Source organism: Sphingomonas olei (genome assembly GCF_045369765.1).
Taxonomy (GTDB): domain Bacteria; phylum Pseudomonadota; class Alphaproteobacteria; order Sphingomonadales; family Sphingomonadaceae; genus Sphingomonas; species Sphingomonas panaciterrae.
In genome coordinates this window covers 1-40834 of record NZ_JBIQEU010000020.1, presented here as the reverse complement: position 1 = coordinate 40834, position 40834 = coordinate 1, and the positions used below count along the sequence as shown (strand labels likewise).

Genomic DNA, 40834 nt, shown 5'->3' with positions numbered 1-40834 from the left:
AAATCATGGAAAACCGAAGGAAACCTGCGTCTCTCGCCGCCACGCTCGACATAAACTGCGACTGCAAAGAATATGTGATCGACTATCTCGAGCGCGCCTTCCCGACGCGGCAGATGCGGGTGTTCACCGACGATACGGGCACGCAGCGTTCGATGCCCATGGAGGATGAGGCGGGGAACCCGGTCTACAACCCAGAGGCTGAAGCCGCGCGAGCGCAGCTCATCGAAGACCTTTGTGCGCTGCCACCGATCACCTCCGCGCTCGATGGCCTCCTGGAGCAGTTCGGCCACGAAAATGTCGCCGAGGTGACGGGGCGGACCAAGCGGCTCGTCTCGTCCGGCGATGGTCGGCAGAAGCTGGAGTCCCGGTCGGCCCGGACCAGCCAGGCCGAAGCCGCCGCGTTCATGCAGGGCCGCAAGCGGATCCTGATCTTCTCGGACGCCGGCGGAACGGGCCGGTCCTATCATGCGTCGCGTGACGTCGCGAACCAGGAGCAGCGCGTCCATCTCCTGCTCGAGCCCGGCTGGCGCGCCGATCGGGCCATCCAGGGTCTGGGTCGCACGCATCGGACGCATCAGGCCAGCACGCCGCTTTTTCGGCCGGTCACGACCGACTGCAAAGGCGAGCTTCGCTTCACGAGCACGATCGCGCGCCGCCTCGACAGCCTTGGTGCCCTCACGCGCGGGCAGCGTCAGACCGGCGGGCAGAACCTCTTCGACCCGGCCGACAACCTTGAAAGCGAATATGCCTGCGCGGCACTGGTCAGCTGGTTCCATCTGCTCGTCGGCGGAAAGTTGGCCAGCATCTCCCACAATGAGTTCGAACGACGGACGGGACTTGAGCTTTGCGACAAGGACGGGGTGATGAAGGATGAGCTTCCACCCATCCAGCGTTGGCTCAACCGAATTCTCGCGCTTCCGATCGCCCTTCAGAACAAGATCTTTGACGAATTTCTTTCGCTGGTGGAGACCCGTGTCTCGGCCGCTCGGGACGCAGGCCGGCTCGACGTGGGCGTCGAGACGATCCTCGTTGATAGCGCGACGCTAATTGACGACACGGTGTTGAGGATCGACCCTGTCAGCGGGGCGACCTCGCACCTTCTGACCATCGAAATCGCGCATCGCCGAACCCCGGTCAGTCTCGACCGCATCCTCCATATCGCTGACGGCGACGCAACGGCCGAGTTCCTGGTGAATGCCAAGTCCGGCATGGTCGCGCTTCAGACCCGCGCCCGCGCCCTCATGGAGGAGAAGGAGGGAACCCCGATCCCGCGCTTCGAACTCCTGCGACCGACGCGACGTGAGTATATGCGGGAACAGGAAATGTCCGAGAGCGCGTGGACGTCGATCGACCGCGACGCGTTTTGCGAGAAGTGGCTCGAGGAAGCCGAGGTGGCGGCGAACAAGGTTGATATGGAGACCGTTCGGCTTGCGACCGGCTTGCTGCTCCCGATCTGGTCCGCGCTGCCGAGCGATCACCTCGTGGTCAACCGCATCGCCGACAAGGGCGGCAACTCCTGGCTCGGACGTCTCGTCTTCGACGAGCACGTGGTGCAACTTTTCACGAAGCTCGGCATCGACCGTGCCGAAAACATGCCGACTGCAGACGTCGTCAAATCCGTGTTGTCTGGCCGCAGCGTCGATCTCAGCCGACCGTTCCAGATGACCATCAAGCGATCGCTGGTGAACGGCTCCAAGCGGATCGAGCTGGTCGGCGCACCACCGCAGCAACTCGCATGGCTGAAAACTTTGGGATGCTTCACCGAGGTGATCCAGTAACGCACGCGCGTCTTTCTTCCGTTGCATGCCGCGGACGAGACACTCGGCCGCATCGTTGCAGCAGGGTAGGGCGAGCCGCCGTGCGACTGATTAGGGGCTTTCCTGCCTGACAGCTTCCAGGATCGGACAACTCTGGCCTGGGAGAGAGGGGAGGGGGGTCGGGGATGGTGTCCGGGACTTGCCGGGCGCCAGCAGGAGAATTCCCCGTGATCCAGACCGTCAAACTCAACAAGCTGCGTCTTTCGCCCATCAATGTCCGCACGGCGCCCGACGAGCAGCTACAGATCGGACCCATGGCCGCGAGCATCGAGGCCAAGGGTGTCCTGCAAAACCTTCTCGTCACTCCAGCGAAGAAGCCGCGCGGTACCTTCGAGGTGTTCGACGGGGGCCGGCGCTGGCGCGCGCTTCGTCTCCTGGCGGAGCGCGGCACGATCTCCGAAGCCGACTACGATGTGCCGGTCATGGTGCTGACGGGGGAGGATGCCGAGCTCTCGGAGACCTCGACCGCCACCAACTTCCATCAGCTCAAGATGACGCCGGCGGAGGAGTGCCGCGCCTTTCAGCACTTCATCGGCAAGAGCGGTGATATTGACGCGGTGGCCAAGCGGTTCGGCGTGACCCGCCGCTTCGTCGAGGGTCGCCTGCGGCTCGCCGCGCTCGCCGAGCCCATCTTCGAGGCGCTGAGCAAGGGCGAGATCACGCTGGACATCGCAAAAGCATATGCCTCCACCGAGAATCGCGAAAAGCAGCTGCTCGTCTGGAACACCTACAAGCAGAGCGAGGTGACCGCCGACACGATCCGGCGCGTCATCGAGAACGAAACCCTGAAGGCCAGTGATCCCATCGCCATGCTGGTCGGGGAGCCACGCTACCGAGCGGCCGGCGGCAAGATCGATGGCGACCTCTTCACCGACGGCAATGATCGCTGGGTCAATCCGGAGATCGCCCACCGACTGGCCGGCGAGATCATGGAGAACGAAGCGCGCCGTATCGGCGAGGAGACGGGGCTCGCGTGGATCCGGCCGATTGCCAGCAACTACACGCACAATGCGGCCCACGGCCTCTATCGGGTCATTCTCCAGCCGCCCGAGCTGACCGACGCCCAGACTGCGCGGCTCGCCGAGATCACAGAGCGCCGCAATGTGCTCGAGATGGAGCTGCAGGCTGCCGGACTCCCGGAGGACGAGTTCAAGGCGCTTGATCAGGAAGACGATCGGCTCATCGCCGAGGCCGAGGCGATCGAGAACCGTGCCCCGATCCTGCCTGACGAGCTGAAGGCGCATGTCGGCGCGTTCCTGGTCCTGACACCACAGGGCGAGATGCGGCTCGATCCACAGTTCTACAGCGAGCAGCCGATCATCATCGAGAAGCCGACCGAACCCATCAGGGACGAGAGTGATCCGGCTCGTGACGGCGAGCGCCGCGACGAGGAATTGACCACGGGGAGCTTCCGCGTCGTCGAGCGAGGCTCCTCCCCGGTGGCCCATCGGCCCGAAGCGGTGGCACCCGGTGGGAAGCTGCTCAGCGGGCGGCTGTATGACGAGCTGTCCATTCAGCGGCGCGACATCCTCGCGTCGTCCCTTCTCGCCGAGCCCGCTCTGGCGCTCGACTTTGCGCTGTTTGTGATGATCGATGCCCGGATGTGCTCGGCTGGTGGGGCCTCGGACAGTGCGGTTCGGTATGGCACAACGATCCAGGCGATGGCCCCGCAGGATCCACTCGTTGGCGACATGCCGAGCTCGCGTGCGCGCTCGTACCTGGCCGAGGCTCATGATGGTCTCGACGCCGCCTGGACCGAGCACGACAGCGAGGTCGAGCGCTTCGAGGCATTCCGCACCCTCGACGACGACAGCAAGGCCAACTGGCTCGCCTATATCGTCGCGCTGTCGCTTGCGGCGAAGCCTGGCCTCTCCAACGTGCAGATCCCGCTCCACAACAGACTGGCTACGATCCTCGAGATCGATGTCGCGAGTTGGTGGCGGCCAACCTCGGAGAACTTCTTCGACCGCGTGAACAAGGGCACCATACTCAGCCTCCTTCACGATATCGGCGGGCCGGCGCTCACCGCGCGTCACGCCTCGCTCAAGAAGACGGAGATCTCCGAGAGCTGCCAGAAGCTGTTCGCCGGCGAGTTGATCGTCGAACCTGAGGTCAAGGAGGCTGCGCTCGCCTGGGTGCCTAACGCAATGCGATTCCTCGACGTGGAGGGCGCGGCCGCGGTCGATCCCTTCGACGATGCCGGGGGCGAAGACCTGCCCGACGATGTCGGGGCCCTGCCCACAGCCGAGAGCGGCGACGTTCCCGAGCCCGTCGCGGCCTGACCGGCCGGACAAGTCACGCTGACCCACATCATCCAGGAGTGGCCGCCGGCGCGCCTGCGCTGGCGGCCATCCCTTCCACGCGACTGGAGCACATCGCCATGCGCGCAAAACCGAAATCGAGCCGGGACGTCGCGGCGGAGATCACCAACCTGATCATCCGTAAACTGGAGGAAGGTGTCGCTCCATGGAGTAGACCCTGGCGCGTGACCGGTGCAGGTGGCCGCCCGCTGCGTCACTGCGGCACGCCCTACACCGGCATCAACACTGTCTATTTGTGGGCGATCGCCGATGCGAACGGCTATCGATCGCGCTACTGGATGACCTACCGCCAGGCCGAGGCCCTCGGCGCAAATGTTCGCCGCGGTGAAAGCGGCTCGCTCTCGGTCTATTATTCCAGCTTCAAGAAGACTGAGGCCAACCCACTCACGGGTGCCGAGAGAGAGAAGAACATCCGGTTCCTGCGGCACTATGTAGTCTTCAACGCCGATCAAATAGATGGCTTGCCGGCCTATTTTTATCCCGGCGCTGAGGATGACGATCCTGTGGACCCGTCGGCGCGACAAAGCGCGATCGACGCTTTCTTTGGCGCAATACCCGCGGACGTACGCCACGGCGGCAATCGCGCCTTCTTCCACCCGACCCTCGACTATATCCAGATTCCGCATCCGCGCTCCTTCAAGTCGATGGATCACTATGCGTCGGTGCGCGCGCACGAGACGACGCACTGGTCGGGCGGCACCACCCGCCTTGCGCGCACGTTCGGCAAGCGGTTCGGTGATCAAGCTTACGCATTCGAGGAGCTGGTCGCCTTATCCGGACAGTCTGCGTCGTCCGCAACATTGCATTAAGGTCGGCGATGGACGTCCACGGTAGGCAGTAATCAGGCTGGCCGTAGCGCTGACCCAAGAGCTGGCGAAGGCCAGCCTGATTGCTGCCGGGCCATAGGGCGCAACGGTGCGAGGTCAGCTTCCGGGTGGGGGGTCCGGGGGAGGGTTTCGTGCCGGTGTCGATCATTACTGTTTGCGAGCGCCGCGAGGCCAAGGGCCTTGATGCGCATGTGCCGCTGATCCTGCGCGACGACGCGCTCTATGATCCCGATCTGGATCGCTTCTTTCTCGATCTGCCGCTGTCGGGCATCCGCTCGCGGCACTCGCTTCGCGCCTATGCCTATGATGTCGTAGTCTGGCTCCGCTTTCTCGATGCCTGCGGCAAGACCGTGTGGGCTGCGACCCGCGACGATGTCGATGCCTATCATCGTGAGCGACGCCGCGACGAGGCCCATCACCGGATAACGGCGGCAAGCTGGAACCGCGCCGTCGCCAGTCTCGATCGCCTTTACCGTTGGGGGGAGCAGCACGGACTGATCACCGACGCGCCGTTCAGCCGCCGTGCCGTGTGGCGACCGGCGCATGGTGGCCGTCGCGGCATGATCGCGGCGCGTAACGACGCCTATGAACGTGTCGCCAAGCGGTCGGATGTGCGGTTCGTCACGATGGACGACTATCGTATTTTCCGCGAGGTCGGCCTGCGCGGGCTCACCCCTGACGGCACCGAACGCCCCGGTGCTCGCGACCGTAACGGGCTGCGCAACGCACTGTTCGCCGATCTTCTCGTCACCACCGGCCTGCGCCTCGAAGAGGCGTCGGGCTTGCTTACCGCCGAGCTCGCGGCGATCGACCGCGCGGACGGCGATGCCCAACAACTTTGGCTGCCTCTCCCGCCGCCGCTCACCAAGGGCGACCGGGGACGTAGCGTTCTGCTCCCGCGTCGGCTGCTTCGCCAGATCGCCGCCTATGTCGCCGTTGAGCGAGCAGCGGGCGTGGCCAAGTTCGCCGCGCGCTATGGCGCGGCCAAGCTCGAACGACCGATCCCTGTCACCCGCGCCGGACTCGACCGCATGCGCGATGTCTGCACCCCGGAGGAACGATGCCGCCTGATTCTGTGCGACGAGGATGGACCGCCCCGCGAGCCGGCGGCGCTGTGGCTGACCGAGGTCGGGCAGCCTGTCCGCCCCAACTCGTGGGAGGTGATCTTCACCCGCGCCTGCAACCGGTGCGCGGAGAACGGCTTCCCGCTGTCGATCAGCCCGCACCAGCTTCGCCATACATTCGCGGTCCATATGCTCGCCTTGCTGATCCAGCAGCGGCTGCGCGAAGCGACATTGCCGGCGGGGCCGGTGGAGAGCTACCGGCTGATCCTCGGCGACCCGCTGCAACAGGTCCAACGCCTCCTCGGACATGCGAGCCTCACCACCACCTATATCTACCTCGATCATATCGCGACCCGCGCCGATACGGTGGACGCGGCCGTCGAGGAGCTGCTGGCGTTGCTGCCGGGGTCGCAAAGCGTATGAGCGGGCATCCCCGTAAGGGCCGGCCTATCGCCTTCGCGCCGATCACGCCGGAGCCGCAGAAGCCCGATCCGGTGCTCGGCCTCAAGTTCACCATCGAGGCCCGGCATGGCGGAACGGTCCAGGTTAATATGGCCGCACTCGATCCTCGCCCGCTCGCTATCGCCTTCGCCGGCGCGCTGCGTCGATCAGCAGCGCTCGGCGGCCCCATCGGTGCGGCCAGCGTCATCAAGCAGTATGTGCAGGTCTATCGTCACTTCTTCGCCTGGCTTGGCGATGGTGCGCCCGAGGTGACCGGCGTCAGCGATCTGCGCGCAGTCCATATCGATGGGTTCGCCTCCGCGCTCGAACAGCGCGGGATGGGCGCGATCCACCGGCACATATCGGTCGGCAAGATCGTCAACACATTGCGCGCGATCGAGGCAGACCGGCCCGATCGGATCGCGCCCGACCTGCATGAGAGGGTGCGCTACACGCTGGCCACATCGGCGGGCCGCTCGACCCCGCGCGATGCTTATAGCCCCTTCGTCGCCCGCGCGTTGCGCGACGCCGCGAGGACCGATGTCGAGACGATGTTCCGCCGTCTCGGCGCCGACGACCGCACCGATGAGGGCGATCCGGTCATCGCCAGGGCGCGCGCCGATGCCGAAGCGATCATCGCGCGGCAGGGCTTTATCGTTGCAGACCATCCGGCGCTGAAGAGCCTCTATTTCATGCGCATGCGGCGCGGTCTGCCGATCAGCACGCTGGTCGATGACCTCCATGGCCGGCACCATCTGCTCGCGAGCGACCTGCCGGCACTGCTCGTGCTGCTCACGCTCGATACCGGCCTCGAGCCCGAGTGCCTGAAGGCGCTGACCATAGATTGTCTCACCAACCCGCATGCCGGCACGGTGGAGCTGCGCTATCTCAAGCGCCGCGCCCGCGGCGCCGAGCACAAGAGCATGCGCATCCGCGACGGCGGGGGCGGCACGCCTGGCGGTCTTATTCGTCGCCTGATCGAGGTCACGGCGACTACCCGCAAGCATCTGAACGACGATCGTCTTTGGGCTTATCACAACGCTGGCGCCCTGCGGGCAGGTATCCGCCACCCGACGGAACGGATCGATGCCTGGGTAGCTCAGCACGATATTGTCGATGACGACGGCAAGCCCCTCCACCTGCTGCTCTCCCGGCTCCGCAAGACCCACAAGGCGCTATGGTACACCAAGACCGAGGGGCATATGACCCGCTTCGCGGTCGGCCACTCGCGCGAGGTGGCGGCGCGCCACTACGCCGATCTGCCGTCGCTCCGGCCCCTGCACGAGATGGCCGTCGCCGATGCTTTTCGCGCAGCAGTCGCCGCCGCGATACCGACCGTGCTTCCGCCCACCGCCGAGCAGGCGCTGCGCGAAGCACCCGAACAGGCCGCGCCGTTGCTGCCGCCCGATACCGTGGGTCCGTTGCTCGACGGCGAACAGGATGTCTGGCTCGCCGCCTGCGCGGGCTTCCACAACAGTCCCTTCGCCGAGGCCGGATCACCCTGCGCGCAGCCCTTCTGGGGTTGCCTTGATTGTTCCAACGCCGTCATCACCGTGCGCAAGCTCCCCGCGATCCTCGCCTTCCTCGCATTCGTCGAAGAGCAGCGGTTGAGTCTGTCCGCGACCGACTGGGCGGCCAAGTTCGGCCGCGTCCATGCTCGCATCACCGCCCAGGTCGTGCCGGCCTTCTCCGATGCCGTCATCGCCGATGCGCGCCGGCAGATGGAGAGCGAGCGGCTTTATCTGCCGCCGGAGGCACGCACATGACCATGCCAGCCCATGTCCAGGCGCCCGCCTTCGACGATCGCCCCGTGCTGGCGAGCGCGCCGCTCAAGGAAGGCCATATCCGTGAGGAGCTATCACGCGTCGGCGACCCGAGCTGGGATCTCGGTCCCGCCGTCTTCCGCGAGAACGCCCGGCGCTGCCACGTCACCGTGCATTTCGACGTGCTCGAACATGCCGATGTGCAGGCGGCGATGCGCGCCTATCTCTACGCGCGCCTCAACGTCGATCTTCCGGGCTATCGAACGAAGTTACCACCGGCGAGCATCCGCCAAGTATTCAACCGTGCCCGCCGGTTCTTCGCCTTCGCCCGTGAGCGGCTCGGACGGCTCGACGTTTGCCGTATCGATCAGGCATTGGTCGATGCCTATGCCCGTCATCTTCGTGACGATCCTGCCCGACGACCCGTCATCGTCGGCCACCTCCTCGAAGTGGTTTCCGATCTCTATTACTATCGTGACCACCTCGCTGGCGGAGGCCTTGCATTCGAGCCTTGGGCCGGACAGGCGCCCGCCCGCGTTGCGGGCTACCGCCATGTCCGGGAGAACCGCACGCCGCGCTTCCCGGAAGAGGTCATCGCCGCGCTGCTCGCATGGTCGTTGCGCTATGTCACCATGTTCGCAGATGATATTCTGGCCGCCCGCCGCGAGCTTGCGCGGCTCGAAGCGCGCCGGGATCGCCTTGCCGCCGCCGACGCCGGCCTTCCGGACGCTGATCGCCGGCAACGTCGCCGCACCCGCCTGAAGGCCTATTTCGGTCGCCGACGCCGCGAGGGGCGCGGCGCACCGATCTGGGGCACGGCTCATAATGGCAAGCTGCGCGTCGATCCCAACACCGGCGCCGTGACCCCACCGATCAACGCCCATCTCCTGCATCTCCATGCCGGGATCGACGTGCAGGCCGAGCCGGGCGCGCATTTCATGCTGACCGGCGGTGAAGCGAGGTTGATCGACGCAGTGGCGGCCGAGCTGGGGGTGGAGGTCGGCGGCATGGACACGCCGATCTCGATCGATCCCGAGAGCGGTCAGCCATGGCGCGCACGTTTCGATGCGAAGACTCTCGCACATGAGGAACGGATGCTCCAGGCGGCCGCCTATATCGTGTGCGCCTACCTGACCGGCATGCGCGACTGCGAGGTGCAGGCGATGCGGCGCGGGTGCCTCTCGATTGTGCGTAGTGAGGACGGCCTGATCGAGCGGCATCGCATCCGATCGACCATCTACAAGCGCCGGGCGGCCATGGGCGAGGCGGCGAGCTGGGTGACGATCGAGCCGGTCGCAGCCGCGATCATGGTGCTCGAACGCCTGTCGGCAGGGCCGGCACGCGCCAGCGGCAGCGATACGCTCTGGCCGGTGCTGCAAGCCCGCGCCGTCGCCAAGACGCATCTGTCGAGCGAAGTGGTCCGCCAGCTCAACACCTTCCGTGACCACCTTAATACCGCCTTCGGCAGCCCCGATGAGCCGATCATCCCGCCCGGTCCCGATGGCAAGCCGTGGCGCATCACGACGCGGCAGTTCCGGCGCACGATCGCATGGCACATCGCCAACCGTCCGTTCGGCACCATCGCCGGCATGATCCAGTACAAGCACGCCTCGGTCGCCGCGTTCGAAGGCTATGCCGGGACCAGCGCATCGGGGTTTCGTGCCGAGGTCGAGGCGCAGCGCCGGCTCGGTCAGATTGACGATCTGCTGGACTATTTCGACCGGCGTCAGGGCGGCGCATCGCTCGGCGGTCCGGCGGGACCGCGTATCGCGCGGACGCTCGACGATGCCGCCGTCAGACATGGGCCTTTGCCCGTCATGATCGCCGATCGCGCCCGCCTGCGCGTCATGCTCGCCAGCGTTGCGCGCACCTTCCATGTCGGGCCGCTCGCGGACTGCTTCTTCGATCCCGCGACCGCGCTCTGCCTCAAGCGCGTGACGATCCCCGATCCCGCGCAGCCGCTCACCGCCCTGTGCGAGCCGACCCGCTGTCCCAATGCCTGCATCACCGCTCGCCACAGGCCGGCCTGGGACCGCGCGGCTGCCGATGCCAGGGCGCACTTACGCGAACGGCGCATTTCCGATCTCCAGCGTCAGGCGCTCCAGCGCGAGCTGGATCGTCTGACCGCGGTGATTGCCGGGATCGATCCTCCCGCGCCGTAGACCACCCCGGCTGCTGGCGGAGTCCTGCGCCGGTCGGCGCGCCCGCGCAATGGCTTCGCCGTCCTTCGCTTCGCTGCGGCCCTGCGGGTGCGCGAACCCCCCTGTGCCCGGCGCGAACAGGCCTCCGCCGCCGGGGATGGTCCCCGGCGCGAGAACGGAGAACAGATCATGTCAGCCTCACCACGTGTCGACATCTACGCTCGCGTCACGCAAGCGATCGTCGATGCCATCGAAGCCGGCACCGGCACTTGGCGCATGCCGTGGCATCATTCCGGCACCGACGTCACCCGCCCGACCAACATCGCCAGCGGCAAGCCTTATCGCGGCATAAATACGGTCTCGCTCTGGGCCGCCGCCTATGGCAGCGGCTATGCGAGCGGCGTCTGGGGCACTTATCGCCAGTGGCAGGCGCTCGGCGCGCAGGTCCGCAAGGGCGAGCACGCCAGCCTCGGCGTCCTCTGGAAGGAGTTTCGCGCGAAGAGCGACGACGCCGGCGACGATGACGAACACCGACGGCTTTTCGCCAAGGTGTTCAGCCTGTTCAACGCCGACCAGGTCGATGGCTATGCGCCCGAACCGGGGCCGGATCTGCCCGAGAGCGAACGCCTCGCCGCCGCCGAAGCCTTCATCGCCGCCCTCGGCATCGATACCGTCTACGGCTCGGCCAGCGCCTATTATCATATCGCCGAAGACCGCATCCACATGCCGGATTTCAGCGCCTTCCACGATGCCCACGGCTTCTACGCCACCCATATTCATGAGGCAGCCCACGCCAGTGGCGCAGCCCATCGGCTCGACCGGGATTTCAGCGCCAAGTGGACCAGGCACGCGCTCGCCATGGAGGAAGCGACCGCTGAGTTGACCGCATCGTTCCTGCTCGCCGATCTCGGGATCGCGCACGAACCGCGACCCGATCACGCGGCCTATATCGCTTCCTGGCTGCAAATGCTCAAGGACGAGCCCCGGGCGATCTTCACCGCGGCGAGCAAGGCGCAAGCGGCAGCCGACTGGATGCACGCCCAGCAGCCATGATCCAGCAGCGACCAAGGCTGAGCGGCCGATCCCTCGCGGGCTCGGCCGCTTCGCGCATGCCGATGCGCGGGCTTCGCCCGCTCACCAGCGGACGCCGCTGGCGCGGCGGCGCTGATTTCTTTGGCCTCCCTCGATGCGGGTCTGGTCGGCGCTCCCTGCTAGGCCCGCCACGGCGCGCCGCAAGCCCGGCTTCGCCGAACTGCTCCATTTCATTTCGCCCCTCCAGGTGCGGCCCGCCGCTTGCGCGGGCCTCTCCGGTCGTTCTCGCCGCCCACCCCCGCCTCGGGGGAGCCATGGGGTTTTGGGCAGTGCTGGAGGCACCGATGGTTTTTACCTTCCAACCGCCATTTTTGGCTGGACTGTCAGGATATGTCGCCGAGATCGGCAGCGGCCTCGTCTGCGCGCAGCTCACGCTTCCCAACGCACTGCACGACAATCACGCGAGTTATGTCGCTCACTGGCTCGGCATTCTTCGCGCCGACAAGACCGCGATCATCCACGCGGCGGCCAAAGCGGAGCAGGCGTTCAACTACCTGCTTGCTTTACGCTCCGATCAGCGGGCGCAGGCCACACCGGCCTCCGCCCCCGTCGCGACGTTGGCCGCGGCGGCCTGACCTTTTCCGCCGATTTCGAAAGGATGTTCCCTATGGGGTGGCTTACCATGCCCTTCACGTCGATGGGGGGTCACGCCTCGGCGAAGGCGTATCTCGACGACCAGTTCACCTATACTCGCACCGTCGATGACGGCACCTCGGGCCTCAGGGTTCTTGCCTCGTCCTGTCCGCAGAACCGTACCTATTATGCGGCCGCGCAGGTGATGACCAATGGAGTTGGCGGCGAGGTTTTCGCGATCATCTGCAAGGTTCTCTGGAATCCCGGCAGCAAGACCCGCGAGCAGTTCGGCTACAAGGACAGTGCGCCGTTGCGGCGCTGAAATGGAGTATCAGTGATGATGAGGTAAGTTGAGAATGCCTCTGCTCGCCGGACTAACCTCGGGCCTCACAAGGTCTGAAATCCCGAAAGGGACGGGGAACAATAGCATGTTCGGAAAAGGCCAGATGCGTCTTAGTCGCAAATGGAGGCGATGACGGTCAGGGCAAGGTGCGTATGGTGAAGGCTACACTGCTTAAATCCCAGTCTGCAGCAATCTATATAGCGATACTGGCGAAAGCGACTGTCACGCCAGGTCCGGATGATGACAGCGGTCTCATGTCTTGGCCGCCTGTTTCTCAGCCCATCCGGTGCGCCTCTCGTCGAGGGGTTTAGTGGACGAACGGGACACCTAACCGCGCCGCATCTCCATTCAGCGTAACTACGGGATGCCCTAAACAGGCGGCTTCTGCCGGCCTGCATGGGTACGGAGCCGCCATATTACTCAAATGCCCGGGGTAATGCCCGGGACATCGACCTCTTCGGAGGCGGCGGTGCAACTGTATAAGGTCTCGAGCGATCGGGCCGAAAGCGGGGAAGACCGGGGGAAGGGCGGCAGCTGTGATTCTTCAACCACCGATCATGGGGTGTGCTGATGCTGCCAGAAACTGTGAAAGGCCGGTTGGAGGCCATTCCGGCGCTCGTTGCGTCGGGCAAAAGGGTGAATGGACTCTATCGTCTGATGGGGTCTCGCCTCCTTTGGGAGGAGGGGCTCCAGAAGATCGGATCCAACAAGGGTGCGATGACGCCGGGTATTGACGGCGAGACCTTCGCGGACTTCGGACCGGAAGACCTCGACCCGATTATCGCCAGCGTGACGGCAGGGACCTATGATCCCAAACCAGTGCGTCGGGTGTTTATCCCGAAAGGCAAGGGCAAACGGCGTCCGCTGGGCATTCCCACGCGCGACGACCGCCTCGTTCAGGAAGTGGCGCGGCAACTGCTCGAACGGATCTATGAACCGGTGTTCTCGAACGCCTCCCATGGATTCCGGCCGGGCCGGTCGTGTCATACGGCGCTTGAACACGTCAAAGCCGTATGGACGGGGGTGAAATGGCTCGTAGATGTGGATGTCGCGGGGTTCTTCGAGAACATCGACCACGACATCCTCCTGCGGCTGTTGCGGAAAAGGATCGATGACGAGAAATTCATCGGCTTGATCGGCAGCATGCTTAAGGCGGGTGTTATGGAAGACCGGGTTCACACCCGGACCTACAGCGGCACTCCGCAGGGCGGTATCGTCTCTCCAATCTTGGCCAACATCTACCTCCATGAACTCGATATGTTCATGGCGGAACGGATCGCGGCTTTCGAGAGGGGGAAGGTCCGTGCCACGAACCCGGAATATGGGCGACTGGCTGGGCGCATCCAGAAACAACGGAAGCGCGTCACCATGCTGCGGGCCAAAGACAATGTCGACGAGGTGAAGGTTGCGGCCTCCTTGGCCAAAATCCAAACCTTACTGCCGCAAAAGCGGTCCATCCCGTCGAGAGACGCGATGGACCCCGGTTATCGCCGACTTCGTTACTGTCGCTACGCGGACGACTTCATGATTGGGGTTATCGGTAGCAAGGAGGATGCACGAAGCGTGTTCGCCGAAGTCAGGGCATTCCTGACCGAGGCGCTGGCGCTCACGGTGTCCGAGGAGAAAAGCGGTATCCGCAAGGCGAGCGATGGAGCCGCCTTCCTTGGATATGAGGTCCGCACATATACGACACGCCAACGGGTTGTCCGGAGCCGACAAGGTTCCGTCAGCTTCCTTCGTAGGCCGCCGTCGGAAGTGATGCAGCTGCATGTCCCTTGGGAGAAGGTCCACGCGTTCGCTTCTGCAAAAGGTTATGGTGATCTGTCGGTGTTGAAGCCGCGTCATCGTAGCCTGCTGCTCAGCTGCAGCGACGTTGAGATCGTCCTAGCTTACAACGCCGAATTGCGGGGTTTTGCGAACTACTATGCTCTCGCCAAGGATGTGAGCTTCAAGCTGAACAGGCTTGAGTTTCTCCAGCGGTGGAGCTTGTTCAAGACCTTGGCCAGCAAGCACAAAACCAATGTGCGAGCGGTCGTGGCCCGCATGAGGACGGGGCAGGAATTCACCATCGGCTACGACGTCGATGGCCAGCCCCGATCGGTCAAAGTCTGGAAACTGGCTCATCTGAAACGTGATCCGGCCACCTCGTCCAGGATTGATATCCAGCCTTGGACGCAGGTGTTCACCCACTCACGTACGGACTGGGTTGATCGTCAGAATGCCAAGCAATGCGAGGCTTGCGGTCGATCCGATGTTCCGTGTCAGGTGCACCATATCCGGGGGATGGCCGATGTTTCGCACCGCGGTTTTGTCGTGAGAATGAAGGTGGCACGCGCCCGCAGGACGGTGGTCCTGTGCGAGCAATGCCACTGGGATACTCACAGAGGCCGCCTGCCCGATCTACGGCAAAGTGATGGTTCGTCACAGTGGAGAGCCGCATGCGGTGAAAGCTGCACGTGCGGTTCGGCGGGGGGATCAGGGCTGACTCCATGAGCAGCACCAATCCTACCCGACTGACGGAAGCGATGGGTCCGTGCGAGGACAATTGCCCGCAGCACATCCTCGACCTCCTGACGCCGACCGACAAGGAGCACGCCCTCGATTGGCGCCGCCGTTGCGCGGAGAACCTGAAACGCCGCTCCCGCAAGCTGGAGGACGGCGACCGGATCCGCCTCGAGGAGCCGATCACCTTCTCCGATGGCCATGTGGGGCAGGAATTCATCATCGAAAAGCGGGGCCGCCGAATGACGCTCCGCGATCCGGAGACCCGCGGCCGCTACCGGATCAGCCGGTTCATGGAGCGGCAGTGGCAGGTCGTGCCGATCACCAAGGTCCACAAGACGATCTTTGCCTGAACCGCTCAGCCGGTATCATGCTCGCCCCGAAGAGGATCCGCTATGCCTTCCTTCAGCCCCGGTCTTTCACCCAAGCGGCTGCTTCTTTGCAGTGGCGAAAACGCGAACCGCGTCGCCTCCCGACTTTTCGACGAGCGGCCAGGGCGCATCAGCATCGTGCGAACGACCAACCCGATGCAGCCCTTTCGTGTCTGCACCTTACCAGCTTGCGGCGAACGCGTCGAAGTCGAGATGGTGTCTTGAAGCGCGGCCTGGCCCTTGCCGGCGCGGCGGCACTGTCGTTCGCCGCTTCCGCGGCCGCCGCCCCGCAAACCTTCGATGCCAAGGCGCGCGCTCTCGATGGCGACACGGTCGCCGTGGACTTTCGCCTGCTGGGCGTCGATGCGTTTGAGCGGCGACAACTCTGCCAGAGCGCTTCTGGATGCTGGGCGTGTGGGAAGGCCGCACAGGATTTCGCCGCCACCGCGCTGCGATCCAAGGCAGCGACGATCAGCCTCAGGTCGGGCAGCTCCTACGGACGACCCGTGGCGACAGTCGTAGTCGACGGGCAGGACCTCGGCGAACGGATGATCCGCGCCGGGCTGGCCGTGCCTGAGCTGCAATATCTCCGCGATGATGCCGCCCGGGTCCGACGCTACGCATCGGCCTTCGCGCAAGCCAAAGCGAGAAGGGCAGGGGCGTTCGCCGGCTCCTGGCTGCAGCCTTCCCGCTGGCGGCATGGCCAGCGCCTCAAGTGTGAGCGCTGACTCCGCCTAGACGGTCAAACTCGGATCGGCCCACCATGACGGGCCCTGCTCGAAGGCGGCGTCCAGCTTGACCATCGGACCGTCCGGGGCATCGGCGACATAAGGGTTCGTGAGCGGCATAGCCGTCGCCTTCAGCCGCTTCTGCTCCCCCGCTACCCGGCCGCGCCGCTCGAGAAGATCCTCAAGCCACTCTAGATCATCGAGCATCGCCACGACGCCGCGACCGGCGAGGCAGAAATAGATGCATCGCTGAAAATCGTCGGCGCCGTCGTTGGCGAGGATCTCGGATAGCTTCCCCTTGCCGGCAGGAATGCCCTCGTGGACCCAACTCACGGCCTCCCGAAGCTCGCGCACCGAATAATAGGCGTCTTCGACGTGCAAGCCGATCGAAGCGTTGGCGATGATGCGGCGGGTAGGGCGGTTCTCCGCGTCCAGTGCTGCATCGCGCAGCGTGATGTCGAAGTCGAAGCGGTCGCGAAATGGCGAAGTCGTCACGGCAAATCTCCTGCCGCCAGAACGTATCGTGAACAAATCTCCCCGTCAACATCAACCCGAGGGGGAGTCAGACATGTCGATCGAGATCATCGTCGGCCTGCCGCATCTCAGCGAAGGCCCGATCCTGGGCCAGGCTCGCGCACTGCAGCTGCCCGCCCTCATCTCCGCAAACGCGCTATCGCGCTGGTCGGATCGGCGTGGCTGGCGCGAGTGGGTAGGGTGGCGGTTTTCCCAGCTCCGCAATGCCACGGGCTTATCGGCTCTCTGCCTCGACTCCGCAGGCTTCGTGGCGGCCGCCCGATACGGCGGCTTTCCCTGGTCCTTGGCCGACTATGTCGCGCTGGCGGCGGCATATCCCTTCCGATGGTGGGCGAGCGCCGATTACTGCGTGGAGGCCGAGGTCGCCCAAGACCGCGAGGAGGTCATCGACCGTCTCGCACGTACCATACGCGCCAATCGCGAATGTCGGCGCCTCGCCCAGGATCACGGCATCGCCGACACGCTCATGCCCGTCATCCAGGGTCGCAGACCGACCGACTACGAGCGCTGCATCGATGCGCTTTGGGACTCCCTGACGCCCGGATCGCTGATCGGTGTCGGTAGCATGTGCCGAAGAGATATCCACGGGCCGGAGGGGCTGATCGCCGTCATCGACCATCTGGATCAGATCCTGCCCTTGGGCGTGCGGCTGCACGCGTTTGGCGTGAAGGGGACGGCGCTGCCCTTCCTGCTTCCCTTCGGGCACCGCATCGCGTCGATCGACAGCCAGGCCTACGGCGTCAGTGCCCGGCAAGACGCGCGCCGCCTCGGCGTCGCCAAGAGCGACCGGTTCGTAGCCAGCCATCTGGCGCGGTGGGTGGTCGCCCAGCATGGACGTCTCGCCAGCCCGCCTCTGCGGCTGCCGCACCATAAGCCGATAGAACCCGATCCGACTCCCGACGACCCCTGGGAGGCTGCGATCACGCAGGCTCGCGCCGAAATCCGCGACCTCATCGAAAGCGGCGATCTGGATCATGACGAGGTCACGGCACCGTGGGTCGAGACATGGGCAGCCGACATCTACCGGGAGCGGCTCGCCGGCTGAGGAGAGAGGAGGGGGGCAGGAAGGGGTGAGCATGAGGCTCGCCAGAGGGAGGCACGCGTCCGCGACGGAGCTGCCCCGCCATTCCTGCAAGGAGACAGGCCTTGACCACACCCCGATCCACGGGGACCAGCATGGTCCCACTCGCCCGGATAGCCATTGGCTACAATCCGCGCCGCTACTTCGATAGGCAGAAGCACGAGGAACTTGTCGCATCGCTTCGGCTACGCGGCATGCTTCAGCCCATTCTGGTGCGACCGGCGGCCGATGGCGACGATCATTATACCATCGTCGCGGGCGGGCGCCGCTATCGAGCCGCGGTCGAGGCTTTTGGAGCCGACGGTGAAGTTCCGGTCATCATCCGCGAGATGACTGACCAGGAGGCGCTCGAGGCGGCGATCGATGAAAACGACATTCGCGCCGATGCCTCCGAGACCGAGCAGGCCGATGCCGCGGTTCGTGTCCTCGCCGCCTGCCAAAACGACCGCGCCGAGGCCGGCCGGCGCCTTGGATGGTCCCGCGGAAAGCTCGATCGTCGCCTCGCGCTCGCCAACCTTTCGGAGGCGGTGAAGCTCGCCCTCGACGAACGCCGCATCAAGGTGGGGCATGCCGAGCTGCTCGCCGCCGTGCCCGCTGACAAGCAGGACAAGGCGCTTGAGACGATCCTTGGCGCCGGGCTCGACATCGCGAAGACGCGTGATCTCCTCATGCGGGTCACCCAGACCCTCGCCGAGGCCTGCTTCGACAAGTCCGAATGCACGACCTGTCCGTTCAACTCGGGGACCCAGCGCGCCCTCTTCGAGACGCACGTCGAGGACGGCCATTGCACCAACGCTGAATGCTTTCAGCTCAAGACCGAAGCGGTCGAAAGCGCGCGCCTGCAGGAGCAGGAGCGCGCGGCAGCCGCTGACGATGATGCGGACGAGGACATCGAGGACCGGCATGATCCTGCGGACGAGACAGGCGACACCGATCCTCACGCGGAAGAGCCGGTCGGCGGGGTCGAGGCCATTGCACGGCGTGCCGCACTGGCGCCCGGCGCTCCGCCGGCTCGCGCGCCTGGAAAGTCCGGGGGCAGCGCGGTCGGCCCCAGCGTCTCCGCCAAGTCGATTGCCAGTCGGACCAGCGACCTGCGCGAAGCAACCTGGCGGACCGCGCTTGCGCGCGGGCTGGCGGACAATGCCGACCACGCTCGGGTCGCCATCCTTGTGGCAGCGCTCAGCGGCACGCTTTCCCAGATCAAGTCCAGCACGCTGACGGCGCGGGCTGCGCTTCTAGTGAACCCATCGTTCCCGGACCTGACCTTCAAGGGCAAGATCGAAGAGATCCGTGAGCTGTCCGACTCCCAGGCGGCGACGGCCCTATCGGCGATCGGCGCCGCTTACGCGCGTGACGTGCAGACCTTCGGCCAGGTCGCTGATCTCGCCCGGGCGTTCGAAGTCGACATCCGCCCGGTCTGGCAGGTCGATCGCGCCTTTCTCGAGCGCTACACCAAGGACGAGCTCAAATTCATCGCCCGGGAATGCGGACTGATCCCGCACATGGGCGAAAAGGCGTTCGCCAAGCTTCTCGGCTCGAAAAAGGCCGATCTCGTCACCGGCATGCTCAACGTCGGCGGCTTCGATTGGGCGGGCCGCCTCCCCAGCGCGATGACGCTCGACGGGAATTATGGCGCGCCGCCGGCGGCCGAAAGGGCCGCCGCCCCCCGCGAAGAAGCGCTCGCCGCCTGATCCATCTCTTTCCATCCCAACAAGGACGAACGATCATGCTGATCGCAAACCTGCTTCCGCTCCTGCACCGTTACTCTCTGGGGTTCGACCTTGTCGCGGGTCCGGATGACACCGTGACCCTCACCGTCATTCCCAGGAAGATCGAGGGCAAGGCCAACACCCTCGAAGCCGGCGAAACACGCCCGATCTCGATCACGGCGAGCGCGGCCGAGATCGACGCGGAGCTCGCGCGTGGTCCCGACGGTGCGCTCGGCGAGTTGATCGCCACGCGCAAGACGCTTGCTGACCAGATTGCGGACCAACGCGAAGCCGCAGAGGCCGCCAAGGCCGCGTCCGCCGAGGCCGCCAAGGCAAAGGCGACATCGGCGCCGGCGAGGACGGTGGCCCCCTCGGCGCTGCCAGCGCCGTCTCCGGCCGCGCTCCCAGCCGAGGCCAAGTCGAACGAGCCGGCGAGCCTGTGGTGACCCCAGCCGCTCTAGCTCCCGTTCCATCTCCCAGGAGAAGCTCCATGCAGATCAATCATCTCGAGCGCGTTTATCGATATGACGGGATCGACCTTCCGGTCCCGCCGCATCTCGCCGACGACCTGCAGGGTCTGCGTGCCTACCACGCCACCCTGTACCCGGCGATCCTGAACGCCGAGCTGGTCGATGCCGGCGTTACGGCCGGAGTCCACGTCACCGAATATCGCCGTGCCGTCGGCACCAAGGGTTAGCCGTGTCGCGCAAAGCCGAAGCGGTCGTGCCCGCCGCACCCCGCAAGACACTTCTCGAATGGATCGAGTTCGACGATGGCGACACTTCCCGCTCTCCCGGACCGGCCTGCGACGCGCAGGCCCAGGCCCTTCACATCAAGATCCTCCTCGAACCGGGCTCGCAGCAAGGAGAGCCGGTCGAACCCCTCCAACCTCCAGCCGGCTTGCGATTGCCCCCGCTCGGCTGACCTAGCCGGCCGTGCGGTCTGCCTTTCGCCCGCGATCCCGACCAGCTTCGATCAGCCGCTGGCGCGCCACCACAAGCTGATTGGTCAGTGGGTGGCCATGCGCGAGCAGACCGCTCGGCGGTACACGCGCGCCGAGGCCAGACGCCGCATCGAGCGCGCCTTCGAAGCGGCAGTCCTGAACGTTCTACGACCGATTGAGCTCGCCGAGTTGCGGGTGGTCGTCCTCAACAGCGAGGACATGGACGCGCCGGCGATCGCCATCGTCTGCGATAGCATGGGTCAGCTGGATCTCGGATGGATCGAGACGAGCGACGCTCCAATCGAATGGCGTGCAGCCGCCTATGCCGCGCTCGCACAGACCTTGAGCGCCGCGCTTCCGGTCTTCTCATACGAGGATCTCTTCGAAGAGATCTCGATGTACTATTGGGATGGCGAGACCGACGATGAAGGCGCGCGGAACTCGCTCGTCGCCTACCATGGCGCTGACCCGGAGGATCTCGAAGACACCATCCTTCCGTCGGACATGAACGGCCGCCGGCCCGAGTGGATGGTCGCGCAAAACGCAGGGCCGCTCCGGTCGCTACCGCCCCGCCTGCAAAAGGCGCTCCGCGATCTGCGCAGCACGCACAAGCTGCTCCGCCGTTCCCTGGACAAGCACAACGCCTGGCACTTCGATGGCCCGACCATCCACGAATATCTGCCGGACCTGGAAGACTGCTCGACATTGCCGCCGCTGACGCTCGTGCCCGTCGAGGAGTTCGCGCGCGAGGTCGACGACGTCGCGCGTCACGGCATGGAATACGGCTTCATGGACATCGCCGGGCTCTGCCCGCTGCCGAATTCCAATCGTGTCACCGACTGGTTCGCCTCGTTCGAGGCGGGCGTCCGCTTCCTGCTCGCCGCCCAGAATCTCATCCTGCTCGATCCCGACAGCATGTGAGGCAGCCATGTCAAAGCATTCCACCCAATTCGAAGCCACCGTCGGCGGGATGGTGCTGACCAATGCTATTCTGCTCTATCGAACCGAGGCTCAGAGAGGCGGCACCGCCTATGGCGCTACCCGACAGGACGGGCGGGCGTTCGCGAGCCTTCATCAGGTCGAACATGATGATGAGGCCGGGCCGAGGATCGCGGCCGGCACACCGCTGACGCGGGCGCACCTGCGCCAATGGTCCGAAGCCCTGGATCGCGCGGCGCCGCCCGAGCTTCTTCCGCCCAACGTGCTCGTCGCGCATCAGGACCTCCTGGCCTGGTGGGTTCCCGCTCAGGTTCGCCCGGCCTATTTCGATCTGAGCACACGACCCGCACATCTGAAGGCTCTTTTCGTGCGAACGGTTGTGCCGGTCCCTTATCCGGCCCACTTGCTCGTCGCCACCAGGCGGGCTCTCCGCGTTTTCGCGCTTCGCGACGACGAGCGTCCGACAGCCGACACAGCCCTGTTCCACTCGCCCATCCTGAATGTCTATGCCGACGGTACGCTCTGCTGGGGCACTATCCCGAGGCCCGGAAGCCTGGCTGTCTCCGCGATCCCGCAGTTCGAGCGGGCATTGTTCGAGTCTTGGTCGACCCACCCCAATCACGGCCAGGACCAGACCGTCTCGGGCAAGGGTGGCCTCGTCGCCCTCTGGGACGACCTCGCCGCGCGCCGCGCCACTCGCTTTCCAGTGAGGCGCCTCAAGGCGTTTGGCGCGAAGCGGCGTCCGCCAGTGGCACCATCCTCCCGAAAAGCGGTCGCTCCGCTGACGCTCGGGCGACTCATCGAGAGCACGACACGATGAACATCCTCGCCGATGATCCGACCGCCGCCGCGCTGCTGGCGGCGGTACCATGCTTCCCGGCGCCGCCGAGCGGCAGCTCGCCTGGCCTCGAGGCCGTACGCGCGTCGCGCGCCGGCCATTGCCTCGCGATCGGGCGGGACGGCGTGTTCCTCATCGTGCGGCGCCCCTGGCTCGAGCTCGACGCACCCGTCACCCCTCCGATCGCTGCCTACCTCCCTTACGGCAGCGTCGGCGCACCGAGAGCCGACCTTCGTTGCGGACTCATACCGCGGGAACTCCTGAACCAGGCCATCGACCATTTCCGCGCTGCTCTGCCCAACGAAGCGGCCGGCTTCGTCGTTTGGGATGAGGAGGACCGCCAGTTCTCTCTGGACTTCCCGCACATCGACGAGGCGACCCCGTCCCGTCTCATCTATCGCACGCCGGTCCTTCCGCCGAACCGACACGTCATCTGCGACATCCACAGCCACGGCTACGGGCGGGCCTTCTTCAGCGCAACGGACGATACCGACGATGGCCACGCGACCAAGATCGCGCTCGTCGTCGGCCGCCTCGGACACTCCGAGGGTCCCGACCTTGCCTCGCGGCTCTGCGCCGGCGGAATGTTCCTGCCGCTGCCGCGCAGCCCCTTCGAAGGAGATGGCAATGACCCCTGACACGCCCCATCGCCACTTCCTTGCGCCAGGCCTCGAACATCGCGCGCTGAGCGTCGCGCTGGTCGGGTGCGGCGGCAGCGGCGCCCAGATGCTGATGGGCCTCGCGTCGCTCGACACGGCGCTGCGCGCCATTTCCTCACGGTCGCTCCACGTGACCGTCATCGACGATGATGTCGTCGCCGAGGCCAACCTTGCTCGGCAGCCCTTCTACCGTTGCGATATCGGGAACTCCAAAGCGCACACGCTGACGGAGCGGATCAATATTGCCCATGGCCTCGCCTGGCGGGCTGTTCATGGCCGTGCGCCGGGGGCGATCGACGTTACGGGTGCCGACATCCTCATCACCTGCGTCGATACGGCCTCCGCTCGCCGGGAACTTGGCGCTGAACTCGGCAAGGGATCCAAGGCGCCCACCTACTGGATGGATCTCGGCAACCGTGCCGCGGACGGTCAATTTATCATCGGCTGTCCGGACTCGCCCAATCGCCGGAGCAAGCACCGCCTTCCGACCGTGCTCGAATATTTCCCGGAACTCGCGGACGAGAATCTGCCCGATGACGATGCGCCATCCTGCTCGGTCGCCGAGGCCCTGGAGCGCCAGTCCCTCTTCGTAAACCGCATCGTGGCGAGCCACGCCCTCGCTCTGCTCTTCGACCTGCTCGGCCGCGGGTCGATCGGCCACGCGGGGGCCTTCATTAATCTCGGGAGCGGGCACTGCGCCCCGATCCCTCTGCCGGTGGCCGCCTGATCACCTCGGGGCCGAGGGCGCCCACGCTGCCGATAGAGGAGAGAGGGGAGGGGCTGGTCGAGCGGATTTGCGCTTGAGACCGGAGTACCCCGCCGATGAACTACGATGTCGCGATGCGCCACCAGCAGGCGCTCGATCCCAGCGCGCTGACCACCATCGCCGCAGCATTGCACGCGATCGGCGCCGCGATCACCGACTGCCGCAACGCCGGCAAGGATGTCGAAACCGACGCCGCCGTCATCCTGCTCGTCAGGCATCTCGCGTCGGTGACCGAGCGTTGCCCTGACAGCATCGTGCTGCGCCGCGCCTGCATGGACCAGATCGCCGAGATCCGCCGGCACCCCGTGCTTCGCACGCTCGCCTACCGCGGCGTTGCCTATGACGAGGCCGCAAAGCGCGCCTTCCACGCCGAAGGCCGAACAGCGATGCGCCGGCTCGCCGACGCGATGGGACTCGAGGCCGAAAGCTACTCGGTGCGCTCCAACAAAGGCGGTCCCGCCGTCTCAGGCGAAATCACGCTTCATGGCGACGAGGTCTATGTCCAGCTCTCGCTGGGCGGGCTGGGCCGGGATCGCGAAGTGCTCTACCGGCGCGTCAACGGCCGCGCCGATTACTGCGGCCAGCGCAACCACTTCGCGCCGGTCACGGCGCTGCTCGCGCCCGACCGCTTCGCACAGCAGCTCCGGCGCGACCTCCAGCTCTCGCCCCCGATCGCGCAGCCGGAGCGGCTGTTCGCCTGACCGATCTCACCTGCGGCTCGTCGCCGCTGGAGCAGCTCATGACCCATCACGCTCGGCTCGCCGCTTCGGCGACATCGCCCACCATTGTCCCGGAGCTTCCTGGCCTCGCCCTTACGCCAGAGATCATCCGCGCCATTCGCGACGGCGCGTGGATCGTCTTCAATCTGTCGGGGGGCAAGGACTCGAGCGCGGCGATGGCCGCGGTCAATCTCTTCCTCGATCTGCTCGGGCATCCACGCGCGCGGCGCATGGCGATCCATGCCGATCTCGGCCGCGCCGAATGGGCATCGACGCCCGAGACGGTCGAGCGCGTTGCCGCGGAGGCGGGCATTCCGCTCACTGTCGTCCGGAGGCCCGCCGGCGATCTGGTCGATCGCTGGGTCCAGCGATTCGAAAGCGGCAAGCGGCGCTACGAGGCGCTCGAGACCTATAATCTGATCGGGCCATGGTCGTCGGCGTCGCTTCGCTTCTGCCAATCGGAAATGAAGGCGGCCGTGATCGGCCCGGCCGTCGCCCGGATGCACCAGGGCGCCCAGGTCATATCGATCCTCGGGCTGCGCCGCGACGAAAGCCACAACCGCGCTTCGATCCCGATCGCCAGGGTCGACGAGCGTTATGCCAAGGCCGGGAACCGGCACGGGACCCGGATGATGATCTGGAATCCGCTCGCCGACTGGACCAGCGACGATGTCTTCCGTGCCCACCGCCTGCTCGGCATCCTGCTGCATGAAGCTTACACGACCTGGGGCTCAAGCCGCCTTTCCTGCCGCTATTGCATCTTCGCCTCGCTGCAGGACCTCGAGGCATCCGCCTCCGCGCCGGCGAACGCCGAGGTCTATCGCGAGCTGGTCGGGATCGAAGCCCGCTCGACCTTTCCCTTCCAGCCGACCCGGTGGCTCGCCGATGTCTCGCCCCGGCTGCTGAGCGCTGGGCTTAGGTCGGATGTCGCGCGGGCCAAGGCCGACCGGGATGAGCGACGCCGCCTGGAGGCGTCGATGCCGCCAGGGCTTCGATACGTCAAAGGCTGGCCGCTTCGGCTGCCCAGTCAGTCCGAGGCCGAGGACATCGCTGCGGCCCGGCGTGTGATCCTCGCCCGTCATTCTCTTGCCGAACGCTTTCCCACGGCGTCCTCCGTCATCGAACGGTTTGCCGAGCTTCTCGCGATCGCCGCGCGGAAGGCCGCGCGATGACGGCGATCGATGTCCGGGTCGGCCGATGTGCCTTCGTTGCCGACATAGCGGATCGGCCTCCGTTGGGCTGGCGCTTCTGGTCGCTCGCCGGTTTCGCGGGCGACCCTCTCGACCCCGACCCCTATGCGGGCTCCAGGTGCCTCGCCCTCGCGATGGTGGATGTTGATGGCAGCGATCGATGGCTCTGCGCGATGGAGCTCGATCACAGTTTCCAGCTGCTGTGCACCCACGATCTGTTCCCGTCCGCCGACCAGGCGGGTGCGGAGCGCTTTGCCCGGGAAGTGCTCGACGCGCACGCGCGTCAGCCTCGGCTGCTCTGACTTCCGGATCCTCATCCCATGCAGACCAATCGCAGCCAGCGATGGCGCGAGCGGCGCGCGCTGTGGGCGCGCGACCTCGAACTGATCGATCCGACAGCCTATTGCGTCGAAGTTATCGATCATGCCGTAGCGCGCGCCTTCATCGCCCGGCATCACTATCTCCCAAGCTATCCGGCGGCGCAGCTCGCAGTCGGCCTGTTCGGTCGCGGCGGCGTGCTCGAGGGCGTCGCGGTCTTCGCGGTCCCCACCACCGGCGCGGTCATCTCCCGCCATACCGGGTTCGCTGATCCGGCGCGCGGCTGCGTCCTCGCCCGGCTCACTCTGACCGATGCGGTGCCACAGAACGGCGAGAGCTTCTTCGTGTCGCGGGCTTTCCGGCACCTCCGGCGCGAACGGCCGGCAATCGAGGCCGTGGTGTCGTATAGCGACCCGGGTGCCGGGCATATCGGCCGGGTCTATTGCGCGCTTTCGGCGGCGCACCGGACGGTCACGAGGCCGCGAACCGTGCTGCGGGTCGGCGACGTCACGATCTCGGGTCGCACCCTCTCGAAGATCCGCCTCGGCGAGCAGGGCCATGCCGGCGCCATCGACCAGCTCGTCGCCCTGGGCGTCCCAAGGCCGGCGATCGGCGAGGAGCCGCGCCGCTGGCTCTGGCGGCTTCAACGTGAGCGCCATCTTCTCGCACACCAGCAAGCCGGCCTCTACGCCTATTGCTTCGAGCTCACCCGCGAGGCCCGGCGCCGCGGCCGGGCACTTCCGCGGCTGCCCTATCCGAAGGCGCTGCCGCCACAGCACCCGACGCTGCCGCTTCTCTTCACCGACCCGGAGGCCCATCATGGCTGACATCACGACCCTACCCGTCATGACCGCGGCCGATGCCGAGAGCATCGGCTTTGCCCGGTTCAACGACGTGCCGACGCTTCCGATCGACGTTCCGGACGGGAACTTCACCATCAGCGCAAAGACGTCGGACGGACGCCGGGTCACCTTCTTCTTCGGCGAGTACAAGCGCGGCTCGCCGCCCAGCTTCGTAGACATCCAGTATCACGATAACGGCACCGGGATCGCGAACGCCAACGGCGGCACATCGCCGACCTTCGACATGCTGACGATCGGCCTCGGCGGCCGGCAGGTCTTCGACAGCCGCAAACTCTGCGCCGACGACAAGCCGTCGATCGCCGTCATTCTGATGGGCGAGCCCAGCTAACGAGGATGAGGGGAGGGGGTGTGCAGGGTCGGAGGCGATGAACGCCTTCGAGACCCGAGGCCGCCATCCATGTCCGCACGTCCACGCACCGAGGCCGGGAACGCCCGGTCACCCGACTCCATCCTGGTCTCCGCACCGCCGCCCGTTGTCCTCGCCTACGGCATCGGTGTCGATTCCACTGCGCTGCTCGTCGAGCTGGAAGCCCGCGGCGAAGCTCCAGACCTTGTCCTGTCCGCCGATCCCGGGGCCGAGAAGCCGGAGACCTATGCCTATCAGGAGATGATAGCGGCCTGGATGGCGGCGCGTGGCATCCCCTATGAGGTCGTCCGTTACGTCCCGCAGCGCTTCAAGCATTGGCCGCCTTATTACTCGATCCTGACAAATGTGCTCACCAACGGGACGCTCCCCAGCATCAGCCTGGGTCGGCATAGCTGCTCGCTCAAATGGAAGGTTGCTCCCCAGGACGCGTTCCTTCGCGAGTGGGGGCCTGCCCAAGCCGCCTGGACGCGAGGTCAGAAGGTCGTCCGGCTGATCGGCTATGACGCATCGCCGGCCGACAGCCGCCGCTACGCGCACGCCTCCACGATCGACGATCCGCTGTTCGAGTGCCGCTATCCGCTCCGCGAATGGGGGTGGACCCGTGATCGCTGCGTAGCGCGCATCGTCGCCGCCGGCCTTCCGGTGCCGCCGAAATCGAGCTGCTTCTTCTGCGGCGCGATCAGGCCGGACGAGGTTCGCGCGCTGCCATCCTGGTGCCTGCGGCTGATTGTCCTGATCGAAGCGCGGGCCGAGCCCCGACTTCGGACGGTCGAGGGTCTCTGGCGTCGCTCGACCAAGACCAAGCCCGGCAAGATCACCGACTTCATCCGGGCGGAACGGCTGCTCCCCGAGGCCGAGATCACGGCGATCCGCCGCGACGCGCCCACCGACCTGATCCGCTTCCAGGATGCTGCCAGCATCGTGCCGCTCTCCGAACGGCCGACGATGGAAGCATGGATCGAGACCTTCAACGCCGGCCAGATGGAGGCAGCATGACCGACCAGCTTTCACGTATTGCCGCTCTCAACGATCGCGTCCGGCAAGGTCTCGATCCGAGGGCGCGCGTCGTCATCACCGCCGCGTGTGTCGCCGCGCTTGCTGAGCGCAGCAGCCCCGATGCCATGCTCCACGCGCAGGCGGAATTGCTGATGGCGATCCATCGGTGCGATTTCGCTCCCGATGAGCGCGCGGAGCGCCGACGCGGCGAGGTCATGTTTCAGGGCCGGCCCATCCGGTTCGCGATCGACTATTATGATCGTGCACTCGAATGCGGTTCCCAGGATCCAGCCGACCCGGAAATTACGATCCGCGTGATGACGATCATGCTGCCGGAGGACGACTAGGGTGCGTCTCGCGCCCGCACAAACACTGTCGGATGGACGTCATGCGTCGGATCGTCCCGCCCCTGACCCGGCACCAGCAGCACATCGCAATTGCGGTTGAGCGGCTGCGCCAAGCCCGTAGTCTGCTCCGGCAGGTCGGACCCCGTCACTCAGGTTCGGCGACAGGCAGGGTGATGAGCATCGCCGATGGCGCTGCCTCACGTCCAAGACCGGATCCGGAGGATCAACGCGTGAGCCGCCACGACCTACAGCCCAAGCCTGGTCGCAAGGATATGGTCCGCGCTGTGGTCGGCTGGGACCGTCCGCTGCAGACCTTCTTTGCGCAGGTCTTCTTCGCAACTGACGATGAACCCGAGGAGGGCGAGGCCCGGATCTGGGTTGGTACCGAACCCGGCGAACTGCTTACAGCCGAGGCCGTGATCGCGATTGTCGCTCCCTATGCCGTGGTGCCCGCCGATCTTCCCGATCGGCTCACGGCGGACATGCAGGCAACGATCGGTATCGAAGACGGCCAGCATCAGGTCGCCGCCAAGCGAAGCCTGTTCGGCTCTACCCACTAGCAATTGCACTTCTTCATCCCTGGCGGCGTGCGCGTGCACGCGCCGCCGGGCCGTTCCGCGCGCCCGCCGCGCGGCCAACCAGAGGAGATCAACATGGCCGACCGCGTATCTGCGTCGATCAGCGTCGGGGGCACCGTCGATGCCGACGAATTCGAGGAACTCACCGCCGTGATCGCGAGCGAGGGACTCGCGGTCGAATGGGACGGTGAGCCCTTCGGACCCCACCACCATGTCGCCGGCGAACCGCTTCGCCTCTTCGCCCACGAAGTGGCTGGCGGCAGCTTCGATGATCTCGAGAACTGGTGTCGCTCGCACCGACTGCCGTTTGTGCGCTGGTGCGGTGGCTATTCCGGTCAGTGGGGCCCCGAGCGCGTGGTTGCGACGGGCGACGGCGGCTCCAAGTCCTACGCGGTCACCGAAGATGACGAGGTGGTCATCAGCCGGAGCACCCTCGAAGCGCTCGGTTCGATAGAGGCGGTCGTCGCCCATTTCGATGCCGCCGACTTCGCGGTGCCGCCGCTCATTGTCCGCGACCCAGGGGAGGCCGGCATCACGCTGGCAACCGATGGAGGCCACCATGTCCAATAGCTACATCAAGGCCGCGTTCGGCATCTCCGTCAGCCTCGCCGAGGCCGACCTCCTGCGCCGCGTGGTCGGCGCGATTAAGCTGATCGGCGATGCCGAGACCAGCATCGACGCGCTCGAGGCCCATTATCGCGCCCTCGGCGACGATTTCGTCGAGCGCTTTCCGCGAACGTTGGACAGTCCGTTTGACGGCTTGCTCGACCTGTTCCCGGACGAGAATCATCCGATCCTCGATTTCGACGTCGATTTCGGCACGCCGCTTGCACGGCACCCATCGTGCGCCATAACGGAAAGTCGTCAGGCGAGCAGCGCCATGACGTATCCTTTCGTGGGAGGTTTGGTTGCCGGAAGAGAACAACCTCGTCGCGATGACGATCGAAGTCGTCGCGAGCTATGTGGCGCACAACAATCTTCGGCCGGAAGACGTGCCAGATTTCATCGCCAAGACCCATGCGGCGATCAGCGGCATCGCGAAAGAACCAGAAGCGCCGGCTGAAGAGACGCCGCCGGCTGAGCCCGAATTCACGCCCGCTGTCTCCGTGCGCAAGAGCCTCGCCTCGCCAGACCACATCCTCTCGATGATCGACGGCAAGCCCTACAAGTCCCTGAAGCGGCATCTGGGCAGTCATGGCCTGACCCCGGCAGAATATCGCGCGCGCTACAATCTCAAGGCCGATTATCCGATGGTTGCGCCGGGCTATTCGGCGCAGCGCCGCGAGGTCGCGCAGCGTCTAGGCCTGGGGCGCAAGCCCAAGGCCAAGGAAGCGCCGGCCGAAGCTGCGCCGACGCCCAGCGATGCCGCGCCGGCATCGCAGCCGAAGCCCCGCGCCCGACGTGCCAAGGCCGACGACAACCCTGCCCCCCCGCCCAGCGAAAAGGCACCCCGGCGGCGCAAGGCAAAGTCCGCGGAAGCTCCGGAAGGCGAAGCCTGACGCCTGAAGCGGCTGGCGCCTGGGAAGGACGCGACGTTCCCGACAGCGCCGAAGAGGCGCTCGTCGGAGCGGCGCTGATGCGCCTTACTCGGCCGAACGGCCGAGGAGCTGAGTGGGTGAGAGAGTGTGTTCGGACAAGGGGTTCGAGCGCACAATCTCAGGAGACTTCCCATGAACATCGGCACCATCACCCAGAACGCCAGCGGCACCTACACTGGCAAGATCTCGACGCTCACCGTTGCCATCGTGATCGCGCTTCGGACGGTCCAGTCAACCAACCCGCGCGCGCCCAAGTTCGAGATCCTCGCGCTGTCCGCCGCCCGCCAGTGGGTGCAGGTCGGGGCGCTCTTCGAACTCGCGTCCAACTCGACCGGCGAAACCTTCCTCAACGGCAAGATCGAGGACCCGAGCCTGGACAAGCCGCTCTACATCTCGGCCTTCCGGCAGGAGGACGGCTCCTACAACATCGTCTGGTCGCGGCCCACGCGCCGTCGCGAGGCGCCGACGGACACGGTCGCGGCCGACGACGGCCTGCCGCCGCTGCCGGGTGCTGATGCACCGGTGGCACCGGCCGAACCCGATGGACTGGGCGAGTCATCGGCCGAAGGCGCGTTTGGCGGCGAGCCCGCGTCCGGCGGTCGCCGCCGCCGTCAGCCCGAGGCGGTCGACTGACCTCCCTCTTTTCGGTCCGCGCGTCTCACGCTCGCGCGCGGACACCCCCACGGGACCCGCTGCCGATGCCGCGCAGCGGGTCCTATTTTCGTTCGCCATACCGAAGCAGGAGGAACTCGGGACGCCGTGCCGCCTTGAAGAAAAGCGGATCATGTATATGCTGGTGTATATGCAAAGGAGGCGGATATGATCCCCAAGCACGCCGAGGGAGCGATCAGCCGAGAGGCGAAGCTGTTCCGGAACAACAAAAGCCAGGCTGTGCGGATACCCGCCGACTTCGAGCTGCCCGGCGATCGCGTCATGATCCACCGCGAAGGCGATCGGCTGGTCATCGAACCGATCCGACGGAAGAACATCGTCGAGGTTCTCGCAGGGCTCAAGCCTCTTGGCCCTGATGATGAGTTCCCCGATGTCGACAGCACATTGCTGCCCGCCAGGGCCGTGGATCTGTGACTCAGCTCTACATGCTGGACACCAATATCGTGTCGGAACTGGCGCGGAATCCGCAAGGCGCTGTCGCGACGCGCATCGGGGAGGTCGGTGCCGATGCAATCTGCGTAAGCATCATTACCGCAGCGGAACTGCGCTACGGCTGCGCCAAGAAGGGATCGCCGAGGCTCCTGGCGCAGATCGAAGCAATCCTCGACAGCATAACCGTCCTGGCCCTCGATGTGCCTGCGGATACGGAATATGGCGGCATTCGAGCCGAACTCGAAAGCGCCGGCAAGCCAATCGGCCCCAACGACCTTTTCATCGCGGCCCATGCTTACGCGCTTGACGCGACATTGGTCACCGCGAACACCGGTGAATTCTCACGCATCCGGGCGCTCAAGGTCGAAAACTGGATCAGCGATCTCCATTGAACTTCCGCAGATCATTGCGAGGCGACGCCAAGTCTATACCCTCGACGAAGTGCCCGACGATCTCGCGGCACTGGTTCGTACCTCATCTGCGCCCGCCGACGCCGCCACGTTCGACGACGATGTCGCGGCCTGAGAGAATGCCCGCGCCTAGTTCCTGAACCTGGCCGCGCCGCGACAATCGGCATGCAGCCGCCCCCCGATGTCAGTGACGGCAGCCGCTATAGGACGATCCTTCCCTTTTCATTCCGGCTGGCGCTCGATCCAGCGACAGGCGACAGGGTCGCTCCTATCTGACTGCGGCCGATTTTCGCCGATCTCGGCTTGCTCCATGCACTAAGCCCTCGGCTTTTCGTCGCCGCTTCCTGACACCTGCGGCGAGACGATCGCGCCCCACAACCCCGTACGCTCACCCGTGTTGCCGCTCACGCGGCTGCCCGCGCCAGCTCGCTCCAGGGGTTCCCCCTCGCGCTGCGCGCTCCGGTGTGGGTCGCGCGCGCACGCCGCTCTTCGGTGTCACCGGCGGAAAAGCCCGCTGGCAGCATCAGAGGAGCAGTCCCATGAACAACGTCAATATCACCGGCCGGGTCGCCAAGGATCCCGACACCCGCGGCAGTGTCACCACCCTCATCGTCGCCACCGATCGCGTGAAGCTCAGGGACGGCAAGACCTATGTCGACGAGGCCACCGGCTACACCGCCAAGGAGACCGAGTTTGACAAGGTCACCTGCTTCAACGGTCTCGGCAAAGCCGCCGCGAGCCGGGAGAAGGGCAACGTCGTCGCGATCACCGGCCGCCTGCATTATTCGAGCTGGGAGGACCGCGACGGCGTGACGCGCTACGGCTGCGAGATCATCGCCGACAAGATCGACTTCTTCTGACCGCAGGCCGGGCGGCGCTTCGGCGCCGCCCGCTGATTTCTCGCGCCGCACGCCGCTCCGTCCGCCGACCCGCTCGCCATGCCGGGCGGATTCTCCTGGCAACGGCGCTATCGCGCAAGATCAATCGCCGGCGATGGTCCAGGCGTGCACGGGCTCTTCGCACGCCGCAAGCACCTCGCTCATGCTGATCCCGCGCTTCCGCGCGATCCCATGGATGCGGTGGACAAGGGCCGGCACGTACCGCGATACCCGCAGGCGGTAAGCGAGGTCGTACACCGAGAGCCCGCCATGCGCAGATAGCTGCGCTCGCGGATGCGTGATCTCGTTGGCGGCGTAAAACGCCGCACGCTCATCCTCATCGAGCATGACCTTGATCGCCGGCTCCATCTGCCTTGGATTGGGGAACGCGTTCAAAGCCCAGGTCCGTCTGGGTCTCGCATCCCACAGCTGGAACGACTGACCCAAGGATCGGACGGCCTGGCCCTGGACCTCGAAATCCTGCCCGCCAAACCAGATCGTGCCGATCTCCTCGCTGCTGAGCATGAAGGTCAGCTGCTCGGCCAGCGCGCGTTCGGTCTGCCGGTAACGCAGGTCGATCGATTCCAGCGCGAGCTTGTGCCTGCGCTGCTCGGCGTCCAGCGACGCCGCCTGCCTCAGTGCCCCCAGTTCTCCGACCAAGCCGTAATCGTCCACCATCTCGATCACGATCGTGGCGCCGGGATCGCGCCGATGCGCCGCCACGAACTCCGCGCAAAACAGCCCGAGCTCCTCGTCGCTCTGGTCGGCGAAGCCCTTTTCCTCGCAGAACTGCAGGCGAGATACAGGCGCCGTGCCGGCAGTCGGCTTCGATGGGCTGGCCGATCGTGCGCGATCCGCAGGTCCTCCGCCGGCTCCGAGATGATGCTCGAACAGCTTGGCGGCGCCATCCAAGTCGATGACCCGCTCGACTCGGAAGAACCTGCTCACAACCCCCGGCGCATCGTGGAGCATCGCATCCAGATCGACAGGCCGGAGAAGCTTGTATTCGAGCGCTTCCAGCGCCGCCGTGACCGTCGGAAGGAGCGCTGTGGCATCGAGCTTGGCAAAGCTCCGATGCGCCTTGATGACAGCGTTCAGGTGACCGCCGATCGCCGTCTTGTTGTCGGCGAACCACATCTTCGGAGCGTCGAAGAACTCCACCGCATTGCCGGTGGGATCGCCCGAGACCGCCAGCGTGTAGCGAAAGTCCTTCCTTGGGGCGATCTTCGGATCGAGCTCTGCGAACAGGAGATACTTGATCACCTCCCGGACAGCGGCAGGAGCGGTCATGCCATCGGTTCGTTTGCATTGCACCAGGCCGGCAGGCTTCTCGGCCCTGGTGAGCCAGACGTCCCTGCCGCGGTCCGCGCCCGTGATCATCAGCGTGACCCGGTCGAAGTCGTCGTTGGGCCGCTGGCGCTCGAACAGCGCATAGAGCAGACGCTCGAAATCATCGGACCCCAAACGTTCATAAGGTTGCCGCGCCGACCCTGTCGTCGGCGCCGCGCAGTGAGCCGCTTGCTCGATTTCCCGCTCGACCGCCTCGCGCGATAGGAAACTGGCCATCAGAACTCGACCGCGATGCCGCTGTGCTTCTCGACCTGGGTCTTCAGAATGCCCTTCGCCAAAGCCTTGAGCATTTCCACGCTGAAGCCGCCGGCCTGTTCAGCGCCCGCCTTGGTGAGCTTCCAGATCCGCGGATCGCGTACCGAATCCAGAAAATCATGCCCCTCCCAGGTGATGCCTTCGATCACCCAATAACCGCCTGACCGCCGAGTGAGGGAGATGAACTTCGCTTCCGAAAGCAAGGTCAGGTGATATTCCAGCTTCGCCACATCCTCGGCAGAGAGTGAAGCGTCGGCCAGGGGTAACCCCAGAGCGTCAGCCATCTCCTGATCGAGCAGGTGAAACACCTTCCGCCCGCCCTCGATCTCAAGAAGAAGGTCACGGATCACGTTCATGTCGCGCTTGTAGGAAGTGGTCATCCTGGACTCTTAGCGGATGCCGGTGGCCTCTCAATGCCCGGCTGCCGGCACGATTGACCTTCGCCACCGCTCAAAGGCATCCCACAGCAGTTTCTGCGCATCCCGGCGGAGCCGGGACCGGCGCTCTACTCGCCTGCGGCTCCCGGAGCCCCGCTGCCCGGGTCTCCGCCCCTCGGGTGACGATCACCTTGCGGTGGCGCCAGGCCGCAAGGGAGTGCCCAAAAAAACTCTCTCTCTATGACTTCCTAGATATGACGTGCGGGGATCCGAGCCCGTCAAGGATGAGTGGTTCCCCCAATTTTCACGAACCCGCCGCTTCGCTCTGGGCCCGAGAAAATCGGCTCCCCCACTCCCCGCTGGCGCGGCGTTAACCGGGGTCCGGCTTGCGCCGGCTTCCCGGCTAACGTCCCTGACCGGCACGACCGCCGCACGTCGAATGAAAGGCCTCATCGAGTGGATGAGATCCAACGGAGGCTATCATGCAGACCACTTTCACCAACTTCGCCGACCTCGCCAGCCACATCGCAGCCGCGCGCGAGAACGAGGACCTGACCCAGACCTACGAAGGCGCGTTCATCGAGCATAGCGAGATGGCAAAGCTCAGCATCGTCGAGGCGCCAGAAGCGCTGGACATGCCCGATCCCGAGCAGGTGCGCGCCGCCGTCGAGATGATGATGCAGACGATGTTCGATGTGCTGCGCGACACGCGCATGGAAGCCTTCGCGACCGATCTCGCCTGGGGGTTCGCCAACAGCTTCCACGTCGTGGCGAAGCGGATCGAGGGTCGCGAGGATGACGCAGCGAAGAAGCTCGGCGACCTCGCGCGCTCCTACGATCCGTCGGAGATCTACGCGACCGAACTGGAGGATACGCAGCTCCTCTGCCAGACGCTGCAGGGGTGCCGGGAAGCGATGGAGTGCATGCGCGACCACGCCGCCGAGGTGTACCGGGTCGAGACCGGCAAGCCCTTCTCGCCGGTTCGGGGAAGCCGGGTGTCGAGCGCGCTGAATGCGTCGATGATCGATGCCCGCGACTATCTCGCCTCACGCGCCCGCGAGCGCCGCGAGCAGTTCGCCCCCGAAGGTCCCGTGGTTGCCTTCTCCGGCGGCCAGGTCTGGGAAGACGGCGACCTCCTCTGGAAGGGTCTCGACAGCATCAAGGCCCGCATCCCGGAGATGATCCTGGCGACCACCGCCCAGGCGAAGGGTTGCGACGCGGTGGCGCACGCATGGGCGGCATCGCGCGGCGTGAAGGTCATCCAGTTCCGCCTCGATCGCAGCCAGGGCAACCGCGCCGCGTTCGTGCGCAACGACCGCATCCTCAACCTCAAGCCGGTCGAAGCGGTGATCTGCGAAGGCTCCGGCATCCAGCAGAACCTCGCCCAGAAGCTGCGGCAGGCCGGCGTGCCGCTGCACATCGTCCGCCTCGCGCATCAGCGCAAAGCACAACGGGCGTGACGCCCTCGCGGAGAGGCTCCGGCTTCGGCCGGGGCCTCTCCTCCCTTTTCCGCCTGGTGAGCGGCGCTCGGGGGCATCGAGCCCCCTCGCGCCGCGAGGTGCCGGCGCCGCCGCGCCGCTGCCCTGCGGCCCGTCATGCAGCCAAGAAGAGGGGGGATGAAAGCGAGCGGTTCAACAGGGGAGGACGAGATGTCCATCACGTTCCGCATCGCCACCGCCGCCGACGACGAGGCCCGTCCAACGGCCATCATTACCGCCCGCCAGCTCGCCGCATTCCGCAGGTTTTTGCGAACAGAAGGCGAGCGCACCGGAACAGCGCTGCTCGATCCGGACGCCGACGACGATGTCTTCCTTTCCTACCGCTTCGAGGCCCGCATCTGCCCGCTCGCGCTCGCCGCAATTGCCCGCCTTTTCGACTATGCCACGGATGTGATCAGCGTCGTCGAGGAAGCGCAGTTTCGCGGGCGGCGCGTGAGCGTTTTTCGAGAAGAAGGGCCCGGCACGATCAACCTGGCGGTAGCTCTCACGTCCGACCTGGGACTTGAGCTCAACCTTGCCTCGAACAACGCGTTCGCGCTGCTCGACAGCCTCGGCCTGGACGCCGCAAGCGTGGGCGAAACCACGATCAAAACGATCCGGGACCGCCTCGCCTGTCCTGACGTTCGCCGCCACGCCGCCGAGCACGGCATCGCCGACTATATCGAGCGGCTCGACCGCCTTGTTGCGGTGGTCGCGAACGACGAATCCTGCCGCCTGGAATGGGCCTAGCCTCCACCCAGAACAGGTCGGCAGGCGGGGCGCGCCAGTTCGCTGGCGCGCCCCCACCTCACTGTGCGCCTGCCCCACGTTTGAGCGTCAGGATGCGGCCGAACGCCCCATTTCCGAAGCCCGCCCCAGGACCGCGTCCACCGCATCTCGCAGGTGCGCCGCAGCCCTCTCTTCGTCGGCAGCTTCCAGCCACTCGAGCGCCTGCCGCATCAGCGCGAGCGCCATCGCCTTTTGAAGGATCGGATCGTTGTCCAGGTCGTCCATTCCGCTTGCCCGGGGCGCACCTGCTGCCAGCGGTCACGTCGGAGCGCCCTGCCAACGAACTCCCGCGCGCGCTGGGCGCGGGAGCCGGGGCTGGTAACACGTCGAGACATGCGCCTACGCTTTTAGTGCCGGGGCACCTGGACATATGCGCAGGCACCCCGGCGTGAGACCACACCAGGTTGCCGTTCTCGACGGGATTACCAGTCCCGGCGCTGCCGCTTTGCAGCGCCCTTGCGGACTATCATAGGCATACCGGCGAACCAACCCGCGACAGTGGGCCGGCCCAAATCGCCTCCCGGTCAATGAGTTCGGGCGCAAGCGTGGCCGCCCGGGTTCGATAAGATGTCGCGATCCCGCCGCCCGTGGCCGGACGACCCCTCGGCTGTCAAATCAAGCGTGGCTGTCAAGGGTCCCGGCCGCCGCCGTTGCGCCTCGATCAGAGGATAAAATCTCTCACAGATATCCCAGGATGTCGTTGAGGGAGATGCCGCGTCAAGAATGAGCGGTGCCCCCAATTTTGCCGCGGCCTGCGCTCCGCTCCAGCCACGACAAAATCGGCACCCCCGCTCCCCGCTTCGCGGCTCCGGCTTCGCCTCCGTTCCTGACCCGGCATCTCCCTCAACGACGGTCATTCCCCTGTCATTCAAGACGACAGGAGGCTCACATGCAGACCAACTCGACCACGGCTTACAACGACACCGCCGCCTACCTCGCCGCGCTTGCCTTCGCTGAGCGCCGGGCACTCCACAGCTTCTTCGACCAGCACGTTATCGAGGACGAGATGAAGGGCTACGTCGCCATCGACGAGGGCGACTATGGCGCGCTGCCGATGGCACTCATCGACCGGGTCGTGCACACGGTCCCGGGCGGCATGTCGGACGAGTTCTGAAACGACAGGGAGGGGCGGGACCGCCTCTCCCTTTTTTTGCTGTTGGGGCATACGGGCATGAGGGGCATCGAGCCCCCCATGCCCGTGCCGCGACTGACGTCGCGGCGGGTCCCGCTCAGGCGGCGAGCCGCCGCTCCACTTCCTCGATACCGAGCGCCTTGATGCGCTTGGTGAGCGCTTCCAACCGACCGGCGGGGAGCTTGAGCAGCCCCGCCTTCTCGATCGTCCTGATCGCCTCCTCGCGCTCGCGCTTCGCGAGCTGTTCGCGACGCTCCGCCAACCGACGCTCCTCTTCTTCGAGCGCCTGTCGTTCCTGTTCCAACGTCCGTGCCATAAGGGCCTCGCTGTTCAAAGCTGATCGGGCCGTGAACGCAGACCTATTGTTGAAGCGCATCGGCCAAGCGTTCAAGGGCCTTGGCAAGCTGTGGGCGGCTCGGCGGCTCCTCCCGGCGCCGCCGCACGGGCTCTATTCGCGCGTGCGCGACGCGCTCACGAAGCCGGCTTCGCCGTCTTCGCCCTCCCGGGTGACGATTCCTGCCGGGTCAACAACGACTGTGCAGCCGAGCCCCGGATCCCCAAGATGCCTGTCGGGAGCGACCGCCGGCGTCCCCTTCGCGCAAGCTATCTTCGGCGGCGCCTCTTCCGCGCAATGCGCGGCCCCGTTCCCGGCCGGAGCCGGGACCCACCCCGAAACGCTGATGACCAGGACCACCCGGGACCTGGAGCAATCCTGATAGATTCTAGCACACCCTACGCACCTGGCGGTGCATGGCTCTCCGATGAAATCAATGACTTACCGGGAGGTGGTCCGGTGCGACCTTGTGGGACGTCTCGGCGCACGCCCGAAAGTCGGGTAGTTACAATGGGTTGAACGTCACACATCGCCACACGCTGCTACCGGGTCGGCAATAGCCTTTGCTAGGAGTGCGGCGATCGACTATAAGGCTCGTCGCCTCTTTCGATCCCCACCAGCCTCTCTGCTAGGAGGCTGGTTTGTCCACTACCAGGCACTGCACGGTTCGACTGGACCGACAGCAGCACGATCGAATTGTCGCGCTCGCCAGCGAGCAGAATTGCAATCCGTCAGACGTGATCAGAGCGGCCATCGAGGCCTATCTCGGCACGGCCACGCTCCTGGCTTCGAGCCACCGCCGCCTCGCGCGCATCAGCGAGTTCATGCAGCTCGCACTCGACGTCATCATCAGCGAGCAATATCCCGAGTTTCGCGACCGGATCATTGCCAACACCGACAAGCGCCTGGAGCAATACCATGGCGCGTAACGACATCCGGACCGATGGCCGTCCGATCCCGCTGACCCACCATTCCGCGCGCGGAAAAGTCCAACGCAATTCGGGCAATTTCACCCGCGGCAGCCAGCTCCTCACCCACGAGCTGCTGATGTGGTTCGCCGGCGCGAAACTGCCCTTCGTCGTCTGGTTCTTCGTGTTCCTCGCAGCGTGGTTCATCATCATGTCGCTGAAGCTGGACGAGCATGGCTTCCAGCTCGTCTGCATGAAGCTCTACGCCTTGCTGTGGGACTGGGTCGGCCTCGACCCGACGAAGCGGGTCAACGTAACGCTTCCGAGCGGCGAGCTACATCGCACGATCATGACGGTGGTCCCGTTGATGCCCGAGGTCCAGCGCGCCTGGAGCGTCGCCATGCGTGGCCTTCTCGGCGCACTGCTCTTCTCGGTGTTCCTGACCATCCCGGTGTCGATCTGGTTCGTCGATCTTTCGCGTCGTCGCGGCAAGACGATCCTGCAGGAGCGCCACGAGCGCGGTGCGATGCTGGTTGATTGTGACGTGCTCGTCGCCGAGGTCTCGCAGCACAACGCAGCCGCCTTCGAGAGCGACGCGCGCAAATGCCTGCCCAGCCTCTCGCCGAAGCAGGTTCTCGCGCTCCCATTCGTGGAGCGGAAACGTGCCGGTATCCATCATCCCTACACGCTCGCCGGAGTCCCTTTTCCGCATCGGATGGAGCAATCGCACACGATGCTGATCGGCACGACCGGATCAGGCAAGACCACCGAGCTTAGAAGCCTCGTCCGGCAGATGCGCGAGCGTCAGGACAGCGCCGTGATCTTCGATCTGACCGGGGCCTATGTGGAGGCCTTCTACGACCCCGCGCGCGACACGATCCTCAATCCGATGGACCGCCGCTGCCCGGCCTGGTCGATCTTCTCGGACTGCCGCACACACAGCGAGTTTACGGCGGCAGCAGCCGCCCTCATCCCCGCCGATGGCGGCTCGTCCGAACCCTTCTGGGCGCTCGCCGCACGGACCCTGTTCATCGAGATGTGCATCCGCCTGGTCGAGCGGGGACAGACGACCAATCTGGCACTCGCCGAGAACCTGATGACTGCCGATCTGAAGCGCGTTCATCGCTTCCTCCAGAACACGATCGCCGACCCGCTGACCGCGCCCGAAGCGGCGCGCATGGCGGAGTCGATCCGCGCCGTCTTCAACACCAATGCGCAGGTGCTGCGCTTCCTTCCCGATACCGGCGAACCCTTCTCGATCCGGAACTGGATCACGGGCGAGAAGCAGCCCGGGTCGATCCTCTTCATCACGTCCAACTATGTCGATCTCCCGATGAACCGGGCGCTGCTGACGCTCTGGATGGACCTCGCCATTGTCAATCGGCGTCCAAAAAGGACCCCCTATCGGCGTGCAAAAGGGACCCCCTTCGTCGAGCAGCGTGACGGGTATG

General features: G+C 65.6%; 43 protein-coding genes and 3 pseudogenes. 41 read left to right on the top strand and 5 right to left on the bottom strand.

All coding sequences use genetic code 11. The features are described from left to right. Window positions 1-5: 5 nt before the first annotated feature. The 12 genes and pseudogenes from ACH0BU_RS15650 (at window position 6) to ACH0BU_RS15595 (ending at window position 15983) form a co-directional block, all read left to right on the top strand. On the top strand, window positions 6-1778 hold the full coding sequence (locus tag ACH0BU_RS15650; protein WP_500264283.1) for a strawberry notch C-terminal domain-containing protein: 1773 nt from the start codon (window positions 6-8) through the stop codon (window positions 1776-1778). 206 nt (window positions 1779-1984) lie between these two features. Continuing rightward, window positions 1985-4099 carry a ParB/RepB/Spo0J family partition protein gene (locus ACH0BU_RS15645; RefSeq protein ID WP_406889462.1) on the top strand — a complete coding sequence of 705 codons (2115 nt, stop codon included), beginning with the start codon at window positions 1985-1987 and terminating at the stop codon, window positions 4097-4099. A 98-nt stretch (window positions 4100-4197) separates the two neighbouring features. Further along, window positions 4198-4941 (top strand): annotated as a pseudogene (locus tag ACH0BU_RS15640) (ArdC family protein); the annotation flags it as partial. A 161-nt stretch (window positions 4942-5102) separates the two neighbouring features. Next, window positions 5103-6452, top strand: a complete 1350-nt coding sequence (locus tag ACH0BU_RS15635) for a tyrosine-type recombinase/integrase (RefSeq protein ID WP_500264282.1) — start codon at window positions 5103-5105, stop codon at window positions 6450-6452. Further along, window positions 6449-8236, top strand: a complete 1788-nt coding sequence (locus ACH0BU_RS15630; RefSeq protein ID WP_500264281.1) for a hypothetical protein — start codon at window positions 6449-6451, stop codon at window positions 8234-8236. The genes ACH0BU_RS15635 and ACH0BU_RS15630 overlap by 4 nt, the downstream gene beginning before the upstream one ends. Beyond that, the gene (locus ACH0BU_RS15625; RefSeq protein ID WP_500264280.1) at window positions 8233-10395 is read left to right on the top strand and encodes an integrase; all 2163 of its coding nucleotides are present in this window, start codon (window positions 8233-8235) and stop codon (window positions 10393-10395) included. Before ACH0BU_RS15630 ends, ACH0BU_RS15625 begins: the two co-directional genes overlap by 4 nt. Before the next feature lie 168 nt (window positions 10396-10563). Continuing rightward, on the top strand, window positions 10564-11427 hold the full coding sequence (locus ACH0BU_RS15620; RefSeq protein ID WP_500264279.1) for an ArdC family protein: 864 nt from the start codon (window positions 10564-10566) through the stop codon (window positions 11425-11427). A 323-nt stretch (window positions 11428-11750) separates the two neighbouring features. Continuing rightward, entirely contained in the window at window positions 11751-12041 is a 291-nt protein-coding gene (locus ACH0BU_RS15615) for a zincin-like metallopeptidase domain-containing protein (protein WP_500264278.1), read from the top strand. Between the two features lie 32 nt (window positions 12042-12073). Beyond that, a pseudogene (locus ACH0BU_RS15610) lies at window positions 12074-12340 on the top strand (DUF6927 domain-containing protein); the annotation flags it as partial. Window positions 12341-12952: 612 nt separating this feature from the next. Next, window positions 12953-14875: a reverse transcriptase domain-containing protein gene (locus ACH0BU_RS15605; protein ID WP_024018999.1), complete on the top strand. Its 1923-nt coding sequence runs from the start codon at window positions 12953-12955 to the stop codon at window positions 14873-14875. A 20-nt stretch (window positions 14876-14895) separates the two neighbouring features. Beyond that, window positions 14896-15237 (top strand): annotated as a pseudogene (locus ACH0BU_RS15600) (DUF6927 domain-containing protein); the annotation flags it as partial. Window positions 15238-15476: 239 nt separating this feature from the next. Further along, window positions 15477-15983 carry a thermonuclease family protein gene (locus tag ACH0BU_RS15595; RefSeq protein WP_406889461.1) on the top strand — a complete coding sequence of 169 codons (507 nt, stop codon included), beginning with the start codon at window positions 15477-15479 and terminating at the stop codon, window positions 15981-15983. 6 nt (window positions 15984-15989) lie between these two features. Here the strand turns inward: ACH0BU_RS15595 and ACH0BU_RS15590 are convergent, their stop codons facing one another. Then, on the bottom strand, window positions 15990-16478 hold the full coding sequence (locus ACH0BU_RS15590; RefSeq protein WP_406889459.1) for a hypothetical protein: 489 nt from the start codon (window positions 16476-16478) through the stop codon (window positions 15990-15992). Between the two features lie 73 nt (window positions 16479-16551). Between ACH0BU_RS15590 and ACH0BU_RS15585 the strand changes: the two genes are divergently transcribed. The 24 genes from ACH0BU_RS15585 (at window position 16552) to ACH0BU_RS15470 (ending at window position 32742) form a co-directional block, all read left to right on the top strand. Further along, the gene (locus tag ACH0BU_RS15585) at window positions 16552-17562 is read left to right on the top strand and encodes a deazapurine DNA modification protein DpdA family protein (protein ID WP_406889457.1); all 1011 of its coding nucleotides are present in this window, start codon (window positions 16552-16554) and stop codon (window positions 17560-17562) included. A 131-nt stretch (window positions 17563-17693) separates the two neighbouring features. Beyond that, window positions 17694-19289, top strand: coding sequence for a PRTRC system ParB family protein (locus ACH0BU_RS15580; protein WP_406889456.1), 1596 nt, complete (start codon window positions 17694-17696; stop codon window positions 19287-19289). A gap of 35 nt (window positions 19290-19324) precedes the next feature. Continuing rightward, entirely contained in the window at window positions 19325-19753 is a 429-nt protein-coding gene (locus tag ACH0BU_RS15575; RefSeq protein ID WP_406889454.1) for a PRTRC system protein E, read from the top strand. A gap of 44 nt (window positions 19754-19797) precedes the next feature. Next, a complete protein-coding gene (locus ACH0BU_RS15570; protein WP_406889452.1) occupies window positions 19798-20004 on the top strand; it encodes a PRTRC system protein C in 207 nt (68 codons plus the stop codon). 2 nt (window positions 20005-20006) lie between these two features. Next, complete coding sequence (locus ACH0BU_RS15565; protein ID WP_406889450.1) at window positions 20007-20231, top strand: hypothetical protein; 225 nt, start codon at window positions 20007-20009, stop codon at window positions 20229-20231. 97 nt (window positions 20232-20328) lie between these two features. Then, window positions 20329-21171, top strand: a complete 843-nt coding sequence (locus ACH0BU_RS15560; RefSeq protein WP_406889610.1) for a hypothetical protein — start codon at window positions 20329-20331, stop codon at window positions 21169-21171. Between the two features lie 7 nt (window positions 21172-21178). Next, window positions 21179-22009: a PRTRC system protein B gene (locus ACH0BU_RS15555; RefSeq protein ID WP_500264277.1), complete on the top strand. Its 831-nt coding sequence runs from the start codon at window positions 21179-21181 to the stop codon at window positions 22007-22009. Next, window positions 22006-22665, top strand: coding sequence for a PRTRC system protein A (locus ACH0BU_RS15550; protein WP_406889446.1), 660 nt, complete (start codon window positions 22006-22008; stop codon window positions 22663-22665). The genes ACH0BU_RS15555 and ACH0BU_RS15550 overlap by 4 nt, the downstream gene beginning before the upstream one ends. Beyond that, window positions 22655-23413 carry a PRTRC system ThiF family protein gene (locus tag ACH0BU_RS15545; RefSeq protein WP_406889444.1) on the top strand — a complete coding sequence of 253 codons (759 nt, stop codon included), beginning with the start codon at window positions 22655-22657 and terminating at the stop codon, window positions 23411-23413. Before ACH0BU_RS15550 ends, ACH0BU_RS15545 begins: the two co-directional genes overlap by 11 nt. Before the next feature lie 95 nt (window positions 23414-23508). Then, complete coding sequence (locus ACH0BU_RS15540; RefSeq protein WP_406889443.1) at window positions 23509-24153, top strand: hypothetical protein; 645 nt, start codon at window positions 23509-23511, stop codon at window positions 24151-24153. 38 nt (window positions 24154-24191) lie between these two features. Then, window positions 24192-25343: a phosphoadenosine phosphosulfate reductase domain-containing protein gene (locus ACH0BU_RS15535; RefSeq protein WP_406889442.1), complete on the top strand. Its 1152-nt coding sequence runs from the start codon at window positions 24192-24194 to the stop codon at window positions 25341-25343. After that, entirely contained in the window at window positions 25340-25663 is a 324-nt protein-coding gene (locus ACH0BU_RS15530) for a transposase (protein WP_406889440.1), read from the top strand. Before ACH0BU_RS15535 ends, ACH0BU_RS15530 begins: the two co-directional genes overlap by 4 nt. An 18-nt stretch (window positions 25664-25681) precedes the next feature. Then, window positions 25682-26506: a Mom family adenine methylcarbamoylation protein gene (locus tag ACH0BU_RS15525; protein ID WP_406889438.1), complete on the top strand. Its 825-nt coding sequence runs from the start codon at window positions 25682-25684 to the stop codon at window positions 26504-26506. Beyond that, window positions 26499-26870 (top strand): hypothetical protein, encoded by a 372-nt coding sequence (locus ACH0BU_RS15520; protein ID WP_406889436.1) that lies wholly within the window; start codon window positions 26499-26501, stop codon window positions 26868-26870. Before ACH0BU_RS15525 ends, ACH0BU_RS15520 begins: the two co-directional genes overlap by 8 nt. A gap of 69 nt (window positions 26871-26939) precedes the next feature. Beyond that, complete coding sequence (locus ACH0BU_RS15515) at window positions 26940-27905, top strand: hypothetical protein (protein ID WP_406889433.1); 966 nt, start codon at window positions 26940-26942, stop codon at window positions 27903-27905. Beyond that, a complete protein-coding gene (locus tag ACH0BU_RS15510; RefSeq protein ID WP_406889432.1) occupies window positions 27902-28252 on the top strand; it encodes a DUF3768 domain-containing protein in 351 nt (116 codons plus the stop codon). Before ACH0BU_RS15515 ends, ACH0BU_RS15510 begins: the two co-directional genes overlap by 4 nt. 173 nt (window positions 28253-28425) lie before the next feature. Then, entirely contained in the window at window positions 28426-28812 is a 387-nt protein-coding gene (locus ACH0BU_RS15505) for a hypothetical protein (protein WP_406889430.1), read from the top strand. Between the two features lie 93 nt (window positions 28813-28905). Continuing rightward, complete coding sequence (locus ACH0BU_RS15500; protein ID WP_406889427.1) at window positions 28906-29400, top strand: hypothetical protein; 495 nt, start codon at window positions 28906-28908, stop codon at window positions 29398-29400. Further along, window positions 29390-29893, top strand: coding sequence for a hypothetical protein (locus ACH0BU_RS15495; RefSeq protein WP_406889425.1), 504 nt, complete (start codon window positions 29390-29392; stop codon window positions 29891-29893). Before ACH0BU_RS15500 ends, ACH0BU_RS15495 begins: the two co-directional genes overlap by 11 nt. After that, window positions 29793-30329, top strand: a complete 537-nt coding sequence (locus tag ACH0BU_RS15490) for a Ros/MucR family transcriptional regulator (RefSeq protein WP_406889608.1) — start codon at window positions 29793-29795, stop codon at window positions 30327-30329. The genes ACH0BU_RS15495 and ACH0BU_RS15490 overlap by 101 nt, the downstream gene beginning before the upstream one ends. A gap of 171 nt (window positions 30330-30500) precedes the next feature. Beyond that, window positions 30501-31001, top strand: a complete 501-nt coding sequence (locus ACH0BU_RS15485; protein WP_406889423.1) for a DUF736 domain-containing protein — start codon at window positions 30501-30503, stop codon at window positions 30999-31001. Between the two features lie 186 nt (window positions 31002-31187). Then, window positions 31188-31454 (top strand): antitoxin, encoded by a 267-nt coding sequence (locus ACH0BU_RS15480; RefSeq protein WP_406889421.1) that lies wholly within the window; start codon window positions 31188-31190, stop codon window positions 31452-31454. 11 nt (window positions 31455-31465) lie between these two features. Further along, the gene (locus ACH0BU_RS15475; protein ID WP_406889606.1) at window positions 31466-31864 is read left to right on the top strand and encodes a type II toxin-antitoxin system VapC family toxin; all 399 of its coding nucleotides are present in this window, start codon (window positions 31466-31468) and stop codon (window positions 31862-31864) included. A 557-nt stretch (window positions 31865-32421) separates the two neighbouring features. Then, window positions 32422-32742, top strand: a complete 321-nt coding sequence (locus tag ACH0BU_RS15470; RefSeq protein ID WP_406889419.1) for a single-stranded DNA-binding protein — start codon at window positions 32422-32424, stop codon at window positions 32740-32742. Between the two features lie 120 nt (window positions 32743-32862). On the opposite strand, the gene ACH0BU_RS15465 is transcribed toward ACH0BU_RS15470, so the two are convergent. Beyond that, the gene (locus ACH0BU_RS15465) at window positions 32863-34326 is read right to left on the bottom strand and encodes a restriction endonuclease (protein ID WP_406889417.1); all 1464 of its coding nucleotides are present in this window, start codon (window positions 34324-34326) and stop codon (window positions 32863-32865) included. Then, complete coding sequence (locus tag ACH0BU_RS15460; RefSeq protein ID WP_500264276.1) at window positions 34326-34721, bottom strand: DUF2513 domain-containing protein; 396 nt, start codon at window positions 34719-34721, stop codon at window positions 34326-34328. Before ACH0BU_RS15460 ends, ACH0BU_RS15465 begins: the two co-directional genes overlap by 1 nt. Window positions 34722-35224: 503 nt before the next feature. On the opposite strand from ACH0BU_RS15460, the gene ACH0BU_RS15455 reads away from it, so the two are divergent. Then, window positions 35225-36202, top strand: a complete 978-nt coding sequence (locus ACH0BU_RS15455; RefSeq protein WP_406889412.1) for a DUF2493 domain-containing protein — start codon at window positions 35225-35227, stop codon at window positions 36200-36202. A gap of 189 nt (window positions 36203-36391) precedes the next feature. Then, window positions 36392-36970: a hypothetical protein gene (locus ACH0BU_RS15450; RefSeq protein ID WP_406889410.1), complete on the top strand. Its 579-nt coding sequence runs from the start codon at window positions 36392-36394 to the stop codon at window positions 36968-36970. A gap of 87 nt (window positions 36971-37057) precedes the next feature. On the opposite strand, the gene ACH0BU_RS15445 is transcribed toward ACH0BU_RS15450, so the two are convergent. After that, window positions 37058-37234, bottom strand: a complete 177-nt coding sequence (locus ACH0BU_RS15445) for a hypothetical protein (protein WP_406889408.1) — start codon at window positions 37232-37234, stop codon at window positions 37058-37060. A gap of 664 nt (window positions 37235-37898) precedes the next feature. Between ACH0BU_RS15445 and ACH0BU_RS15440 the strand changes: the two genes are divergently transcribed. Then, the gene (locus ACH0BU_RS15440; protein ID WP_406889407.1) at window positions 37899-38123 is read left to right on the top strand and encodes a hypothetical protein; all 225 of its coding nucleotides are present in this window, start codon (window positions 37899-37901) and stop codon (window positions 38121-38123) included. A gap of 115 nt (window positions 38124-38238) precedes the next feature. On the opposite strand, the gene ACH0BU_RS15435 is transcribed toward ACH0BU_RS15440, so the two are convergent. Beyond that, window positions 38239-38457, bottom strand: a complete 219-nt coding sequence (locus tag ACH0BU_RS15435) for a hypothetical protein (RefSeq protein WP_406889405.1) — start codon at window positions 38455-38457, stop codon at window positions 38239-38241. 659 nt (window positions 38458-39116) lie between these two features. Between ACH0BU_RS15435 and ACH0BU_RS15430 the strand changes: the two genes are divergently transcribed. Beyond that, a complete protein-coding gene (locus ACH0BU_RS15430; RefSeq protein WP_406889404.1) occupies window positions 39117-39404 on the top strand; it encodes a hypothetical protein in 288 nt (95 codons plus the stop codon). Beyond that, the coding region (locus tag ACH0BU_RS15425) for a type IV secretion system DNA-binding domain-containing protein (protein ID WP_500264275.1) at window positions 39394-40834 on the top strand (1441 nt) is incomplete at its 3' end. The genes ACH0BU_RS15430 and ACH0BU_RS15425, both read left to right, overlap by 11 nt.

Excerpts from the sequence above, each read along its gene's own strand:
- ACH0BU_RS15650 (WP_500264283.1), top strand. The coding sequence starts at position 6 with ATGGAAAACCGAAGGAAACCTGCGTCTCTCGCCGCCACGCTCGACATA.
- ACH0BU_RS15630 (WP_500264281.1), top strand. The coding sequence starts at position 6,449 with ATGAGCGGGCATCCCCGTAAGGGCCGGCCTATCGCCTTCGCGCCGATC.
- ACH0BU_RS15625 (WP_500264280.1), top strand. The coding sequence starts at position 8,233 with ATGACCATGCCAGCCCATGTCCAGGCGCCCGCCTTCGACGATCGCCCC.
- ACH0BU_RS15620 (WP_500264279.1), top strand. The coding sequence starts at position 10,564 with ATGTCAGCCTCACCACGTGTCGACATCTACGCTCGCGTCACGCAAGCG.
- ACH0BU_RS15615 (WP_500264278.1), top strand. The coding sequence starts at position 11,751 with ATGGTTTTTACCTTCCAACCGCCATTTTTGGCTGGACTGTCAGGATAT.
- ACH0BU_RS15605 (WP_024018999.1), top strand. The coding sequence starts at position 12,953 with ATGCTGCCAGAAACTGTGAAAGGCCGGTTGGAGGCCATTCCGGCGCTC.
- ACH0BU_RS15585 (WP_406889457.1), top strand. The coding sequence starts at position 16,552 with ATGTCGATCGAGATCATCGTCGGCCTGCCGCATCTCAGCGAAGGCCCG.
- ACH0BU_RS15580 (WP_406889456.1), top strand. The coding sequence starts at position 17,694 with ATGGTCCCACTCGCCCGGATAGCCATTGGCTACAATCCGCGCCGCTAC.
- ACH0BU_RS15575 (WP_406889454.1), top strand. The coding sequence starts at position 19,325 with ATGCTGATCGCAAACCTGCTTCCGCTCCTGCACCGTTACTCTCTGGGG.
- ACH0BU_RS15570 (WP_406889452.1), top strand. The coding sequence starts at position 19,798 with ATGCAGATCAATCATCTCGAGCGCGTTTATCGATATGACGGGATCGAC.
- ACH0BU_RS15560 (WP_406889610.1), top strand. The coding sequence starts at position 20,329 with ATGCGCGAGCAGACCGCTCGGCGGTACACGCGCGCCGAGGCCAGACGC.
- ACH0BU_RS15555 (WP_500264277.1), top strand. The coding sequence starts at position 21,179 with ATGTCAAAGCATTCCACCCAATTCGAAGCCACCGTCGGCGGGATGGTG.
- ACH0BU_RS15550 (WP_406889446.1), top strand. The coding sequence starts at position 22,006 with ATGAACATCCTCGCCGATGATCCGACCGCCGCCGCGCTGCTGGCGGCG.
- ACH0BU_RS15545 (WP_406889444.1), top strand. The coding sequence starts at position 22,655 with ATGACCCCTGACACGCCCCATCGCCACTTCCTTGCGCCAGGCCTCGAA.
- ACH0BU_RS15540 (WP_406889443.1), top strand. The coding sequence starts at position 23,509 with ATGAACTACGATGTCGCGATGCGCCACCAGCAGGCGCTCGATCCCAGC.
- ACH0BU_RS15535 (WP_406889442.1), top strand. The coding sequence starts at position 24,192 with ATGACCCATCACGCTCGGCTCGCCGCTTCGGCGACATCGCCCACCATT.
- ACH0BU_RS15530 (WP_406889440.1), top strand. The coding sequence starts at position 25,340 with ATGACGGCGATCGATGTCCGGGTCGGCCGATGTGCCTTCGTTGCCGAC.
- ACH0BU_RS15525 (WP_406889438.1), top strand. The coding sequence starts at position 25,682 with ATGCAGACCAATCGCAGCCAGCGATGGCGCGAGCGGCGCGCGCTGTGG.
- ACH0BU_RS15520 (WP_406889436.1), top strand. The coding sequence starts at position 26,499 with ATGGCTGACATCACGACCCTACCCGTCATGACCGCGGCCGATGCCGAG.
- ACH0BU_RS15515 (WP_406889433.1), top strand. The coding sequence starts at position 26,940 with ATGTCCGCACGTCCACGCACCGAGGCCGGGAACGCCCGGTCACCCGAC.
- ACH0BU_RS15510 (WP_406889432.1), top strand. The coding sequence starts at position 27,902 with ATGACCGACCAGCTTTCACGTATTGCCGCTCTCAACGATCGCGTCCGG.
- ACH0BU_RS15505 (WP_406889430.1), top strand. The coding sequence starts at position 28,426 with ATGAGCATCGCCGATGGCGCTGCCTCACGTCCAAGACCGGATCCGGAG.
- ACH0BU_RS15500 (WP_406889427.1), top strand. The coding sequence starts at position 28,906 with ATGGCCGACCGCGTATCTGCGTCGATCAGCGTCGGGGGCACCGTCGAT.
- ACH0BU_RS15495 (WP_406889425.1), top strand. The coding sequence starts at position 29,390 with ATGTCCAATAGCTACATCAAGGCCGCGTTCGGCATCTCCGTCAGCCTC.
- ACH0BU_RS15485 (WP_406889423.1), top strand. The coding sequence starts at position 30,501 with ATGAACATCGGCACCATCACCCAGAACGCCAGCGGCACCTACACTGGC.
- ACH0BU_RS15480 (WP_406889421.1), top strand. The coding sequence starts at position 31,188 with ATGATCCCCAAGCACGCCGAGGGAGCGATCAGCCGAGAGGCGAAGCTG.
- ACH0BU_RS15475 (WP_406889606.1), top strand. The coding sequence starts at position 31,466 with ATGCTGGACACCAATATCGTGTCGGAACTGGCGCGGAATCCGCAAGGC.
- ACH0BU_RS15470 (WP_406889419.1), top strand. The coding sequence starts at position 32,422 with ATGAACAACGTCAATATCACCGGCCGGGTCGCCAAGGATCCCGACACC.
- ACH0BU_RS15465 (WP_406889417.1), bottom strand. The coding sequence starts at position 34,326 with ATGGCCAGTTTCCTATCGCGCGAGGCGGTCGAGCGGGAAATCGAGCAA.
- ACH0BU_RS15460 (WP_500264276.1), bottom strand. The coding sequence starts at position 34,721 with ATGAACGTGATCCGTGACCTTCTTCTTGAGATCGAGGGCGGGCGGAAG.
- ACH0BU_RS15455 (WP_406889412.1), top strand. The coding sequence starts at position 35,225 with ATGCAGACCACTTTCACCAACTTCGCCGACCTCGCCAGCCACATCGCA.
- ACH0BU_RS15450 (WP_406889410.1), top strand. The coding sequence starts at position 36,392 with ATGTCCATCACGTTCCGCATCGCCACCGCCGCCGACGACGAGGCCCGT.
- ACH0BU_RS15445 (WP_406889408.1), bottom strand. The coding sequence starts at position 37,234 with ATGGACGACCTGGACAACGATCCGATCCTTCAAAAGGCGATGGCGCTC.
- ACH0BU_RS15440 (WP_406889407.1), top strand. The coding sequence starts at position 37,899 with ATGCAGACCAACTCGACCACGGCTTACAACGACACCGCCGCCTACCTC.
- ACH0BU_RS15435 (WP_406889405.1), bottom strand. The coding sequence starts at position 38,457 with ATGGCACGGACGTTGGAACAGGAACGACAGGCGCTCGAAGAAGAGGAG.